The organism is Streptomyces sp. B15, assembly GCF_018070605.1.
GTDB classification, from domain to species: domain Bacteria; phylum Actinomycetota; class Actinomycetes; order Streptomycetales; family Streptomycetaceae; genus Streptomyces; species Streptomyces smyrnaeus.
On the sequence record NZ_JAGPXJ010000017.1, the window covers coordinates 56,794 to 104,065 of the forward strand.

35 protein-coding genes and 10 pseudogenes are annotated in these 47,272 nt (G+C 68.9%); 16 read left to right on the plus strand and 29 right to left on the minus strand.

Annotation, left to right across the window (positions count from 1 at the left end):
• Window positions 1-41: 41 nt before the first annotated feature.
• Window positions 42-168: pseudogene (locus KBY19_RS10905) on the plus strand (IS5/IS1182 family transposase); the annotation flags it as partial.
• 39 nt (window positions 169-207) lie between these two features.
• Here KBY19_RS10905 and KBY19_RS10910 read toward each other — a convergent pair.
• The gene (locus tag KBY19_RS10910; RefSeq protein WP_099876875.1) at window positions 208-762 is read right to left on the minus strand and encodes an EF-hand domain-containing protein; all 555 of its coding nucleotides are present in this window, start codon (window positions 760-762) and stop codon (window positions 208-210) included.
• A gap of 311 nt (window positions 763-1,073) precedes the next feature.
• On the opposite strand from KBY19_RS10910, the gene KBY19_RS10915 reads away from it, so the two are divergent.
• Both KBY19_RS10915 and KBY19_RS10920 read left to right on the plus strand, forming a co-directional pair.
• The gene (locus KBY19_RS10915) at window positions 1,074-3,296 is read left to right on the plus strand and encodes a cytochrome P450 (protein ID WP_210965666.1); all 2,223 of its coding nucleotides are present in this window, start codon (window positions 1,074-1,076) and stop codon (window positions 3,294-3,296) included.
• Window positions 3,293-4,120, plus strand: a complete 828-nt coding sequence (locus KBY19_RS10920) for a trans-aconitate 2-methyltransferase (RefSeq protein WP_210965667.1) — start codon at window positions 3,293-3,295, stop codon at window positions 4,118-4,120. The genes KBY19_RS10915 and KBY19_RS10920 overlap by 4 nt, the downstream gene beginning before the upstream one ends.
• A gap of 31 nt (window positions 4,121-4,151) precedes the next feature.
• Here the strand turns inward: KBY19_RS10920 and KBY19_RS36375 are convergent.
• Window positions 4,152-4,398: pseudogene (locus tag KBY19_RS36375) on the minus strand (IS5/IS1182 family transposase); the annotation flags it as partial.
• A gap of 449 nt (window positions 4,399-4,847) precedes the next feature.
• Window positions 4,848-5,585: an NIPSNAP family protein gene (locus KBY19_RS10925; RefSeq protein WP_210965668.1), complete on the minus strand. Its 738-nt coding sequence runs from the start codon at window positions 5,583-5,585 to the stop codon at window positions 4,848-4,850.
• 129 nt (window positions 5,586-5,714) lie between these two features.
• On the opposite strand from KBY19_RS10925, the gene KBY19_RS10930 reads away from it, so the two are divergent.
• Window positions 5,715-6,734, plus strand: coding sequence for a YafY family protein (locus tag KBY19_RS10930; RefSeq protein ID WP_210965669.1), 1,020 nt, complete (start codon window positions 5,715-5,717; stop codon window positions 6,732-6,734).
• 20 nt (window positions 6,735-6,754) lie between these two features.
• Window positions 6,755-7,253, plus strand: a pseudogene (locus KBY19_RS36380) (hypothetical protein); the annotation flags it as partial.
• Between the two features lie 2 nt (window positions 7,254-7,255).
• Here KBY19_RS36380 and KBY19_RS10935 read toward each other — a convergent pair.
• Window positions 7,256-7,531: a hypothetical protein gene (locus KBY19_RS10935; protein ID WP_099876869.1), complete on the minus strand. Its 276-nt coding sequence runs from the start codon at window positions 7,529-7,531 to the stop codon at window positions 7,256-7,258.
• Window positions 7,532-7,948: 417 nt separating this feature from the next.
• Here KBY19_RS10935 and KBY19_RS10940 point away from each other — a divergent pair, with 417 nt between their 5' ends.
• Window positions 7,949-8,329, plus strand: a complete 381-nt coding sequence (locus tag KBY19_RS10940; protein WP_099876867.1) for an MOSC N-terminal beta barrel domain-containing protein — start codon at window positions 7,949-7,951, stop codon at window positions 8,327-8,329.
• Here the strand turns inward: KBY19_RS10940 and KBY19_RS10945 are convergent, their stop codons facing one another.
• From KBY19_RS10945 to KBY19_RS10970, 7 genes and pseudogenes are all read right to left on the minus strand, one after another.
• Window positions 8,330-9,079 (minus strand): transposase family protein, encoded by a 750-nt coding sequence (locus KBY19_RS10945; protein ID WP_210965670.1) that lies wholly within the window; start codon window positions 9,077-9,079, stop codon window positions 8,330-8,332. It abuts the gene before it with no gap.
• Between the two features lie 140 nt (window positions 9,080-9,219).
• A complete protein-coding gene (locus tag KBY19_RS10950) occupies window positions 9,220-10,242 on the minus strand; it encodes a hypothetical protein (protein WP_210965671.1) in 1,023 nt (340 codons plus the stop codon).
• 445 nt (window positions 10,243-10,687) lie between these two features.
• Window positions 10,688-10,821 (minus strand): annotated as a pseudogene (locus tag KBY19_RS36385) (transcriptional regulator); the annotation flags it as partial.
• Between the two features lie 50 nt (window positions 10,822-10,871).
• Window positions 10,872-12,452 (minus strand): S41 family peptidase, encoded by a 1,581-nt coding sequence (locus tag KBY19_RS10955; RefSeq protein ID WP_210965672.1) that lies wholly within the window; start codon window positions 12,450-12,452, stop codon window positions 10,872-10,874.
• On the minus strand, window positions 12,449-14,002 hold the full coding sequence (locus KBY19_RS10960) for an amidohydrolase family protein (RefSeq protein ID WP_099876857.1): 1,554 nt from the start codon (window positions 14,000-14,002) through the stop codon (window positions 12,449-12,451). Before KBY19_RS10960 ends, KBY19_RS10955 begins: the two co-directional genes overlap by 4 nt.
• Window positions 14,002-14,769 (minus strand): hypothetical protein, encoded by a 768-nt coding sequence (locus tag KBY19_RS10965; protein ID WP_210965673.1) that lies wholly within the window; start codon window positions 14,767-14,769, stop codon window positions 14,002-14,004. The genes KBY19_RS10960 and KBY19_RS10965 overlap by 1 nt, the downstream gene beginning before the upstream one ends.
• A gap of 823 nt (window positions 14,770-15,592) precedes the next feature.
• A complete protein-coding gene (locus KBY19_RS10970; RefSeq protein ID WP_307843489.1) occupies window positions 15,593-17,218 on the minus strand; it encodes an alpha/beta hydrolase in 1,626 nt (541 codons plus the stop codon).
• A 194-nt stretch (window positions 17,219-17,412) separates the two neighbouring features.
• On the opposite strand from KBY19_RS10970, the pseudogene KBY19_RS36390 reads away from it, so the two are divergent.
• The 6 genes and pseudogenes from KBY19_RS36390 to KBY19_RS10990 all read left to right on the plus strand — a co-directional run.
• Window positions 17,413-17,763, plus strand: a pseudogene (locus KBY19_RS36390) (ATP-binding protein); the annotation flags it as partial.
• A gap of 97 nt (window positions 17,764-17,860) precedes the next feature.
• A pseudogene (locus KBY19_RS36395) lies at window positions 17,861-17,998 on the plus strand (IS5/IS1182 family transposase); the annotation flags it as partial.
• 249 nt (window positions 17,999-18,247) lie between these two features.
• A complete protein-coding gene (locus tag KBY19_RS10975; RefSeq protein WP_307842557.1) occupies window positions 18,248-19,780 on the plus strand; it encodes an aromatic amino acid ammonia-lyase in 1,533 nt (510 codons plus the stop codon).
• Window positions 19,781-19,788: 8 nt separating this feature from the next.
• Complete coding sequence (locus KBY19_RS37495) at window positions 19,789-21,435, plus strand: class I SAM-dependent methyltransferase (RefSeq protein WP_307843490.1); 1,647 nt, start codon at window positions 19,789-19,791, stop codon at window positions 21,433-21,435.
• Window positions 21,432-22,466: a methyltransferase gene (locus KBY19_RS10985; protein ID WP_210956402.1), complete on the plus strand. Its 1,035-nt coding sequence runs from the start codon at window positions 21,432-21,434 to the stop codon at window positions 22,464-22,466. Before KBY19_RS37495 ends, KBY19_RS10985 begins: the two co-directional genes overlap by 4 nt.
• Before the next feature lie 28 nt (window positions 22,467-22,494).
• Complete coding sequence (locus KBY19_RS10990; RefSeq protein ID WP_210956401.1) at window positions 22,495-23,001, plus strand: phenolic acid decarboxylase; 507 nt, start codon at window positions 22,495-22,497, stop codon at window positions 22,999-23,001.
• Between the two features lie 202 nt (window positions 23,002-23,203).
• Here KBY19_RS10990 and KBY19_RS10995 read toward each other — a convergent pair whose 3' ends face one another.
• The gene (locus KBY19_RS10995) at window positions 23,204-25,561 is read right to left on the minus strand and encodes an NACHT domain-containing NTPase (protein ID WP_210956400.1); all 2,358 of its coding nucleotides are present in this window, start codon (window positions 25,559-25,561) and stop codon (window positions 23,204-23,206) included.
• A 245-nt stretch (window positions 25,562-25,806) separates the two neighbouring features.
• A pseudogene (locus KBY19_RS36400) lies at window positions 25,807-26,053 on the minus strand (MFS transporter); the annotation flags it as partial.
• A 521-nt stretch (window positions 26,054-26,574) separates the two neighbouring features.
• On the opposite strand from KBY19_RS36400, the gene KBY19_RS11000 reads away from it, so the two are divergent.
• Window positions 26,575-28,020, plus strand: coding sequence for an FG-GAP repeat protein (locus tag KBY19_RS11000; protein ID WP_185015908.1), 1,446 nt, complete (start codon window positions 26,575-26,577; stop codon window positions 28,018-28,020).
• Between the two features lie 570 nt (window positions 28,021-28,590).
• On the opposite strand, the pseudogene KBY19_RS36405 reads toward KBY19_RS11000, so the two are convergent.
• Together KBY19_RS36405 and KBY19_RS11010 are read right to left on the minus strand one after the other, a co-directional pair.
• Window positions 28,591-28,833: pseudogene (locus KBY19_RS36405) on the minus strand (transposase); the annotation flags it as partial.
• Window positions 28,834-28,882: 49 nt separating this feature from the next.
• Window positions 28,883-29,758, minus strand: coding sequence for an NAD(P)-dependent oxidoreductase (locus KBY19_RS11010; protein WP_210956398.1), 876 nt, complete (start codon window positions 29,756-29,758; stop codon window positions 28,883-28,885).
• Between the two features lie 115 nt (window positions 29,759-29,873).
• On the opposite strand from KBY19_RS11010, the gene KBY19_RS11015 reads away from it, so the two are divergent.
• The 3 genes from KBY19_RS11015 (at window position 29,874) to KBY19_RS11025 (ending at window position 32,166) form a co-directional block, all read left to right on the plus strand.
• Window positions 29,874-30,458, plus strand: coding sequence for a TetR/AcrR family transcriptional regulator (locus tag KBY19_RS11015; RefSeq protein ID WP_099876833.1), 585 nt, complete (start codon window positions 29,874-29,876; stop codon window positions 30,456-30,458).
• A 135-nt stretch (window positions 30,459-30,593) separates the two neighbouring features.
• Window positions 30,594-31,211 (plus strand): RNA polymerase sigma factor, encoded by a 618-nt coding sequence (locus tag KBY19_RS11020; RefSeq protein ID WP_099876831.1) that lies wholly within the window; start codon window positions 30,594-30,596, stop codon window positions 31,209-31,211.
• Complete coding sequence (locus KBY19_RS11025) at window positions 31,204-32,166, plus strand: CU044_5270 family protein (RefSeq protein ID WP_185015905.1); 963 nt, start codon at window positions 31,204-31,206, stop codon at window positions 32,164-32,166. The genes KBY19_RS11020 and KBY19_RS11025 overlap by 8 nt, the downstream gene beginning before the upstream one ends.
• Here KBY19_RS11025 and KBY19_RS36410 read toward each other — a convergent pair.
• The 14 genes and pseudogenes from KBY19_RS36410 to KBY19_RS36420 form a co-directional block, all read right to left on the minus strand.
• A pseudogene (locus KBY19_RS36410) lies at window positions 32,163-32,661 on the minus strand (transposase); the annotation flags it as partial. The gene KBY19_RS11025 and the pseudogene KBY19_RS36410 overlap by 4 nt on opposite strands.
• Window positions 32,662-33,403: 742 nt before the next feature.
• The gene (locus KBY19_RS11030; RefSeq protein ID WP_099876825.1) at window positions 33,404-34,393 is read right to left on the minus strand and encodes an ArsA family ATPase; all 990 of its coding nucleotides are present in this window, start codon (window positions 34,391-34,393) and stop codon (window positions 33,404-33,406) included.
• On the minus strand, window positions 34,384-34,641 hold the full coding sequence (locus KBY19_RS11035) for a cory-CC-star protein (protein ID WP_019359067.1): 258 nt from the start codon (window positions 34,639-34,641) through the stop codon (window positions 34,384-34,386). Before KBY19_RS11035 ends, KBY19_RS11030 begins: the two co-directional genes overlap by 10 nt.
• Window positions 34,638-36,338, minus strand: coding sequence for a carbon starvation protein A (locus KBY19_RS11040; protein ID WP_185015904.1), 1,701 nt, complete (start codon window positions 36,336-36,338; stop codon window positions 34,638-34,640). The genes KBY19_RS11035 and KBY19_RS11040 overlap by 4 nt, the downstream gene beginning before the upstream one ends.
• 560 nt (window positions 36,339-36,898) lie before the next feature.
• Window positions 36,899-37,138 carry a DUF3311 domain-containing protein gene (locus KBY19_RS11045; RefSeq protein ID WP_247690847.1) on the minus strand — a complete coding sequence of 80 codons (240 nt, stop codon included), beginning with the start codon at window positions 37,136-37,138 and terminating at the stop codon, window positions 36,899-36,901.
• An 81-nt stretch (window positions 37,139-37,219) separates the two neighbouring features.
• A complete protein-coding gene (locus tag KBY19_RS11050) occupies window positions 37,220-37,543 on the minus strand; it encodes a hypothetical protein (RefSeq protein WP_185015903.1) in 324 nt (107 codons plus the stop codon).
• Window positions 37,540-38,118: a sigma-70 family RNA polymerase sigma factor gene (locus tag KBY19_RS11055; protein ID WP_099876817.1), complete on the minus strand. Its 579-nt coding sequence runs from the start codon at window positions 38,116-38,118 to the stop codon at window positions 37,540-37,542. Before KBY19_RS11055 ends, KBY19_RS11050 begins: the two co-directional genes overlap by 4 nt.
• Window positions 38,115-39,662: a sodium:solute symporter gene (locus KBY19_RS11060; protein ID WP_099876814.1), complete on the minus strand. Its 1,548-nt coding sequence runs from the start codon at window positions 39,660-39,662 to the stop codon at window positions 38,115-38,117. The genes KBY19_RS11055 and KBY19_RS11060 overlap by 4 nt, the downstream gene beginning before the upstream one ends.
• A 669-nt stretch (window positions 39,663-40,331) precedes the next feature.
• Window positions 40,332-40,706, minus strand: coding sequence for a hypothetical protein (locus tag KBY19_RS11065; RefSeq protein WP_210965675.1), 375 nt, complete (start codon window positions 40,704-40,706; stop codon window positions 40,332-40,334).
• A gap of 337 nt (window positions 40,707-41,043) precedes the next feature.
• Window positions 41,044-41,553, minus strand: coding sequence for a hypothetical protein (locus tag KBY19_RS11070; protein ID WP_210965676.1), 510 nt, complete (start codon window positions 41,551-41,553; stop codon window positions 41,044-41,046).
• A 22-nt stretch (window positions 41,554-41,575) separates the two neighbouring features.
• A complete protein-coding gene (locus tag KBY19_RS11075) occupies window positions 41,576-42,649 on the minus strand; it encodes a MerR family transcriptional regulator (RefSeq protein ID WP_210965677.1) in 1,074 nt (357 codons plus the stop codon).
• A gap of 820 nt (window positions 42,650-43,469) precedes the next feature.
• Window positions 43,470-44,969, minus strand: a complete 1,500-nt coding sequence (locus KBY19_RS11080) for a cryptochrome/photolyase family protein (RefSeq protein WP_210965678.1) — start codon at window positions 44,967-44,969, stop codon at window positions 43,470-43,472.
• A 551-nt stretch (window positions 44,970-45,520) separates the two neighbouring features.
• Window positions 45,521-46,363: a hypothetical protein gene (locus KBY19_RS36415; protein ID WP_247690863.1), complete on the minus strand. Its 843-nt coding sequence runs from the start codon at window positions 46,361-46,363 to the stop codon at window positions 45,521-45,523.
• Window positions 46,364-46,467: 104 nt separating this feature from the next.
• Window positions 46,468-46,959, minus strand: a pseudogene (locus KBY19_RS36420) (MFS transporter); the annotation flags it as partial.
• Between the last annotated feature and the right edge of the window lie 313 nt (window positions 46,960-47,272).

Here is a 47,272-nt window from a genome sequence, read left to right on the forward strand (position 1 = left end):
GTTCAAGGTGAAGCGATCGGGCCTTGCGATGATGACGGGCTGTGGCAGTTGTGACCACGGCGTCGGAGCCGTCCTGGATAGCTCCCTTCACTGGGCTGAACCCGCGCCGCTCGGGCAGGTCGGTGGCCGCGTTGCGACGAGGGCGCGGGTGCGGTGCGGCGGGGTCGGCGGACAGGCCCGTCATCCCGCGGTCGCCGGCGGTGGCGGTTACAGCGGGCCGTAGAGCCAGTTGCCGCGGGCTTCGGTGTCCTCGCTCGTGAAGTACCCGGTCACAGCGGTGCGGATCTCTTCAGGGCCGAGGGTGCCGTTACCGTCCAGGTCGAGCTTGGTGAAAGCGGCCGCCATCTCCTCAGGGGTGCCGCCGCTCACGGCCTGGCCGAGCAGGGTGTACTCGTTCAGGGTGATCAGGCCGTCGTTGTCCGTGTCGCAAATGTCCAGGCAGGCCGCAACGACATCGTGGAGGGCGGAGACCAGTGCGGACTCGTCGGAGGCGATGGACGCACGGACGCCGCGCTCGTACTCGTCCGGGTTGATCCGCCCGTCGCCGTCGTCGTCCATGTGCCGCAGGTGGGGGTCCCAGATGACGGCGAGGGCTTCCCGCAGCCGCTGCGCCTTCTCCGGCTGGGTGGAGACGGAATCGGCCAGGCGGTCGGCGATGGCCGTCAGGTCCTGTTCGGTGAGGAATCCGTCCTGGTCGGTGTCGAGGAAGGCGAACATGCGGCGGAGCTTGGTACTCAGTATCGAACTGTGGACAGCGGTCATGGCTTGCACTCTCCGTTCCTTTGTGCCGCTGGGTCCGCTGTTGCGCCAGGCGGCGAGAGCGGTGACAACGGCCGTGGGAAGTCGTCGAGTTCGCGACTACAGGCCGCTGGCTACCCATCGGCAGGCGGAAACCTGCCATCCGGAAGCAGCTTCACTCGTATGGAGGAAGCTGCAGGTCTGTACGGGGCGGTGATGGGCATCGCCGGTGCACCGTCGAGGTAACCGGCGGCTCCGCGCCAGGGCCGCCCACCGGTGCGAGCACGCACCGGTGATCCCGGCCGAGCCCGCTCCAGCGCATGTGAGGAAGAGCGATGCAGCCTGCCCCGCCGGCCCACCCGGTAGCTCCCGCGTTCGTCGTCCCGTCGGTCGCTTTGCCGTTCGAGCCACCGCCGACCCCTCCGCATGCGGGCGCCCTGCGCGACGACGCCATCGCCTGGGCCGAGCGGCACGGCCTGATCGGGCCGAGGGGCCGGGCCAGACTTGAACAGTCGGCCCTGCTGGACCTGGCAGTGGCGCTGGCCGGTCCGGCCCCGCTGCCCGGCGCGGCGGTTTTGATGGACTGGTTCCTGTGGGCGCTGGTGCTCGACGACCGGGTCGACGACGGGCCCTGGGGCGAAGGTGGGGCGCTACGGCGTTTCTCCGCCGAGGTCGAGTCGATCGTGGGGTCCGGTGGTGGCACGGACGGCCGTGACCCGATGCTGCACGCTCTGGCCACCGACCTGTGGCCGCGCACCCGGGCCCTGGGCGACACGGCGTGGCAGGTTCGCCTGCGCCGAGATCTGCTCCACCACTTGCGCGCACAGCAGGCTGTGGTGCAGATGAGGGAAAGCGGCGCGGCCTGCACCGTGGCCGAGTACACCGAGCTTCGGCGCGAGGCGTTCGGCGCGTTGCTGTTCTTCGATCTCATCGAAGCCGCGGACGGTGCCGTCCCGGCGACCGACCCGTGCGGCGAGGGGTGCTGGCATGACCTGCGCGCTCTCGCGGCGGATGTCATCGCCTGGACCAACGACATCCACTCCGTCGCGAAGGACCTCGTGCACGGTGAGCCCTACAACCTGGTCACGCTTCTCGCCGGGGAACATCGCACCCCTTGGCAGGAATCGCTGGACACGGCCCGCGACATGATCGTCGCGGCCGCGGACGACTTCACCGCCCGCAAACTCCGCCACCTCGCCCATCTGCCGTCCGTCTCTCGTACCGCGGACCAGGTAGCGCGGATCGGACGACTCGAACAGGCGATGCGCGCCTCCGCCGACTGGCACGCGGGCGTCTCCCGCTACCACTTGCAGGCCGATGGAGGCCCGCACTCCCGCGTCAGCGTCATGGACACCTCGCTGACGCCGCCCACGCTGAAGTCACGGGCTTTCGAAATCGACCCCTATCCGCTGTATCGGCGGCTGCGCGACACCATGCCGATCGCCTATGACGAGCCCACCGATACCTGGTTGCTGAGCCGGCACGCGGATGTACGCGCGGCCTTGACCGATCCGAGATTCAGCAACGAGAACTACACCTGGCAGATCGCCCCGCTGCTCGGCCACAGCATCGTGTCCATGGACGGTCAGGAGCACGCCGCGCACCGCGCACCGCTCACCCGGGCCTTCCGCAGCCGGGCCCTGACGATCCTGCAGGATTCCATCGACGACGTCGCCAGGGGTCTGGTGGCACGGTTACGCGGCCGCGGGCAGGTGGACCTGGTCGCCGAGTTCACCACCCCTCTGCCGATCCAGGTGATGGCCCGCGCGCTGGGGCTGCCCGCCGACACACCCGAGCAAGTCGCCCGGTTGAAACGCTGGTGCACCGTGGGTTTCTCCTACATGGGCAACTACCGGCAGGACCCGGGCCTGTTGACGCACGGCCTCACCAATCGGGACGACTTCTACGACTACCTCCAGCCCCACCTGGACGCCCGACGCGCCCGCCCCGGCAACGACCTGATCTCCGCCCTGCTGACCGCCACGGTGGACGGCAGACCGCTGTCGGAGCAGTACGTCCGCGGGTGCTGCGCGATCCTGATGACCGCGGGCAGCGAGACCAGCCACGGCACCCTCGCCAACCTGATCACCAACGTCCTGGAGGTCCCCGGGCTGTTGAACGCGATACGCACCGACCCGACGGCGATCGACCTGGCGCTCGCCGAGACGATGCGCCGCGATCCGGCCCTGCAGCTGGTGCTCCGGCAGACGCGCGAAGAGGTCGACCTGCCCTCCGGGAGGGTACCCGCGGGCGTCACCGTCGCCTGTCTGATCGGCTCGGCCAACCGTGACCCCCGTCGCTTCCCGGACCCGGACAGCTTCGCACTGCACCGCGCCGACGGCCGTCTCGACCGGGAGTACGGCGGCGCGGCCACCCACTTCGCGTTCGGCGCGGGCCGGCACTTCTGCCTCGGGTCGCATCTGGCCCGCGCCGAGATCACCACCGGTCTGCGACTGCTGATCGCGCGATACCCCCGCCTGCGTTGGGCGCACGGCTTCCGACCCGAACCGGCCGGCTTCCTCAACCGCTGCCCCAGCCGACTGGAGGTCACCCTGTGACCGAAGCGGCACACGTACCCGAGGGCTACGCGAGCAGCTACGTCGCCCACCACGTCCCCGGCGAACAAGCCCGCCTGCACACCTTGGAGGCCGCGTTCGATCCGGCGACCTTCCGCGTGCTCAGCCGTCTCGGTCTGCCCGAGGACGCGCGCTGTCTCGACCTGGGCGCCGGAGCGGGGTCGGTCGCCGCCTGGCTGGCCGCCCACCGCCCCCTCGGGCAGGTCACAGCCACCGACACGGACACCCGGTTCCTGCGCTTCCCGCCCCGCACACCGATCCGAGTGCTCCGGCACGACGCCGTTCGCGAGGACTTCCCGCCGGAGGTGTTCGACCTCGTCCATGCCCGCGCCCTGCTGTGCCACCTGCCCCAACGCGAGGAGTTGCTCCGGCGGGCCGTCGATTGGGTCCGCCCCGGCGGCTGGCTGGTCGTCGAGGACCTCTCCGTCCGGCTCGCCGACACCTCCCCGCATCCTGTGTTCAAAAGGGTCACCCGGGCCGGCGAAGAGCTGCTCGCCACGACGGTCGGGTCCGACCTGCGCTGGGCCGACAAGCTTGCCGGCCGATTCATCGAGCTCGGCCTGGGTGACGTCGAGTCCTCCACCGCTCTGGGCACCGTCGGCGATCGAAGCGCGACCGATGCCTTCTGGACGGCGACGTTCGACCAAGCCGTCCCCGCCCTGCTGGACAAGGGCCTACTCACCCGCCAGGACATGGCAGCAATGCGTGAGCTCCACCGCTCTCCCGACTTCACCGACACCGGTATCAGCCTGATCTCGGTACAAGGCCGCAAGAAGGCGAGCGGGGCTCCCGTATCGCCTCCATGACGCGGGTGAACCGGGCGCAGTCGTCGGTGTTCCCGCCCGTGACGGCCAAAGCGAGCGGGCGGCCCGGCCGTCCACCGCCAGGTGTACTTGGCGGTCAGGCCGCCCCGGGGCCTTCCGAGGGCCGGGCGGCCTCGCCCCGGATTCGTGCCCCGGTGGCGTGCTGGTGGGCGCGGACGATGCTGGTCGATCGACACCAGCCAGTCGATGTCGCCCGTGGCGGCCGCTTCCGCCTGGGCGGCCTGGAGCATCCGGGCGAAGGTGCCGTCCTTGGCCCAGCGGCGGAAACGGGTGTGCAGCGTGGCCAAGGGCCCGTTCCGCTCGGGCACGTCCCGTCAGGCGGTACCGGTCCGCAACTTCCACTGCCCGGACCGAGGTTCACCGTGGCCTGCCTGCCGTCGACGGTGGCGCCGGCGGCCGGCTCGTAGCCGAGGAAGTCCGTTGCGTCCCCAGTAGGGGCCGCCGCCGGGCAGCGGCCTGCTCTCCAGGCCGAGGCCGTACGCGCGGCCGTCGGAGCTGCCGGTCGGGCGGGTGCCACCCTCGCGACGGTCCGGACGCGGTGCTCAGTGGGGCCTGGTGGGAGAGGTCCGGCCTGGGAAGGCCCGGTGGTTACGGTCAGCCCTTCGCGTGCCAGACAGTGCCCCGCCGTTCGTACTCCAGGATCATCTCGGCGCGCAGCGCGTCCTGCGGTCCGTAGAGACGCTCAGCGGCAGCAGTCAGATGAGACAGGTCAGGAGATGAGCGAGCGGCCTGTGGGCGCCAACCGCAGTGTCCGGGGGGCTGTTGTCTGTTCTCGCTCGATGCTCCGCAGGATCTCCTGTGCGAGGGGATGGGCCAGTACGTCAGCGAGGTGCCGTCGGTAAGCGCTCTCGTCCGGGTACGAGGTCAGGACAACGGCGACGTTCTCCCCGGTGCGAATCGGCAGCCTGGGGAATGTGTTGTGCGCCGTCTCGGAAGTGAGGGCGGCGAGCGGCGCGGGTCCCGTCTTCTGCAGCAGGGGGAGGAGACCGTCCCGGATCAGGGCTGTGCCCTCCTGTCGTCCGGGCGGGAAGGACCACACGGTGGCGGACACGAATCGGTTCGGTGCCGAAGTGCCGGCCTGGGGCCGCTCGGAGGGGGAGACGTTGAAGGCGCTTTGGTCCGACAGGGGGCGCAGGAGGAGGACATCGTCGGAGTCGATCATGGTGGTGTTGGCCTGGGGGCCGTGCTCGGCCCAGACAGGGCCGTCGTAGAAGGCCGTCAGTGCGTGGTGCCGTGCCGCCATGTCCCGGAACCCGCGCAGCCAGACGAAGCGATCCGGATCGCCGAGGTCCCGGAACTGGCCGAGCACGACCATCCCGGCCTCTTCCTGGGTTTCCACGAACTCCCGGTCGAACAGCTCGATGAGCTCGTCGCGCCGACCGGAGCGCAGCGTGTACTGGCGAAGCTCGATCACGGCAGGGGAGTCGGCAGGGTTGGTGAGGGTCACGGCAGGCTCCTGTTGAGTCTTGAACTGCGGGCACGTGATGCCGGCTCGTTCGGTCGGAGCCGGGCGGTGAGCTGACGGTAGGGGAGCTGTGTGCCAGGTGCTGTCAGGGTTTCGGGGGAGAATGCGCCCATGTCTGCCGGTCGACTGCTGTCGGTGCTGCTGTTGCTGCAATCCCGTGGCCGCACGTCCGCGCGAGGGCTCGCCGAGGAACTGGGCGTGTCTGTCCGGACCGCATACCGTGACGTGGCGCGTTTGCAGGCCGCTGGGGTCCCGGTCTACGCGGAGCCGGGGCGCGGAGGCGGCTATCAGTTGGTCGACGGCTATCGCACCCGCCTGACCGGGATGAGCGAGGGCGAGGCGCGGGCGCTGTTCTTCGCCGGGCTGCCCGGCCCCGCCGCCGACCTGGGGCTCGCGGCTGAGGTGACGGCAGCGCGGCTGAAGCTGCTGGCCGCGCTGCCGACGGGACTGCGTGAGGAGGCCGAGCGGAGCGCGGCGGTGTTCCACCTGGATGCTCCCGGCTGGTACCGGGAACCCGAGCAGACGCCGTATCTGACCTTGTTCGTCGATGCGGTGATCACCCAGCGTGCGGTGGACGTGCGCTACCGTCGCTGGCGCGCGCCGCAAGAGGTACGTCGCCGCCTTCGACCCTACGGCCTGGTGCTCAAGTCCGGTGTCTGGTACCTCGTGGCCGCTGGGAAGAACCGGATCGCGACCTACCGGGTGACCCAAGTCCTCGACGCGGTGCTGAGCGACGAGCGGTTCGACCGGCCGCAGGACTTCGACCTGGGCGCGTACTGGACCTCTTACCTCGACGGTTTCCAGACACGCCGCTACACCGGCAGAGCCACTGTCCGCCTGTCCCCACAGGGACGCCGGCGCCTGCCCGACAACGTCCCTCCGGAGGTGGTGCGGGCAGTCGACTCCACCGCGACCGCCGTCGGGGACGAGGGATGGGTCGAGGCGGTCATCCCGACCGAGAGCATCGAGCACGCGTGCGGTGAGTTGCTGCGGCTCGGTATCCACGTCGAGGTCGTCGCGCCGACCGAACTGCGCCAAGCCATGGCCGACACAGTGGGCGTACTCGCCGAAGCCTACGGATCCGCCGGCGTGGCAGAGTCGACTGGCTCACTCACCAGCAACATCAAATGAGGCGGGACACCCTGACGCCCGACCGCATCATCGACCACCTCGACCCTGCGCCCGCGCTCCAGCGGCGCAAACAGTGCCCCCCAAGGACACCGTGCTGATCGTGGCCGGAACCCCGGTTCCCACCCGCGGCCACACCAGGGCCGAGCAGCCGAAGAGCTACAGGTACGCAGCCGGCCACCAGGTCGTCTTCGACACCGACACCCGGCGCGTCACCATCGGCCGTCCCCTTCCCGGGAATCGCAACGACTGCAAGGCGTGGGAGCTGTCCGGCGCCAGGGGTGCCGTCGGGAAGAACACGGTGCTCGGGGCGGCGGCCACGGGGGCACCGGCCTGGTCACCCGCACCGCCACGAGAGCGGCCGGCCGAACTTCCGGCAGGGAAGATTGCGCGCGGCTGCGCTACAAAGGCGACGGCGTCCATCACGACATGCTCGGCATCGCCCGCATGCACAACTGTCCCTGCTGGGTGACGCAGGGACCAGCAGGCCATCCAGCACGACAGAGAGCATTTACGGGATAACCTCAGATGGGGTTGCAGTGGGCGCCGACGATATCGTTGTTGCTGCCCACGACGACTTTGACGATCTCGCATTCGTAGAGCCAGCGTCGACTGTCCGGCTTCGTGATCAGAGTGTTTTCCATGGGTTCATGATTGATGAACAAGGGCGTGCAGTTGAATCCGTCCAGCATGCGCAGACCGGAGTCGTAGTCCAGGTGTCGGCACTGGTAGTCGCGGAATGCGACGGCGCTGGGTGCAGGCGCGGTGACCCCGATCGACGTCGTGGCGGCGAGCCCCACGGTGACGGTGGCGATGACCGGACGGCGGACAAGCGATCACAGGTTCATGTGCGATTCCCTTCCTCTCGGGTCGCCTTGGCCCGCTTGCCGCCGCCTCCCGCAGCGCCAGGGCCAGGCGAGAACGACCTCTCAGCAGGGACATGCCCGGCACTCCCTCACGGAAGCAGAAGCATCGCCGCTGTTCACTCAGAAGCATTGCTTCCTCGCCAATACCCGCTGCTGCGGGCCTTCTTGGGCAAGAGTCGGCGCTCAGGAGGGCAGAGGAACGCGCCACATGGCGCCCCGTCCGTGCGCTTCGCCTGTGTTGAGCGCGGACAGGAAGTTGGATCTCGCCTTTGCCGGGTCGGCGGCGTGTCCGGGCTCGGGTCAGTCCCGCCCGGCCAGTGAGTAGACCCTCGCTCTTGTAGCCTCATCCGGATGGTAACCGAAGCGGGCTTGATCGAACGGATCTGGCGGTATCCGATCAAGTCGACAGGGGGCGAGATACTCGACCAAGCGGAGGTCGAGGAAAGAGGGTTTGTCGGCGACCGTCTCTTCGCAGTGCGCGACGCTCACGGCAAGTTCGGCTCGGGGAAGAACACCCGTCGCTTCCGCAGGATGCAGGGACTGCTGCAACTGCGTTCCCGGTACGTGGACGACGCTGGTGAGCCTGAACTGCTCGACCCGAGGGGCACGGTGGTACCGGACCGGAATGCCTATCTTCGTCGTTACCTCGGTCGCGAGGACGTCGAGGTAGCTCGCGAGGGGGCAATCTCTCACTTCGACCAGTTGCCTATCAGTGAGCCTTTTCCATCTTGATCAGGTGGCGAGTTCGAGGGCGAGGACGGCACGGACGACGGCTGTGATCCGGGTGGTGCTGCAGCGGTGCTTCCGCAGGAACCGCCAGGACTTGAGGATGGCCATGGCGCGTTCGCCGAGGCTGCGGATCTTGGCGTGATCGCGGTTGTGACGTCGGCGCCAGCCGCGCAGGTGCTCGCCCCGATCGGGACACAGGATCGCAGGGTCAGCGCCCTGATACGCCTTGCCGGCCCAGCACTTGATGTCGTCTGCGGCAAGGGCGGCGGGAATGCCGTGGACCCGCACCGCGGTCAGGTCGCGTGTGGCTCCCGGCAACGCGTCCGAGGCCCAGATCAGGCGTCCGGCGGGATCGGCGAGGACTTGAACGTTCATCCCGTGGTACTTCTTCTTCACGGAGTAGTACGGCCGGTCGGCGGCGATGCGGTCGATCGACAGCACGGTGCCGTCGAGGATCACGTACGCCTTCATCCGGACGGTCGTCATAGCCTGTTCCAGCGTGGGCGCAAGGGCGGCCGGGAGGTCGACGGCCTCGCGTATGTAGCGGTAGGCCGTGACTATCCCGATGCGGAACCCAGCGGCAAGACGGGCGTAGGTGTCGCCGCAGCGCTGGGCCAGGACGAGCATGGCCTGTCGGCCGCAGGTCAGGCGCCGCCAGCGCGAACCCATCCGACGGCGGTGACCTGCGAGAAAACCGGAGAGATGCCGCAGAGTGCGGCTGGACAGATCGATGCCGGACGGGTACACAAGCACGCGAGAGCTCCTGGCGGACTGGTGATCTTGGTCGTGAACCCGTCTACCAGGAGCTTTCTTCATGCCAGCTGCCGGGACTGCCAGCCCAACCACCCGTCAGGGTGGAAGAGGTGCAGTCTCCCAAGGCTCAACTCTGACCTCTAGTGACGCTCCCTATCGCGCAATGACGGACTATAAAAGGAAACTGGATGAAATACGCGCCACCCTAGCTGGGTCCCTTCTTCGTAGGTGCGCCAAAAGCTTGACCAGTGCTCTGAAATCACGACTGAAGTGTGGTCTGAGCCCAATGTGCGACGCAGATCGCTACGCAGCTCATCATGCAATTGTGCGGCCATTGCTGCGTCTCCAGCAGCGCCAATGCATTGCGCCTGGAAGCAGCGCGCTTCGAGCATGTCAACGTGGTCGTCGGGGAAAAGGTGGCTTTGATGAGCGATCAGCTCGTCATAGAGACGCACAGCCCGCACTGGGTCGCCAGCCTCTGCCACAAGTATGGCGTGCCATCTGCGAGCCTGAAGTACGTAGTGGTCATCCGCCCCGCGTGCTCGTGCCAATCTGGGTATCAAATCCTCGTACAGTTCTGCACTTTCCCTTGTCTGCCCCGCCTCGCCGACCCAATGCGCATGCTGGTATTGGATCATGAGCACTTCCGGGTCATCAGGCCCGGCCAAACTGGACCAGTGGCGTACCACTTCGCCGTACAGCCGCGCGGCCTCCGAAGGGTCTCCGCTTTCGCCCACCGCGTTGGCATGGTTGGCCCGACCGATGAGCACGTTGCGATGGTCGGGGCCCAGCAGTCCGGTGTAGTCCCGAACATGGCCAGCTAACTCGTCGACCTTCTCGGCGCGCGAGAGGGGCGGCCGGCTGTACACGTGGCCGATGTGCCCGACGTCACCGTCGATGAAACCGATGTTGTTGTTGTTCGACCCGGAACCGCCGCTCAGCGTCACGTTGATGCGCTGTGATGGGCCCGTCTCCGGGGGAGCAATCGATTTCACCAAGCGGTCCAGGCCTGCGCGAGCCTCCTCGCGGGATTCCGGGTTGAGGTCCATCAGATACCGCTCAAACTGACCCTGCCAAAACCCCTCAAGCCGACCGCGTACAGCCTCGGCACGCTGTGGCTCCGCTGCAGCGATTTCGTCAGCACTGTCTTGGAGCCGGCGCATGGCGTCTGCCTCCCGCTCAGGGTCCCCGCGGCCCACCCACCCTGCCACGCGCCTGTGTAGCGTATGCCAGACGTCCGTTCCAGCAGCCTGCACTACCGCTGTTCCACCTGCTGCCGCAGTCGCCACCAATAGCTCATTAAGCATGCCAACCCCGTCAGATGGCAGGGTAAGGCGAAAACGTTCCTTATGAGAGGGTGTTGCACGATCCTGACGGCGCTGGTTGCGTGTTGGACGGAACTGCGGCACGACGGAGCTCCTGATAGACGGTTCACGCCAAGCTCCACTGTCCGCCAGGAGCTTCGTGTGCTCGTCTACCCGTCATCGATCGACCCGTCCAGTCGCACCCTGCGATACCGGACCGGACGACTCGCTGTCCGGCGAGGGGAGATTGGGACCCGAGGCGGCGCCTGACCGCCGGCCGTCAGGCTGTCCTCGCCCTGGCCCGGTGCTTGGTGGTGAGCCGCGCACAGATCTCGAACAGGATCTGCCCGCCCCCCGCTGTCAACTCGTCCAGGACCGTCCTGCGGGGGCCAGGGCCTTGAAGGCATCGTCCGTCGTGACCAATGATATGCAAGCCATGACTTGCCTGTGGTCGCCGTGGAGCGAAGCCGGCACTGCCCCCGGGGGAGTCAGGACAGCAGGGCGGCGGCAGCCGTCAGGAGGTCCTGGTTACGGCCGGTGACGTCGCGTTCGGTCAGCTCGTGCACCTCGTCCGCCTGCACACCGAGGTCCTCGAGCGGAACATCGACGTTGCCGCGCGTCCGAGTGGCGCGCCGGAGTGCGACGCGGAACCCGGCGCCGCGCGGCAGCTCGCCAAGCAGTTCGGGCAGCCATACGCGCAGCAGTTCGTGCGTCCACACGTTGGCACCGCCGCCCCCGGACCGCCACGCGGTCCCCAGAACGGGGCCGAGGTCGTTGTCCTGGAAGCCGGCGGCGAAGATGTCGGCGGCCGAGTAGGACAGCGCGTCGGTGATCAGAATCTTCGGTCCGGTGTAGCGCGGCAGCCCTGCGGTGACCGCTTCCGGGTCGGTGAGCGGGAAGCCCTGGGAGTGCACCTCGCCGGTTTCCACGGCGTCGCGGATCGAGCTGGTCCAGACGCGGAAGCTCGGGTTGGATCGGGCCAGTGCGAGCGCGCTGCGCGTGGTCGGCAGCGAGAAGCTCACCGGGACGACAGGATGCCCGCTCAGGATCTGCAGCGCGGACTCCGCCGCCGGGACATGGCCGCCCGGGTTGCCACGGATGTCCACGATCAGCCCCTCCGACGGAGCGCGCGCCACCATCCGAGCCAGCTGCTCGGCGAACAGCCGGGCCCCCGAGACGTTGAACGAGAAGATGCGCAAGTAGCCGTAGGAACGTCCGCGCAGCCGCAGCGTCCGATAGGCGACCACACCGCGGAAGGCACGCGGAGAGGGGCGCCGCGCCTGGGGCGGGGCGAACAGGGCGCGTTTGATCTGCCGCGTGGCCTCGTTCCCGGCGTCGATGCCGAGGCTGGTGGCCAGGGTGGGCACCGGGTCCTGCGCGCGGCCCGCGCGCCACTCGGCGGCGCGCACCCGCCACGGTAGACGCGTCTCGCGGCGCCGGCCGGCACGGGTGCGGTAGGTCAGCAGTACCCAGCGCTCGTCGGGCGGTGGACCGGTGCGCAACGAGCGCAGGGTCAGCGCCTCCAGCCCGCGCGCCAGGCGCGCGTCCGGGTTGGAGCCCGCCTGTGCTGCCGCGTTGCGCTCGATCGTGCGCTCGATCGGCACCCCGTTCCAGGTCTCCAGCTCGGCCCCGACGTCGAAGCCCGCGTGCGCCAGCGAGCGGTCGATCTTGGAGACGATGTGGTGCGGCCTGCCGTCCGGGGCGACGTAGCGTTCGACGAGAAAGCCCAGCGTCGCCACATGACCGCGGTACGGGTCCGGCAGCTGGTAGCCGGTGTGCAGGTCCCGCAGTTCCCGGAAGACACTTGCCAGCTCGGCGTGGAACTGCGGCTCGCTGAGCGGCCTCAGGCGGCGTTCCAGCAGCCTCAGGCGCTGGACCGGGTCGGTGGCGTGCATCGCCCGCTTCAGCGGGAGGTGCACGTACAACTCCTCGAGCAGCACCCGGGCCGCGGCCACCAGGCGGTAGCGGTCCGCGAGCGGCAGCGGGTCGTCGGCGGCCCGTTCCAGGAAAGCGTCGAGCCCGATCGAGTCGGGCAGGGTGTGGGTCGGCTGTGCCACCGTCGTGCTCATGTGTAGTACTCCGCGAGGTGCTGGAGCTGGGGCACACCGCTGCGGGCCACGGCGGCGAAGTAGGCGGCGTCGTGCGTGAGCGGGTCCAGACGCGGTACGACCAGGTCCTGCGGGACCTCGGCCGCGGCGGCGAACGTGCCCGCGTCGCCTTCCGGCATGTCGCCGAAGAGCACGAGCGGCGCCTCGGGATCGTCCAGCGGGCCGCCCCAGTCCGCGAGCGCGTCCTGCGCGGCATGCCAGGCGGCCACCGGATCGGCGCGTACCTTCTCCAGCGCGCGCTTGACGCCGGGCCAGTCGAGGGTGGCGTCGGCGCGGTCCGGCTGCCGTACCGCCACCCGGCGCTTGAGCCCGGCCACCGTGAGGGTGTCTGTGTGTGTCGCACCCGCGGCGGTCATCAGCCCCGGTGTCCCGTAGAACGGCCGGCCGCGCACCAGTACCAGCCGCACGTGCCGCTCGGTCGCGTTGATCAGATTGCGATACACGTCCCGGTCCGGGTCGTGGCGATCGAGTACGAGCAGGTCCGCGGCGCTGCCCCGCTGCAACCGGCCCACCTGCGGCCCCCAGGCGGTCGCCAGCGCGTCACCGGGGTTGGCGGTGACCATGTCGCACAGCTCCCGGTCGCTGAAGTGCCCATCCAACTCGTGCCGGTTGACGGCGTCGGCGACCTTCAGCTCGCCGAGCACATGCTTGGTTCCCGACGGCGACCAGTCGGAACCCAGCGCGATCCGCAGCCCCTTCCTGTCGGCCTCCACCACGCTCGTCGTCTCGTGGTAGAGCCAGTAGTTGGAGAACGGCGACCATACGACCGTGCCCCGCGCCGCGGCGTCGATCGCCGCCACCGCCTCCTGCCACGTCCCGAAGTCGGAGCGGGTCAGCGCGGTGCCGTGCACGCCGATCAGGCCGGGCTTCAGACACGGCCCGAGTTCAACGAACTCGTCGTGCACGGTCGAGCCACGCCTGCCCTCCGCGACGTGGTAGATCAGCACCCGGGTGCCGTCGAGCCTGTCCGCCCGGCTGTCGCGCAGCTCTTCGGCATCGAGCTGGAGCGCCGCGGTCATCACCATGTCGGTGCCCGTCGGCAGCTTCTCGTTGTCGATGATCCGCAGCAGCCAGCCGTCGACGTGGCGGGTGGAGCGTGGAGCGCCCTGGATGGCCGTTGTGCCACCGATCAGCGCTTTGACCTCGATGTATTTGACCAGTGCCTCGGGCGCCGCGTGGCCAAGCACCTTGGCGGGCCAGGTGACAGAGGTGGAGTAGTCGGGCGGACGCCGTTCGCCGACCCAGCGGTCGTGGTGCGCGTAGGGCACACCGACCGCCTCCCACAGGGGGAGCGTGTTGTACGCGAGGTGGTTGTGAAGGTCGACCAGACCGGGGAGGATCATCGCCTCCGTGTCGATCCGCGGCGCGTCGGAGAAACCCGCGGGCGGAGCCTGACCGGCCGACCGTACCGCGGCCAGTCGGCCGTCGTCGCCGACGTACACGGCGCCGGGGTCCAGGACCCGATGGTCGTCGTCGAAGGTGACGACCGTGCCGCGGAGCACGAGTGCCATCAGTCCGGCGCCTTCCAGACCAGCGTGTGCCCGTCGTCCGGCGACGGGCGGCTGACGGAGTTCTGCGCTCCACTCGGCCTGGCACGCACCCACGCGTCGTCGCCCAGGAACGCGGGTGCACCGAAGGGCAGGTCGCGCCGGGGGATCGGGCTGTAGTCGGCCTCGGAGAAGTCCGCCCCATAGTTGGGGCCGGTGTTGTCGCCGTCGTCGTCCGGCGTCACGATCTCGCGCAGCTGTGTGACGGCGCCGCGCCAGGCGCCGAGTAGCGCCTCGGGGTCGTGGCTGGAGGGGTGGGGCACCTCGACCAGCGTGACCTGTGGCCGTGACGTCCACAGCCGCACCGCCTCCCGGGCCATGAACCCCATCGCGACGATGGCCTGGAGCGTCGGATCGGTCGCCCGGTCGAAGACCGCGTTCCGCCACTGGGTCTGTGCCGGTTCGGCCAGGCCGTCCTTCATCGCGAACGCCTGGCTCGGGTGCACCGCGTACGCCCACGCGTTCAGACAGACATAGGAGCGGGTCAGCCCCAGCTTGGTCAGGAAGCCCTGCACCCGCTGGCCGGCGTTGCCGACGAGGCTGCGTCCGGCGATCCGCTCGGTCGGTCCGGGGTCCGAGGCGACGATCAGCACACGGGCTGAGCCGTCGAGCCGGCCGCGGTAGAAGATCGGCCCCCAGTCGTACCAGAACGCGGACTCGACGGGCGGGTCGGGTACTTGCGCGAGCAGCTCCGCGAACTGAGCCGTCGGCCCGCGGTCGAACTCCGGCATGACGCAGTGCCTCCTCGCCGTCGGGTACTCGTCGCCCCAGCTGCAAACAGCGCATCTCGGCACTCCAGGGCGAGCTGCGGGCCTGTCGGCCGTGATGGGCTCCGACTCCATGGATCACTCCGCGCCACTCCGCGCAAACCACGACAGCCGCCAACTGGCCGAGAGGAGGAGCAGGACGACAGCTCGGAGAGCAGCCGTGTCCTCCGATCGGCTGACACCTGCCGTCTCCCGGCGTGCACCGGCGCAGGGACAGACCCGCCAGATGCCAGGAGAACGCCGAAGGTGCGCAGAGGGAACGCCGGGGCACACGCACGGAACCCGAGCGCAGAGAACAGGGGCGATGAGAGGGGAGCGGAGGACCGGAAGACAAAGCCCTCGCGGGGGCTCGCGCTCGTGCGGCAGACGGGGGATCACGGCACCCTGCCGACTCGGTGATCAAGGCGGGTCAAGCCGTAGGGCCCGACGCGATGGTCATCGACCGGTTACGGCCGTACGCGGATGAGATCTGCGCCGTTTGTGCGGTGTACGGCACGGCAGCGGGGCCGGCGTCCAGTGGGCCGGAGCACGGCGACCCGCCGCGTCGACTGTCGCGGCGGGCGCTTGCCGCTCTCCGGCACACGTCGCCGCTCAGCGTCGACCGACCCTTCCCCGTCACGGTTCGACCGGCAGTCGGCCGACTGTCGGCGGGCCGCCGGAGGGCTGCGTGCCGGCCGAGCATCGTCAACATACTGTTGGTCGGTGAACTGCCGGGCCGGTAGGTACGAGCTCGAGACGCTGACATACGCCGGACCGGATGGCCGACGGCCGACCGCGCATGAATCGGTCACCGAGCGGCGCGGCGGTCATGCACATGAATCCGCAACGTGCCGTCAGCGCCCAGAACGGGGAGAGCGCGGGCCGTGGGTGGCAGATCGATACGGCAAAAGCGGTCCTCGCCGTCGCGCTCCATCGTCGCCGGGTGGCGCTGTGCCGGAGGCAGGCCGTCGGTGATCGGGTCGAAGCTGTCGCTGGGACCCTCGACCATGGAATTCCACGCCGCCCATGCCTGGACATCGCCGCTCTGGGCGTCGGGCCCGATGTCGACGATGAGGGAGTCGCTCCAGGCCGGCACCTGCTCCAGGTGGTCGGCGAAGCGGAAGTGGTCGTCGCGTCCGTCGAGTTTGAACACCCGGAGCGTGAGGCTGTAGCGCATACGCGGAGCGGCGCTCTTGTCCGAGGGAATCCCCGGCTCGGGGCGAGCAGGCTCCAACAGAAAGGTGGCGGCCAGCGGAACGGTACCGTCGGGGCTTCCTTCCAGGCGTCGGACCTCCTGGCTGAGCTGAATCGGACACCAGTGGGAGGTTCGCTGGTCACTGATGATGACGGGAAGTCCGCGGATGGCGAGGCGCATATCCGCCTGCCACTGTTCGTCCTCCACGGCGGCAGGCAGGCCGGTGAGACCGAGGGCGACCTGCCAGGGCCCGAAGAGGAAGCGCCGCAGGTTCTGGTAGCCCTCTTCGGAATTCACCTCGCCGTAGGGACCTGAGTGGGAACGGTGGACGTAGGCGCGGTGGGCGCGCCGCACATAGGCGTGGTCGATGGACACCAGGCCGTCGCTCTTGGGGCCGACGGTGAGCCGGGCGAGCCCGTAGTCCTTGGGATTGGTGCCCACGAGACAGAAGATGTCCTTGGTGGGGAAAACCTCCTCCGGCACGGTCTGCGGATCGAAGGCGGACGAGCGCGGGGGAGTGTCGCCGAACTTCGCCCCGGGCTCGAGGTAGCCGTACATCTTCTCCGGGGCGAAGATGTCCGAACCGGCCGGTCCGAAGGCCTGCTGCGCCCAGTCGAGGGCATCGAGCTGGAAGTCGATACCGCCGTGCGGAGTGCCGTAGGTGAAGAACTTCGCCACCAGGTCCTTGGCCAGCAGCCGGGACCGGCCGTCGTCCTGTGGCTGGAAGCAGATCTTCTGCATCATGCAGCGCACGACCAGACCACCCATCGAGTGGGCCACGAGGTGGACTTTGGGAGCTCCGGTTTTCTGCTGGATCAGCGTGATCAGGTCGTACAGGCCGGCGGCTGCCGCCTCGATGTTGAAACCGTTGGCGGTCACCCGGTGGTGCACCTTGCTCCAAAGGTGCTCGAACACGTTCTCGTGCGGGGGCGGAACAAAGGTGGTGGCTGCCTGGTCGTAGAACCGGTACACCCACAGTGAGGCAGGCGGAAGCGCCGCGTCGGCGGAGTCGAGGAGGTGCCGGTGCTGGTCTCCCTGTACGAGCAACCGGTAGCCCTCGTCGCCCATCAAACGCAGCAGGGGACCTTCGAACTGGTAGAAGCGGGGGTCGCCGTCTCCTCCGATACGTACGTGGGTGGCGCCGCGATTGAACCCGTAGAAGGGGTCGTCCACCACGTTGTCGATACCGGCCGTCGGCCCGGCGTATCCCCGCACGTAGATGATCGGCAACTTGTCCACCGGAGTCTCCCGAAGCGCGCGACGCGGCGAGGTGCTACCGGAACAGCTCCGGTCCAGACGCACTCTGTCTGCGATGCAAGCGTGCCGTGCGAATGCCCGGCCGCTGCGCACCGCCGCAGCTCGGGGCGGACACACCAGCCGGACAGCGGACACGGTGAACGTCACAGGCGGTGTGACCCGGGGTGCCTCCATGCGTGAGCGCACTGGTCACCAACGCCATCCGCCATGCGACCGGGCCGGTCTGCCTTCGCCTGATCCGCGACCGCTGCCTGATGTGCGAAGTCTCCGATGCCGGCAGCACATCGCCGCGCCTGCGCCGGGCCCGTATCCACGATGAGGGAGACCGGGGCCTGTTGCCTGTAGCCCAGCTCGCCCAGCGGTGGGGTACCCGCCATCCGGACGACCGGCATTGGACTCGCCGCAGTTCGAGCTACCTGCGGCCGCCTCCCCGGCCGCAGATGTGTTCATCACGCACGGTTGGGAGACCGCCGCAGGGACACACCGCCGGAGTCGTGCCGGTCCGCCACATGGGACGGCCCCACTGAGGGGTGACGGCAGGCCTCACAGCGCTGGGCGATCAGGCCGGCCGCCCGCCGACTCGGCGGCGCTCACTGAGACAGGCCGGGCACAGCTCGCAGGCGCAGGCCCCGCGCGCTCCTCGGAGAGGCCATGGCTACCCGTAAGACCTGGCGTCTGCTGCGCAAGCCGCGATGCTGCACCATCCGCGTCCCCAGACCGGTCCAAGCCATCCTCACCCTGCACATGACCTGCTCGAACTGAGGTCGAAAAGACTCACTGACCCGGGACCGTCTGTGTGAAGTCGGAGGTCGGCCTGGCTCACGTAGCCACCAGAAGAGTCCACGAGAGCGCAAGGCGAGCTTTCAACGTATTCACGCATCCGGGGGAGGTCCCGGGTTCCGGCACGGAGTTCTCGTTGCCCACCATGCAGAACACGAAGAGCAATGCCGCGCCACGGCATTGGAGCCCGCGAGATGCGGGGCATTTGCTGCTGCCTGTACGGAGGTGTGAGTGACTTCGCCGGCCGATGAGTCCGAAACGACGCTGCAGGTATCCACCGGTACGAAGCTCCGGTTGCGCGACCTGGATCGCATGCGTGAGCCGGTGAGAATCCGGATCGATAGCACCGTGCGCCACCGCATTCAGGTGTGTCGCGACTTCATGCTCGGCAGCCTGGACAGGGGCCGGTCCGTGTACGGGGCGACGACCGGGTTCGGCCCGCTGGTCGGTTTTCGCGGGCGCGAGACCACGGCGGAGCAGTGCGAGAACGCGCTCAACCACCTCATCGCAGGGCAGGGTGCGGATCTGGAGTCTTCGGTGGTGCGGGCGGCGATGCTGGTACGACTGCATTCGCTGTGCCAGGGCCGATCCGGGGCATCCCTCGCCGTGGTGGAAGGGCTGGCACATGCTCTGGGGACGGACTTCGCGCCAGCGGTGCCCCGGCTGGGGTCACTCGGGGCAAGTGGCGATCTGATTCCGCTCGCCTATGTCGCCCGTGCACTGCAGGGCCATGGTCATGCTTACACCGGCGGAGAACGTCTTACCGCCGGTGAGGCTCTCGCGAAGCTGGGTCTGAAGCCGGTGGAGCTCGACGGGCGTGACGCTCTGGCTCTGGTGAATGGAACATCCCTGACCGCGGGTGCGGGTGCCCTGGCCGTGTCCTCCCTGCAGAGGTCGCTGCGCGGTGCGGTGCTGCTCGTGGCGTTGCTTGTGGACATCCTGGGCTGCTCCACTGCGTTCGTGGACGCGAGGCTGCTCGCCGCCTTCGGGCACCCGCACGCAGCTCTGGCAGGTGAACGCCTCAACCAGCTGCTCAAGGGCCTCGTTCCTTCAGGCACGCGCGGGTTGCAGGAGCCGTACAGCATCCGCTGCGCTCCTCAACTGATCGGCGCCGCGGCCTCTCTCGTGGAGCATTGCGCCGGGGTGATGTGCGATGACATCAACGCCATCAGTGACAATCCGCTGTTCTTCCCAGAGCAGGACGTGGTCGCGCACGGCGGAAACTTCTTCGGGCAGCCGGCCGCGTTCAGCGGGGACGCGCTCGCCGTGACCGCCGTGCAGCTCGGGAATCTGGCCGAGAGGCAACTCGACTTACTCATCGATCCACACCGCAACGGAGGACTGCCGCCCATGCTGGCGCCCGAGCCGGGCCGTCAACATGCCGTGCAGGGAGTGCAACTCGCGGCCACGGCACTCATTGCGTCGATGCGTCGCGCCGCCATACCTGCCTCGACCCAGAGCCTGCCGACGAACCTCCACAACCAGGATGTGATTCCGTTCGGTACCCAGGCTGCGCTCAACGCCCTCGACCTCGCCACAAAGCTGCGGCTCCTGCACGGGTCCCTTGCTGTCGCCCTGCGCCAAGCCGCATGTGTGGGAACTCGTCAGCCAACAGCGCCGCTGTGCACAGAGGTTCTCGGCAAGATCAGTGCGGAGATCCCACCCATCGACAGGGACCGCCCCCTGGACGCTGATGTTCGTCGCGCCGCCGCTCTCCTCGACGACATGACCGACACCTATCTGACCGAAGGGCAGGGCCTGTAATGAAGCACTTGACCGACCATCCTTGCCCCGCAGTTACCGGTACGCACAGCACCGCTGCCGACGGTGCTCTGCTGACACTGCCCCTACCGGACGAGGAGTTCACCGCCTGTCGCCGTTGTCTGGGCGATACCTGCACGCGTGCTGCCCAGCACATCAAAGACGACCTGAGCATCCTCACCCAAGTCGTGCACGGGCCGGCTCCCCCCGCCGAATGGCCACCTGCGGACCCCGGTGCCCGCATTCGCCACCGGTGGCTCATCGGCCATCAACTGGCCTTCGCCGTCTGGCGGCTGATCCGGCACACCCTGCAGGAACTCATCCGCACCTCAGCTCCACAGGCCGCTGAACGCGCAGCACGGCTGTACGACATCTACACCGTGCTGTTCCTCTACACCGGCAGCTGCTCGGCGGCACGCTACGCGGCGACGGTGCGGGCCGACATGGCGGCCCACGACCCCGCGCTCAGCGGTGAGTGGCACCGCGACCACATGGCCCTACCCGACCTGCTGCGCCAGGCGCGGGCCAACTGCCCGGCGTCCGTGCTGGCTCCGCTCACGGCGGCAGTCAAACGCAGTCACCACATCCACATGGCTGTTGCGGGCAAGCTCGTCCCCAGCGGCCAATCACTCCTCCAACAGGCCGGGAAGCAAGCAGGCGTCCAGCCGACGGAAGCCGAGTGTGATGTCATCGACGACTTCTTCCAGGTGCGGCGCGCGCCCATCTGTGAGAAGGCGTTCATCACTCAGGCCATCCGGCGCCTCGTCCAGGTCGTATGCGACATCCGTAGCTATGGCCTGACCGACCTGGAATCACCGCCCCAGGTCGCAGCACGGCACCGGGCAGACCTCGATGCTCTGCTCGGCTCCACCATCGGCCGCTTCACGGAGCTGGCCGACTTCCTCATGACTTCCTCACCCAGTCTCGTCGACCTCGGCACGCACACGGGAGGTGCGATGACGTCCCTGACCGACGACACGAAGACCGTGCCCATCACCCCAGCTCTGCACCGGTACCTGGTCAGCCACACAATGGCGCCCAGCCGCGTCCAGCAAGACCTCATGGACCACACCCACGCCCTGGGGACGGTCGCCGAGATGCGGATCCCCCATGAGCAGGCGGCGCTTCTGACCTTGCTCACCAAGTTGACCGCTGCCCGCGACATCATCGACATCGGTACCTTTACGGGCTATTCGGCCCTGGCCCTCGCCCTGGGCTCCCCTCCCGACGGTCGCGTCATCACCTGCGACACCTCCACGGAGTGGACAGGCATCGCCCAGGACGCATGGAAGCAGGCAGGCGTCGCCGACCGCATCGAGCTGCGCCTGGGCCCGGCACTGGAGACCCTGCGCTCCTTACCCCATGAGCCGACCATCGATCTGGCCTTCATCGACGCCGACAAGCCCTCCTACTGCGACTACTGGGAGGAGCTGCTCCCTCGTGTCCGTCCGGGAGGCGTCCTCCTCGCCGACAACGTGCTCTACTCCGGCGACGCGGCAAACCCCGACGCCACCGGCAACGCCCGGGCCATCCGGGCTTTCAACGCTCACGTTCACAACGATCCCCGCGTCGAGAACGTGATGCTTCCCATCGCGGACGGCCTGACCCTGACCCGCAAGCGCAATGACGAACACCTCACCATGAAGGCTTGCTCATGACGGACTTGCCCAACGAAGCACAGGGGCCGCAGCGCATCATGGAGCTGTCCTCCGGCCTGTGGGCTTCCAAGACCCTGTCCACTGCACTGCACCTGGACCTCTTCGGTGCCCTGGCCGCCCACCCCGGTGCGACGCACACCGAACTGGCCGACCGGCTGGGGATCTCCGCCCGCCCCACGCGATCACTCGTGGCCGCGTGCGCGGCGCTCGGCCTGCTGGCCCGCGTCGGCGAGAAGTGCTTCAACACCCCTCTCTCGCAGCGTCACCTCGTTCGCACGAGCCCCGACTACTTCGGTGGCTGGGTCGAGATGCTCGACCGCCATGACTACCCGGGCTGGATGCAACTGCACGACGCCCTACGCCACAACCGACCCACCGCCTGGAATCCCGACGAACAGAACTCCCTCTTCGACAACGCCGACCCCGTCGTGCTCGAGACGTTCTGGGAAGCCATGACGACGGTCTCCACCGTCACTGCCCGCGAACTCGGCTCCCGCCTCGACCTCACACGGACGCGCGCCCTGCTGGACGTGGGGGGAGGTGGTGCCGCCTGGGACATCGAACTCTGCCGTATGCATCCGCCGCTGCGTGCGGCAGTCTACGACCTGCCGCACGTGTGCGAGCTCACTCAGAGGAAGATCGACCAGGCGAAGCTCGGGGACCGCATCACCACCGTCGCCGGCGACTTCTTCGCTGACGCATCATTCCCCGAAGGCTACGACACCCACCTGTTCTCCTCCGTCCTGCACGACTGGTCCGATGCCCAGTGCCGCGAACTGCTGGCCAGGTCCTTCACCGCCCTGCCCTCGAACGGCCGGCTCGTCATCGCCGAGCTGTTGATCGATGACACCGAGGACGGACCCCTTGACGCTGCCCTGATGGGTCTCGCGATGCAGGTGGAAACCTGGGGCCGTAGCTTCACCGCCGCCGAGCTCACCAGTTGGCTCACCCGGACAGGCTTCACTGACGTCCACGTCACCCGCATCCATGCACCCACCGCCAACGCAGGCGTCATCGCCCGCAAACCCTGACCGCCCAGCGCCCGCCCAGGAGCCACGCATGACGCACCAAGTGATGTCCCCTGTCAGCACGACAGACGAAAGGGACACCGAAGGCATCATCGGCCATCGGATCGAGTACACCTATGCCAACGGCTGGCGCTACGAGCTGTACGTCAAGAACGCCACGACCATCGACTACCGCATCCACAGCGGCATGGTCGGCGGCCGCTGGGTCAAAGACCAGAAAGTGGACCTCGTCACCCTCACCGAGGGCGTGTACAAGATTTCCTGGAACGAACCCACCGGCACATCAGTGTGCGTCACCCTGGTGCCGGCCGCGCGACTCTCCCACGGCGTGATCTTCTTTCCGCGCTGGGTCGCGCAACACCCCGAACGTACCGTCCTCTTCCAGAACGACCACCTTGACCGCATGCGCTCGTACCGTGATGAAGGACCAACATATCCAATTCATGTCGTCTCCGAATTCTCGGAGATCACCCTGCTTGAAGATGTGGGGCCTGACGATGAAAGCGTCATCGACCGTGCCCCGCCCGGTCTCCCATGACCAGCACGAAGCTCCCGCGAGCGCCTGCCGCCTCGCACGAAGCCTGCCTGCCGCACCGCACCCCGAGCGGTGCCGTGGAAACATCACAAGCTCCGCCCGCCCAGCCGCGCCGTCCTACTGAGGGCTCATCTCAATCCCTTCACCGACCGGTAGCGCATCCTCAGGTGCGGCAGTCCCCGACGGCTGCCCACCGGGCGGGCCCTCAGTGAGGGGGCTGGTGGCGGTGAGCCAGGTGATCCTGGAGTTCGCGGTGGCGGAACTGGTAGGCGGTGCCGGCGATGCGCAGCAGGCCGATGCGATAGCACTGGTCGAGGAAGCGGCCCAGGCGCCATGGCAGCCGGCCGCGCATGCACAGCAGGAAGGCGACGTAGCGCACCGTGGCGGAGCCGCCGAAGGCGAAGAGTCTGGGGAAGGTGGCCACGCGGACGTACCAGGTGAAGATGCGGGGCAGATGTCCGGCCTCGACGAGTCGGAGGCCGAAGGTGTGGAACCAGGAGCTGAGGAGCGGTAGGTAGGCGGCCAGCAGGCCGAACGAGAGGCCGAAGAGCACACCGATCAGCGCGCCGAAGAAGATCACCTCACCGATCCTCACCAGGATCATCTGCGGCTCGGCGGCGAAATCGAGGCCAGGCATCATGGCGAGTACCCCGAGCAGGAACCACACCCCGAGCCATGAGCTCAGATCGCCGCGCACGGCATCGCGCGGGTCGGTGACGGTGGCGTCGTTGCGTGCAGTGAACGCGACGACGAGGCCGACTGCCGTACCGACGGTGAGAGTGACGGGCATGCCGTTGAGATCGAAGGTCGTGCTCTCGGTGGTGACCACGTACCGGGGCTGGTGTCCAGCGTCTTGTGCGACGCGGAACATCAGACCTGCCACGAGCCCCACTCCCAGGCCGAGCAGGGTGGTCCGTACGATACGGCGGCGTCCCGCGCGGGTACGGATGCGCCGCAGGAGAATGCCTCGTGGGACCGGCCAGTCCTCGACCATCGCTCCGGCGGTCACGGTGGCCACGCAGATGGCGGCGGACGCGACGAGCAGGCCGGTGACCAGCACGCCCGACAACCACAGCCACACCACCATGGCGGAGAAGGGGCCTGCGGCCAGCGCGGCACCGACCAGCCGGGCCCGCCGGATGCCGGCGAGTGGCCACAGCGCATGGAGCACGAGGTCGTTCGTGGGCAGCGGCTGACCGGCCACGGAACGCGAACCCCGCGCGGCGGCGTTGGCGTTGAGGTATGCCGCCAGGACGGACAGACGGCGCCAGGTGAGGCCCGGGTCCAAGGCGGGGGCGGGGATGAGGTGCTGGTCCTCGTCGTCGGGGTCTGGCTCGATGACGGGTGCACCAGGGGCGTGGACGGCGGCGGTGATGTAGCGGTCGAGGAGGTGCTCGTAGAGTTCACCGCGGTCGGCCAGGGAAACCAGGTCGGCGGGGTCGCGGACGAACGCGCCGTCGGCACGGCCAAGGTCGCGCTCCTCGTAGACGACGGCTGCGAGGGTGACCCGCCAGGGGGTGTCGAGGGCACGGGCGAGGGCGCTGGGGCCGTGCTCGCCGGGGGTTGCGAGTGCGTCGAGGACCGGTTGCCAGCGGATGACGCGCTGCCGGGAGTAGCCGAGGCGGGCCTTGAGGTAGGTGCGGATCTCGGAGGGGCCCATCCGGGCGATCTCGATCCGGGCCGCGGTCTGCGGCTGGGCCTCCGCGGCGGCGAGCGAGTCATAGTGGTCGCGGCGGCAGGTGAGCACCACCGGGGCTTTGGCTCCGGGGCGCTCGAAGCGTTCGACCTCCCGCAACAGGCGTGCTGCCCGGGAGATGTAGTCCGGGTCGGGGGCGTTGTCCATCTCGTCGAGGCCGTCGATGACGGGCAGGATGAGGTGCTCGTCCACCAGCTTCTGTGCTTCCCACTCCTTGAGGTTGTAGACGCGGGTGAGGTGTGTGCGAAGCCAGTCGCGCACGGTGCCGCCGGGCCAGCCGGCGGCGGAGAGCCGGACGGGTACCGGGCCGGCGCGGCGGTCCTCGGACAGCCCGAGGATGAGGGCGACTGCCAGCACCGTCTTGCCGACCCCTGCGTCGTTGCCGGAGTCGTCGCCGGTGATGACCAGGCGGCCGGAGGGCAGGGACCGGTAGAAGGTGGCGATGCCGCTGAGACTGCCTTGGTGCGGTAGTCCGTGGCCGGGGGTGGTGGAGGCGAGGGTGAAGCGCAGATCGGCCGGGGCGTTGAGGGCCTGCTCGTCACCGCCGAGGAGTTGACGGTACTGCCGTCCTTCGAAGTCCCGTACGAGGTGGGTGAGTTCGGCGGCGATGATCGGACCGGTCCGTTGTATGCGCAGGCCGTGCACGGACATACCCAGGGACCACACGCCCAGGCTCGTTCCCACAGCGCCGAGGAGGAAGGACAGGATGGCGGCGGTATCGGTCGTACCCGGGTCCGCGCCGCCCGCGGGGTCTTCCGTGTTCAGCCGGGCCATGGCCCACATGGTCCACAGGAGCCCGGCGACGCAGAGCAGGGAGCCGAGGCCGCCCCACACGTAGAAGTGCCCGCGCTTGCCACTCGTCCGCATGCCGTCCGCTCCACCCCCGTGGTCCTCCCCCGGGCGCACGTTGCAGCACGGTTCCAGTACCGGAAGAGGGTGATTATTCTCGTTCAACCGCACCCCCGCAGGGAACTCATGACGCACGCTTCGTAACCGAGCCGATACCTTGAGACTTTCTCGCCTTGTGTCTGAGCTGCTCCGAGAGTTGAGGACAGCCTGGTCGGGGGCGGTGATGCGGGTGGTCGTGAACGCGCACAGCATCCGCTGCCCGTGTCCACGCGCGCCGTCGTCACTGTCACCAGCGGCGCGGAGACCGCCGCCAGGAGGCCCGGCACCGTCATCATCAGCCGGGCCATACCGTCCGGGACGGTGAAGTCCGCGCCGATCGAGGTGAGCGGCCCGATGGGCAGGATCTCCGTCGTGACGAGCGAGAACAGCCCAGCCGTCACCGACCACGGCCAACCACGACGCGACCGGCGAAGGCTGCGGCGGCCGTTCCTGTGTGAGTACTGTTTCCATGCCCACGAGTCCAGCAAGGCCGCCGCGCAAGGGCTGACGGGGGAGGGGATCACGTCCTCGGCTCAGGGGGCCGTGTCAGTCGGGCCCTTGGCCTGGTCGCCGTCGCGCGGCTCCACCTCGATATGGGCTTTGGAACTCATCCAGTCACGTACCCGGACGGGTAGCCGGTGGCAGAAGACGCTCTTGCCGGCGCGCTGGACACCAGGGTGCGGCTGGCCTCACCGTGCATCTGGACCAGGCGCGGCTGGAGGGCACCTGCTCCTCCACACGGTTCCGCCCGGCGCGCAGTGGGTGCTGGGGCGACCGGTGCGGCTCACCGGTCGCCGCATGCTGGCCGAAGAGTTTCACTGGCGCGCAGGCCTCCGGGAGCGGTCCGAGGCTGGAACGTGACGGTTCTCGCCACCGGGCCCGCCGGCCCGGGCCCCGATGCTGCGCCTTGTGTCCACGGCCGTACGCGCCGGTTCCTCCGATCGGGGACCGCCGTGTACGGTCGTCGCTCGGCCGGCGTCAAGTGGGGGACGATGAGGAGCAGGACGACCAGGGCCGCAGCGGGTGCAGTGATCGCCGCGCTGCTGTTCGGCGCGTGCACCACCGACAGCGGAGAATCCACCGACGACGGTCCCTCGGCGTCCGCGTCGGCGTCGAGGCCCCCGAAACCCGCCGGGGCCCCCGGCGACGTGCGCGGCGGACCTGACCGGCCCCCCGCCGGGTCCGCCGCGGACCGGCCCCGGCCCGGTGACTTCAACGGCGACGGCCACGATGACCTGGCCGTGGCGACCGGCGCCCACATCGCTGTGGTGTACGGCTCCGCAGAGGGGCCCGACCCGCGTACCCGCGCCACGGTGCGTATGCCCGAGGAGGTGGAAGTCGGCCCGTCGCCTGCCACGCGGCTGCACCGGTCCGATCTCGACCAGGATGGATTCGTCGACCTGCTGGCCACGCTCACCGACGGACGTCAGTACGCGCTGTGGGGCGGGGCGCGTGGCGTCACTGCCCCTCGACTGCTCGCCACGGGATACGCCGCCGACCCCGCGCCGCCCTCCGCAGGCTGGGAGCCGGGCGCGGCAGGAGACTTCGACGGGGACGGCAGCGGTGACGTCCTCTGGCTCGGCACGGAGACGGGGCCGGTGGGGGTCATTCACTACGGCCCGTTCAGCCGGGCCGGTGAGCCCACCCGCACACAGACCCTCAACGCCGAACACGCCGACCACAGCGAGCCGTACAAGGCGACCGTCGGCGATTGGAACGGTGACGGCCGCAGCGACTTCACGGTGTGGTTCCGCTGGACGGACCCGGAGAACGAGGGCGACGGCGACACCCGAATCGACGACGTGCTGCACTTCCGTGGCTCTGGGAAAGGAGCGGACTTCCTGCGCGATTACCCCGACCACCGCGCCCTGGAAGGCTTCACCTGCGATGTGGAGGACGACGGCACGGATGAGATATGCCATGTCGGCTTCGACTCCTACCGGCAGGAACTGACGGTGAGCATCACCGGCAGCTCCGGCAAGGGCCCCGGCACTGGCGCCTCCATGCGTGTCACCTTCCGCGATGTGCCCGGGCTCGATGCGCCCAAGGGCTTCAACGGTGGCGAGGTGGTCGGCGAGGCGGTAGGAGACGTGACCGGCGACGGAAGACCCGACCTCGTGTTGGGCCTGTCCGGTGCCAACAAGGCCCACGGCGCGGTGGTACTGCTTCCCGATGTGGCGCACGCCGACCGCGACTCCCGGCTGCAGTCCGTCGATCTGGAAACCGCTGGCGTCCCGGGTGAGAACAAGCCACACGCGCGCCCACGCTTTCGTCCGCGCCCCCCGCTGCTCGATGTGGACGGTGACGGCCCTCTCGACGTCCTGGCCACCGCCAAGCGGGACCCCCGGCACTTTTGGCTGCTCCCTGGTTCGGACAAGGGCTTGAACACCGAGGCCACCCGGCGGCTCTCCCGATCGGAGCTGGGCATCCCGCGTTGAGCGCCGCGCGAGGACAGAGCGGGCCGTCGAGAATGCAACAGCGCGTCAGGGTCGGGCCGCCGTCTGCGACGGGCCCCTGGTGCCAGGGAAGCATGGTGCGGCGGTACCCGGTGCGGTCCAGCGTGCCCAAAGCCCCACGGTGCGGGCGGCGCCGGCGCGGGTGGCGAACGTTTCCTCGAAGGTCGCTTCACGGAGGGGGATTCGTCCATCCCATTCTTCCCGGGACGCGGGGCTGCCTGGCGGCGATCGGGCGGAAGTTGGCTCCCTCGGTGGCCGGTCAGGGGTCTGCTGGGGTGGTGTGTTCCATGGTGGCGGACGCGCAGGCCACCTACCTGTACCCGCGGGACCATGCGTATTCGCAGCTGGGTGATGAACTCGCCTTGCTGCATGCGCAGTCGCCCGGTGAGGCGCGGGAGATCACCTCTCGGCTGGGCCGGAAGGGGCGTGTGGCGGGGCGGACGGATCAAGGCTGCGCACTTTCCCAGGGGGAAGTCCCGGCGCGCCTTCGGCGCCAACCCCACCATGGACCCGGCCACCGTCCACCCTCACCAACTGCGACGTCGCCCTCGGGTCGGCCTGGGCCTGGACGTGCTGAAGGAGCCTCTCCCAGGTGCCATCGGCCGACCACGGTAAGTGCCGCTTGTGCACGGTCTTACCTGGGCCGAAGCGTTCGGGCAACTCTCTCCACTGCGCCCCGGTGCTGAACCGGTGGAAGATCCAGTTGATCACCTGGCGGTGGTCCCGCCACCGGCCGCACCGGTTGCTGGTCGACGGCAGCAGCGGCTCCAGCACGGCCCACTCAACGTCGGTCAAGTCACCTGCTGATCATGTCCAGACCTGCAGGTATCGCGTCGTGCCGCGGCTATGCCTTGGCCGTCTTCATCAGCTCCACCAGGCTGGAGAAGCTGTCCGCCGCGTGCCCGGCGTCCATGCCGCGCCGGAACAGAGCGGCCACGGCGGCCGGCAGAGTCGTGTCGACGCCCGCGTCGGCGTTGGTGTGCAGAACGTGTTCGACGCTGGCCATGCCCATGGCGAGGCGGTCCACGTCGCCGGGATGCTCGCCGGCGTCGATGCGCTCTGCGTAGAAGGAGAGAAAGCCCGGCAGCCCGGTCATGGTCTCGGTGGCGTGCGGGAGGACGTCCGTTGCTGTGAGTCCGTTGGCGTCGGCGAGTGCGATGACCTGCCAGTAACTGAGCGTGGACGTCCAGAACATGACCATGCCCATCTGGTACAGGAGCGCGGCCAGGCCGGGATCCTCGCCGCGGTAGTCCGTGCCGGTCAGGACTTCGAGGGTGGATCGGTGTGCATCGAAGACCTGGCGCGGCCCGCTGTAGAAGGTGGACGACCCGGGCTGTCCGATGCCGGAAGGCGAGACGTTGACGCCACCCGTGAGGTGGACCCCGCCGTGCTCGGACACCCACCGTGCCCCAGCGCGGGTCTTCTCCGGGGTGTCGGAGCTGAGATTGACGAGCACTCGGCCGGCCAGGGCGTGGGACGCCGGCTCCAGCACGGCGTACATCGCGTCGTAGTCGGTGAGGCTCAGGACGACCAGTTCATTGGCGGTCAGGGCGTCTTCGGCGCTCTTTGCGAGTACGGCGCCGCGCGCGACGAGGGCATCGGCACGGGATGGGGTGCGGTTCCAGACGGTGACCCGGTGACCCTTGCCGAGCAAGGCGTGCACCATTGCCTGCCCCATGGGGCCGAGTCCGATGACGGTCACGGACTGCTTGCTGCTCATTGGGAAGACCTCCGCGGTACGAGTGACGAGGCGACTAAAACGAGCGCTCTATTTAGAGTGCGGAGGCAATGTAACACGGCTCTAAAACGAACGCTCTAACCAGTAGGGTGTGCACATGGGACAGGCCAGCACCCGGGACCGGATCGTCATCGCCGCAGCGCGCCTCCTGCAGCGCCAGGGCTATGTCGGCACGGGCATCAAGCAGATCGCCAATGAGGCGGAGGCCACACTGGGCTCCGTCTACCACTTCTTCCCGGGCGGCAAGGAGGCCGTTGCGGTCGCCGCCATCAAGCACAGCAGCCAGGAGTTCGCGGCGGTCCTCCGCGACGCGCTGGACAGCGAGGAGGATCCGGGCGCGGGCGTTCAAGCCTGCGCCCGGCAGCTCGCCGAAGGACTGCGCGCGTCGGGTTGGACCGACGGGTGCCCGGTCACGGCGGCGGCACTGGAAACCCTGGGAACCGACTCCGAAATTCAGCAGGCATGTGTCAACGCACTGCGCAGCTGGGAGCAGACGGTCACCGACAAGCTCCTGCGCTCCGGCTTCCAGGTCCGCGACGCCCAGGAGTTGGCGACCACCATCGTCAGCGCCCTGGAAGGCGCCGAAGTGACGGCCCAGGTCAACCGCAGCGAGGAACCACTACGGGCGGCGAGCCGACAACTGGCCCGCTTGATGGATTCATACGGAGCATCCCGCTCGTAAAGGCCACTTGTGATCGGGGAGACAGGACCTGGAGACCAGCGGCCAGGGGCCCGAGGGAACTCGCCGGGGGCGACGGGCGAAGGAGAGATGAAAGCCCAAACCTTCGAAGCGTTCCCCAGAACGAGAGGAGCCCCGATGACCGTCGAGCCAGGCGTCCGCACGGGGGTGGACAGTGATGCCTCGGTGATTGCGCGGTCCCGGGATGAGCCCGAGGCATTCGCCGTGCTCTTCGACCGGCACGCGGATGCGGTACACCGTTATCTGGCCCGTAGGCTCGGCGGCGAGCCGGCCGACGACCTCATGGCGGAGACCTTCACCACTGCTTTCCAGCAGCGGCACCGGTACGACCCCGCGCGGGCCACGGGCGACGGCGCCCGGCCCTGGCTGTTCGGCATAGCGACCAACCTGGTCGGCCGGCACCGGCGGGCCGAGGCCCGCCGGTTCAAGGCCCTGGCCCGCATTCCGGCTCCCGCCGACCACGAGGAGCCGCTGGCCGAACGTGCTGCGGCCCGGGTGGGAGCGCTGGCCGTACGCCGCGAGTTGGCGGCGGCACTGGCCGCACTGCCCGCGCGGCATCGGGACGTGCTGCTGCTGGTGGCGTGGGGCGGTCTCGGCTACGAGGAGGTGGCCCAGGCCCTCGGTGTCCCCATCGGCACGGTCAGGTCACGGCTGCACCGGGCTCGCAGCAAGCTACGCGAAGCGTTGGGCGGATCCGATCCGACGGCACTGCGAGAGGCATCCGGCCATGACTGACGAACTCGAACTCCTGCGGGACTGGGACGCCGACGCGTCCCCGCTCACCGAACCGGCCCGGGCACAGGCCCGGCACCGACTGCTCAACACGATCACGCGCACGGAGCGGCACCCCGACACCGGACTCGGCCGCCGCCGCGCGCTGCGCCTTGCGACGGCCGGGGTGGTCGCCATGGCGATCACGGGGACGGCGGTGCTGATCACTAGCGAGGGCGAAGGCCCGGACCGCGCGGGCACGGCAGCCCCGCAGATGCGTAACGCCGCCGCTGCGAAGGTGCTGAAAGGGGCGGCGGCGTACGCGGGCGATCAGGAGACGCCCGTTGCGCCGCGCGGCGACCAGTTCATCTACTCGAAGCGGATCATCAAGGAGAGGGACCGGAAGACCGGCAAGATCAAGACCTTTGTGGACGTGAACTGGGACTCGGTGGACGGCTCCAAGCGCTCCTTGACCATGGAGCGCGGCAACGTGATCTGGGAAGAGCCCATGAAGGACGGCGGCTCCGTGTGGCCTCCCCGGGAGTGGAGCAAGCTCAAGAAGCTCCCGACCGATCCGGAGAAGCTCGTTCCGGCCATCGTCTCCGCCCGAGGCACGACCGACCAGTCGATCGACGACCTCTCCGGCTTCGACTGGTTCCGCGCCTACTTCCTGCTCGGTGAGCTCCTGAAGCATCCGGTGCTGCCCCCGGGGATGCGTCCCGCCGCGTACGAGGCACTGGCCCTGGTGGACGGGGTCAAGGCGATTCCGGGCGTGAAGGACTCTGCCGGGCGCCCGGGAGTGGGGATCGCTTACACCGGACAGGGGGCCCAGAAGGGCAGCTACCTCATCTTTGATGCGGAATCCTATGAATTCCTGGGCTTCCGCAGTGAGGGGTCCACGGCTTCCGGCAGGACGTACGTCCAGCTCTCGCACACGGTGGAGTGGGCGATCGTCGACCGCTTGAGGCAGCGCCCCTAGCTTGATCCTTGACCTGTGCGCCGTGGGTGAGGGGTGGTTGACGTCTTCTTCTTTCGTTTCGCAGTGTCCGTTTTGCGGACTGTGTGGACGTCGTAGCGTGGGGCGGGGCGAGTGTTCTTGCGGCTTGCTGGCCGTTCTGGCCTGGGCTGGTGGGTTTCGGTGCTCTGGCCGGACATGCTGCCTTGGGGCGGATGTACCGAAAGTCGCGGCGGACGCGGGCAGATGTGAGCCGGTGCGGTTCGCTGGGTCTCTCCCATGGCCGTCGCAGATCGGCGCCGGCGGTCGGGCGGGACGGAGTTGGGCGTAGACGGCGAGGATCAGCCACGTCCATTGATAGGAGGCATCGGGTGTACGGATCTTGGGGCATGTCCAGCCCAGGGTCTGCTTGAGGAACCAGAAGGTGTGTTCGATGTCCAAGCGCCGCAGGAAGACCTGCCAGAGCCGGTCGACATCTTCGACGGTGGCAGGACAGTTCCGCGAACGGCTCCACCAGAGCAGCGATATGCAACAGACCCGTCCCGCGGCCTTGCGTCGGCCTTTGCGATGGATGGAGTCGTCATGGCTGGTCGCGTGCCTCCTGGCAGACCCGTGCGGGACCCTCCCAGGTGATGGATGGGGCTCTCTCGCCCGATCGTCACAGTGCCGGCCGAAGAGCCTGTGAGCTGCTCATGAAGCGCGCACGACCAATGGCCGATACCCGGCCACTGCCGTCCGGCGACCTGGCCGCCATGCAACGGCGATCCACGGGACGGTTCGCCTCAGCCGTCATCCGGTCGTCGACGCGGTGCCGACGCTCGCCGTCGCCGCTTCGGCTTCCCGGACGCTTGACCAGCCGACGACGCCTGTGCCGACGGCACTCCAGCGCCACCAGGCGCTCAGCTCGTGAAGACGGCATGCCGCAGGGGTGACGAAACGTCAGCCTCCATGAGGTCACGCCTTCGAGGTCGGCAACCGTACGGCCCTGGCTCGCGTGGACGACGTCGCCGTCCACGTACGCGAGTCCGACGCCGTGTCGTACCCGCCGATTGGTTGGACGAGAGATCCTCGAACCACCTCACCAGGCGGCCGTCGGCGTTCCGGTCCGGCTGACACCTCCTCGTGGTTGCCCGGACCCTGCCGCCGCGCCTGCAGCGGTGGCAGGGGCGGGAGGATGGAGGCCGGTTCCTTCCTGTCGACGATGAACCATCGGAAAGAGCTGTCCATCCGCCCAGCAGGTGGTCCGGAATCATCCGGGAACTCAGGCAGAGGAGGGTCCGAGCAGGTCGGCCAGCGCGGCAAGGGCCTGAGTGCCCACCAGATCCCCCGGCAGCAGCGGTACGTCGAGCAGCGGTACGTCCACCTGCTGCCGCAGTCGGACGAGGTGCTGGTCCTCCTGCCCCCGGCGCAGGGCGAGCACCTCGCCGGCGTCCGCCGGGGAACGGCGGTTGGCGACGAGTGCGGCCACCTCGACGCCGAGGCCGGTGAGCTTCTCGTACACCTCCATGGTCTCGGCAATCGGGAGCAGCTCGGCGGTCAGCACGACCACGAACCCGGCCTGCGCCGGGTCCGTCACCACCTCGCGCAGCCGGGCGAAGCGGTCGCGTCGGCGCAGCAGGATCCGGCGTAGGTCGGCGTCGCGGTCCGACTGCTCGCCGCCGCCGAGGCCGCGCACCGCGGCGCCGAACCGCTCGGACCGGTCACGGTTGGCGAGCAGGGTCTCGGTCCAGGAAGTGAGCTGTTCGGGCAGCGCGAGCAGCCGCAGCGTGTGGCCGGACGGGGCGGTGTCGAAGACGACCAGGTCGTACGCCTCCTCCCCGAGCTCCACCGCCTCGGCGATCCGCTCCAGCACCGCCGACTCGTGGGTGCCGGGTGCCAGCCGGGCCAGCTCCAGGTGCCGGGCGGCCGGTGCGTGCATCCGCTCGGGCAGCAGCCGCCGCATCGTCCCGGCGACCGCGGACAGGTGCTGCTCGACCGTGCGCTCGGGGTCGATCTCCAGTCCGTCGACGTAACCCGCCGTCCCGGCCCCGGGGGCGAGGTCCCCGGGGCCGGCGAGGCGCGTGGGCTCGTCGCCCACGAGGCGGTCCCAGAGGTGGCCGAGGTTGTGGGCGGGGTCGGTGGAAACCAGCAGCACGCGGGCGCCCGCCCTGGCACGGCCGAGGGCGAGCGCCGCCGCGATGGACGTCTTGCCCACCCCGCCCTTGCCGCCGACGAAGACGACCCTGCGCGAGGTGATGAGATCTAGCAGCACCCGACATGCTCCAGTGGCGAGCGGTCCATGCCCATCCGGCGGTGCCAGGCGTGGAAGTCCTCGTAGAGGGCGGGCATCAGCTCGACGGTGTAGTACGCCGCCGGGTCGGGCACGCCCAGTGCCTCCGCGAGGACGACCATCCGGAAGAGGTCGTCCTCCTCGCGCCGGGCGCGGGCGAAGGTACGCCGGTAGGGGCCGGCGTAGAACTCCTCCAGCCCGGCCCGGAACGAGGCCCAGCGGGATGTCACCCCGTCACCTCGGCCTTCTCCGTCACATCGGCGTCAGGGGCCTCGGGCGGCTCCTGGGACGCCCGCCGCATCGCGACGACCGCCTCGAAGGCGACCCACACGGCGGCGACGATGATGACGACGTCGATGGTCAGCAGCAGCCAGTCCCGGGCGTCGTAGAGGTCACCGAGCTGCGCGAGCGCGGCCCAGAACGCCATCACGAACACGACCGCGAGCGGCACCAGCGCAGGAGCCGGGTTGCGCCGCTTGCGGATCAGCATGACCGCGACGATGGACAGGGTAAGGGAGGCCAGCAACTGGTTGCTGGTGCCGAACAGCGGCCAGATACGGAGGCCGCCGGCGCCATCGGCGCCCTGGCTGAAGGTCAGTCCCATACCGGCGGCGAGCGCGATGAGGGTGCCGACACCATTGCTGATCTTCAACTTTGCGGCCTCGCCGGCCTCCTGGACGACGAAGCGCAGCAGGCGCATGCCGGTGTCCATGGTGGTAGCGGCGAACAGGATCGCCATGGTGGCCAGGACCGTCGAGCTCAGCGAAGCCGACAGGCCCAGGCCGCTGTTGACGATCTCGCCGCCGCCCGTGACGAACGCTCCGACGCCGCCCTCGCCGAAGGCGGTGTAGACGGCCTTCCAGTCGGCCATGGTGCGATAGCCCGCGATGGCGGCGATGATCGCGCCGAGCGCGAGCATGCCCTCGCCGACCGCGCCGAAGTAGCCGACGAAGCGGGCGTCGGTCTCCTTGTCCAACTGCTTCGAGGAGGTGCCCGAGGAGACCATGCCGTGGAAGCCGGAGATCGCGCCGCACGCGATGGTCACGAACAGCAGTGGCAGGAGGTCCGGGGTGCCCGCGGGCACGGCGTCGTTGAAGGCCGGGGCGACGACCTTCGGGGCGCTCAGCACCACCGCGACGAACAGGATGCCGAGCCCGACGAAGAGCTGGACGCCGTTGATGTAGTCACGCGGCTGGAGCAGCACCCACACGGGCAACAGGGAGGCTATGCCGGCGTAGACGAAGAGGGAGACGATCCAGAAGGTCGCCGGGGACATGCCCAGGATCGGGTCGGGCAGCTCCACAGGGACGGCGTCACCGAGGAGGATCAGGCCGTAGAGTGCCGCGACGCCCACCACGGTGACCAGGCTGAGGTTCATTCTGTAGCGGTAGACCGCCTGGCCGACCAGCAGCGCCACCGCGACCGCGCCCCAGGCGGGGATCACCGCAGAGGGAGTGGAGATCAGCAGGTCCTTGATGACCACCGCGAAGGCCGCGATCACCATCAGGAGCAGCAGGAAGATCACGACGAGGAAGAGGTTCGCGCCCCGGGCGCCGATGTAGCGGCTGGAGAGCGTGCCCATCGAGCGGCCCTTGTTGCGCGCCGAGGCCCACAGGGCTCCCAGGTCGTGCATGCCCGCGAAGAAGACCGTGCCGAGGGTGACCCACAGGAACGCGGGCACCCAGCCCCAGATCACGGCGACTGCGGGGCCGACGATCGGCGCTGCCCCCGCGACCGAGGTGAAGTGGTGACCCCACAGCACGAATTTGTTGGTCGGGACGTAGTCCACGCCGTCCTGCAGCTCGTGCGCGGGCGTCTTGAAGGACGCGTCAAGCTTGTAGACCCGGTTGCCAAGGAATTTCGAGTAGAGGACATATCCGCCCGCGAATATCGCAAGGCCGATCAACAGCAGCGGAAGTGCGTTCATGCGAGACGCTCTCTGGGTTCTGGGGAATTGAGCCGTTGCCCTGCACGGGATGTGCACGATGTGCACCTGGCAGGCAGACAGCGTGGACGGTGGAGCGTGGCCCTCCTCGACCGAGGGAGACCGGCGACCGGAACGGGGAGTCGGGCGCCTGCGCCCGCTTTGCATGGCTCGGCGGTGTACCCGGCCACGGGATGCTGCGCGTGGGCGGCGACTGTGCCGGGGCGGTGGCGGAGCTCTCCCGTCACGCCCACACACACCTGTCCGCAGCCGTCGGTCAGCATCCGGCCCGGCGTGAGTCCGTACCCGCTGTCTGCCAATGGTGCCCCCTGACCTCCTGCATCAATGCCGCGAGCCGGTCGCCCGGCGGTCTGCTCAGGAGTTGCCGGAGGTTGCGGTTCGGTTGACAGGAGATTTCCTCGAGTTTCAGGTGGCGGGTCATGACGTCACGGACACGCCCCGGCGTCCCGGCCGGCGACCGTTGTGCCGAGTCCGGAGAACCTCCTCGACGGCCCCGGCTTTCAAGCAGCGCGACGCACACACCGGACGCCACTGCCCCCGTTTCACTCCGCGGCGTCCCCGCCCCGACGTGCCCGCTGGTCACGCCGCCAGAGTTGGTAGGCAATCATCGTCAGCACTGCGGAAATCGGCACCCACAGCATCTGGTACCAGTAGAAGAACGGGATGCCCATCAAGGCGGGGCCGGTCTTGGCGTAGGAGCCGACCCACAGCATCGCGACGAACGGGGCGACGAGACACAGGGCGATCACTACCCGGGCCGGCGTGATCACCGCTGGTTTCATTTGAGGTCTCCCCGGCATTACGGAGGCTCCCTTCCCTCGCCGACTACGCGAACAAAGCAGGACAGCAAACCGGTCGAGCGGTCACACGGCTGAGGCGCAGGGCACGAGGCAGTCGGGGAGGGTTCGGGGAAGTGACGCGAGAACCCCGCTGCCGGACCCCGCACCGGAAAAGATGACCCCCCGCTCCGAGGGCGTCTGGTTCAGCACCCACAGGCCGATCAGCGTGGCCAGTGTGAACACGACCGCGATGAGCACCGCGAGGACGAGCCTGCGCCGACGCTCGCGGCGCAGCCAGTCGCCGCGCGCAGTGCTGTAGGCGTCGGGGGCACCCCGCACCCCGTCCGCGAGCGCGGCCAGGGCCTCGCCCAGTTCCCTCTCCGTCCGGTCGGGACTGGTGTCGTTCACTTCCGGGCCTCCATCGCCTGGGTCAGCGCTGCGATACCGCGCGCCGTATGCGTCTTGACGGATCCGGAGGAAATGCCCATCGCAGCGGCGATCTCACTTTCCTTCAGCCCGAGCCAGTGCCGCAGCACCAGCGCCTCACGCTGCCGGGTCGGGAGCTGCCGCAGCGTGTCGATCAGCGCACGCTGATCGTCGCGCAGCAGCGCGGTGCTCTCGGCCGAGGCGACCATCTCGTCGGGCGATCTCACCGCGTGTTTGCGTGCCATTTGCAGATGGCGTATCCGCATCCGCGTCAGGTTGCAGACCGTGGAGCGCAGATAAGCCTCAGCTGCCGCAGTGTCCCGCAGCCGTCGCCATCTGCGGTAGATCTGGTAGTAGGCCTCGGCGACCACGTTCTCCGGATCGTCGGCTCCCAGCAGCACGGCGAGTCGCAGCATCGGGGTGTAGTGCAGCTCGAACAGCCGAGCCACACCGGCCTCCCTTTCCGCGTCTGCGGGGTCGTCGATCGCGGAGGCGAGTGCCTCGGCTGCAACCGCGGGCTGCGGCACGGGCACAGGGATGCCGGATCTGTGTCTCATGGGTTGTTCGCTCCCGTCTCGCGGCGCCGCCTGACGGTCAGACGCGGGGGCAGGTCGGTGAGGTCGGCGCCGCGCGGGATGCGGAGACGTTCGAGAGCGACGCTCCCGGCCACTGCGACAGTCAGATTGAGCAGCAGCGCGACGAGCCCGACGTATATCTCCAGCGGTCCGGCATCCGTGCCGATCGGCACGATGGGCGAGAACCCTTCCCGCACCACGAGGAACGTCCCGGCCACCATGCCCACGCCCCACCCGGCAAGGAGGGCCCGGGGGTGCAGCCATCGGGTGTACAGCCCCACGGCCACAGCCGGGAAGATCTGAAGTATCCAGACCCCGCCGAGCAACTGGAGGTTGACGGCGTCCTGATCGCGTAGCCCGAAAACGAACGCCACCGCGCCCACCTTCGCGGTGAGCGACACCAACTTGGCGACGCGAACCTGCCGCTTGGGCGTGGCCGTCGGATGGACGTACTCGACATAGACATTGCGGACGAAGCTGGTCGCGGCCGCGATCGACATCACCGCAGCCGGGACCAGCGCCCCCACGGTGATCGCTCCGAACACCAGCCCGGCCGGCGCACCCGGCATCAGCCGGTCCACCAGCATCGGCACGGCCGCCTCGGCCGCGCCCTCCGGCGCCCGCACCCCCACCGCGAGCGCAGCGATCCCCAGGAACCCGAACAGTGCGAGCAGCCCGGTCCACACGGGCAGCGCCACGGCGGTCTTGCGCAGGGTGCGCGAACCGTCGGAGGCGAAGCCCGCCGTGAGCACGTGCGGGTACATCAACAGTGCGAGCGCAGAGCCCAGGGCGAGGGTGGCGTAGGCGGGCTGATGAGCAGGGCTGAGGAGCAGCGCGGGAGAGCCCAGCTGCTGGGCGGCGCCCTCGAAGACCGCACCCGGACCACCGAGCCGCACCAGGACCAGCCAGGTCACGGCGGTCAGTGAGACGAAAACGGCGACCGCTTTCAGCGCGGAGATGACGGTCGGCGCCCGCAGCCCGTGCCGGTAGGTCGCCACCGCGAGCCCGGCGAACAGCGCCACCATCACCAGATCGCCGGTCGCGCCCCGCGGGTACATGCCGCCGGCTGTCAGCACCGCGCGTATGCCCAGTAGCTGCAGCGCCAGATACGGCATCGTCGCGAGGATCCCGGTCAGCGCGACCACCAGGGCCAGTGGCGCGGATCCGTACCGCCCGCGCACGAAGTCGGCCACGGTGATGTAGCCGTGCCGGCGGGCCACCGTCCACAGCCGGGCCAGCAGGACGAAGACGAGCGGGCAGACGAGTACTGTGTAGGGCACCGCGAAGAACGCGGGCGCGCCGTTACCGTACGCCAGTCCTGGTACGGCGGTGAAGGTGTACGCCGTGAAGATCGTGCCGCCGAGCAGCACCCAGGTCCACAAGGGTCCGAGACTCCGGTCGGCCAGCGCCCAGCCCTCCAGGGACGGAAGCCGGTCGTTGGGGCGCAGGCGGCGCGCGGTGACCGCGAGCAGCGACGCCCCGGCGAGCACCGCGAGAAACGCCGCAGTCATGGCTGTACCGGCCATGGGTCACCGTCCTTGGTGTGCCTGTTCCCTTGCGCAGACGTGCACGGGCCGCCGGACCGGAGGACAGGGATCGACATCCGCCGGAAATGTACTGTCAACCCTGCCGACGGGTGGAGATCTCCTGCACACAGGCCTACAGCGGCCAGGAGAGGATCGTAGGCCATAGCGCATACCGTGCGTCACCGGCTACGGTGCGTCACGGTCACGCCATGTCGTTGATCGTGGCCCGTCGGGGGCCTGCGGCGGGCCCGCCCTGGACGCCGTGGTAAGTCGGCGCGGAGCCGAGGTCGGCCAGCACGCGCTTCTCGGTACCAGTTCGCCCAGGTGCCGGTCGCATACCTGTGCCTGCTGGCGGTGTACACGCGATGGGCCGGCGTCGGTGCTGAGCCGCGCGTACCTCGCACGCCGCCTCAAGGGGAAGGCGGACTGACGACGCCCGTTTCTACCCGCCGGGCTGGCGGTACTGCTCGGACTCGTGCGTTCTGGTGTTCACCGCTACGGCTGCCTCGGAAATCCAGGAAACCGGAAACCCGAAAACCGAAAGGCGCCGCCGACGCCAGCGCCGCTCTGCGTCTTGCGACGAGACGGAAGGGGCGACGAGCTGATGCGCAATCCACTATTGGTCATCACCGATGCTCGTGCTCGCGGCCGGCAAGGAGACCGTCTCTCTCAGCGTTCACGGAAACCGCCGAGGAAGCGGCGAAAAAGGCCGCCCTCGGGGGCCAGCGGGGGTGACGGCGGCGGAGCAGTGGGCTGGTGGCGGGCGATCGGCTTGTCGTAGTCCGTCCGCACGATTGCGTCGACGGTCTGATCGAGGTCGAAGTCCTCGGAGCCCTCGATGGACGGCACAAAGCCGACCAAAGTCCCGTTCTGCATGACCTGTGCTTCGAGGCCCAGGGTGCCGTCCGTGTCCCAGGCGGCCTCACGACCACCCTGCAGAACCACGCGCACACCGATCTGGTAGACACCTTCACGGGCCAGGTGAGCGTCTACGCCACGCTGCCGCAGTGCGTCCACAACTCGAAGCGCTCTGTTCTCATCCACGTAAACATGGTAGCTCTCGCCATTGTTGTGACGCGCCGAATGCAAGGTGATGCGGGAAGTGCGTACCAGGCGTCGTGAATATCCCGGGCGAGTTCACCTGCCGAGACAATGAACGCCTCCATGGTCGGGAACCGCCGAGCGTTGACTGCGTAAAGCAGCGAATCTCTTCCACGGAGTCGCCATGTCTCGAAAATGCTGCAGAAGTGTGAATCCGAGGCGATCATGGCGTCGGCCGCCCTGCGATTCGCCGATGCGAGTCGCCGAGTCGGACGCACGCGCGACGCGGTTGCGGCGACGTGAGCGAGGTGGCGCACGGCGACGGGCGGGTTCCGGTGCCTCATGCGGTGGGGCCGGGCGCGGAGGGCCGCTTGGTGGTGTCCCGCCGGGAGATGGCCTCCGCCACCTCATCAAGGGCGGAGCGCAGGAAGGCACCATATGCGTCCTGGCGGAGGTTGTGGGCGTGCTCTTCAGCCGCGTTGATGTGCTCGGTGGCCGCATCGAAGGAACCGAGTCGGCGGTAGTTGTCGGCCAGGTTGAGGTGGAGGGAGGGGGAGAACCCGGCGAGGTGGAGGCTGGCGTGGTGCTCCTGGACGCGCTGCTCGGTCATGGCGTCGGCAGCGTCCAGGGCCCGTACGTCCCAGGCGAGGGCCTGGGCAGGGTCTTCGTAGAGATCTGCCAGGTAGTGGGCGAGTGAGCAGCGGTGCAGCGGGTCGCCGGTGACGCCGATCGCCGACCACAGGTTCAGGAGCTTCCGGCGGGCGGAATGGGTGTTGCCCCCTCGGCCTTCGGTAACGGCCTGGCTGATGGCTTGCATGGTCGGGTCGGGGCAGGCGGGTGCGGCAGGCATGACGTTTTCCTCGGTGTCGTTCTCAGGCTGAGTGGTCGAACTTGACTGGCATGGCCAGGGTGGTGAGATCGCCGCGGTCGGCGGAGCGGATCGTGACGGGCTTGTCGTGTCCTCTCAGGTCGAGCAGCACGTCGGGACCGATGGCTGTGCTCACGGCGGGATAGAGCGTGGTCATCTCGAACCGGATCTGGAGAGCCCCACCCGTCACGGTGGCGGGGAGCTGAACGCCGGGGTCCTCGTCGTTCGAGGGTCGGAGGTTCACCCCCTGATCGGAGACGTGCAGCGCGACGCGTTCGCCGGGGTGTTCTTCCAGAGCGCGCAGCAGAAGATCCTTCGGAACCATCGCGCGGGTGCTGATCTCGCCCAGGGACGCGAGCATCAGCCGGTGATCGGGGAAGTCCTCGGACAGCAACCGGCAGTGCCAGTCCTCCCGCTCGGGCATGCGCAGCCAGATCCCGTGCGGTGCCGTTTCGATGCGGACCATCGCACTGCGCCTGACCGTGGCGACAGCGGCCCGCAGGTCGTCGCCGTCGACCGTGCCGACCCACGTCTGCTGCGCCGCCCGCGCCGGCACCAGGGTCCGGGTGGAGAGCCGGTACCGGTCGGTCGCCGTCAGGGCGACCGCCTCATGATCCGCCTCGATGTGCAAGCCGGCGATCAGTGCCATCCCAGGCTCGTGCGCCGTCGCGGACAGGACCTGCTCCACCGCATCCGCGAGCACGGGACCCTTCAGCATGGCGATCAGCAGACCGGGCACGTCACCGCCGAGCGCGGACTTGATCACGGCGGCCTTCTGCCGTGCCGTCGCCGCGTCGTCGACGATCTTGGCGACATGCTCGTCGAGCAGTCGCACTGCGTCGTCGGCCCCGGCGTCGAGGACGGCCTCGACCGCGGGGAGGGGCATGGCGATCTCGCGGAGCTGACGCAGCGCGGTCGCCCGTGCCACCTGGTCAGCGCCGTAGTAGCGGTAGCCCGAGGCCGGGTCCACTTCGGCGGGGGGCAGCAGCCCGGAGTCGGCGTAGAACCGCAACGCGCTGGGCGTCAGACCACTGCGTTGGGCAAAGACCCCGATTGGCATCAGTTCAGAATTCGGCACGTCGCCATCATTGAGCTTCAACCAACTCGAAGGTCAACATCGACGTGTTGTTCCACCGCGATGCCCTGCTGACGGCGACCGGCAGGCTGCGCCTGGCCCGGTGTGTCGTCGAGAACGGATGGCCTGGCGGCCGCAGCGAGCTGCACGTCAGCCCGATCCGGTCATCGACGTGACGAGCAAGTCGCTGGGCGCTCACGGCTCTCCCATGGGGACCGTAGTCACCGGCGCGGCTCGCGGCTTTCCCACGTGGATCGGACTCATCTGCACGCCGGCGCCATCGCCCCGGCGAACGCCGCGCTGATCACCGCGCAATCCCGTATCGAGCCGACTCTGATGAAGCCGGCAGTTTCAGGTGTTCCGGCTGCTCATGTGGACGATGATTCGCTCGTCGGGCACGCTTCGGTCTCGTCGACCGACCTCGCCGACCGCCCGGTGGGTCCGGCTGCTGCCGGAGGGCGCCGATCCGGCGTGGACGGCGTACTGGACCGGCGGTGGAGACGGCGACCGGCACATCACCGGTCATACCGGTCATTCAGCGGGACGACGACCCGTCCGGCGGACAGCGGCAGATCGATGGGAGCGAGAGCCTGTGTGCCGTCCCACAGAACCGCTTGCAGGCACTCCTGGATCGTTCGCGGCTTCCCAGTGCAACGATCTCGATGCGTGCCGACTCCCGTAGCCCGCACGGCCGTTGGGCCGGGCAACGCGGAGGGTGCACTGCCGCAAGATCCCGCGGGGAGCGGCATCACCTGCTGGTGTTGTTAGCCGTGCATCGCATCTGGCAGAGCACGCGTTCACCCCATCGGCTCCGATGTGTGTCTCATGGCGGTGTGTCGGCGCGGTTGTGCTTGTGTGCGCGGACCTGTTCGAAGTCAGGGAGCCCGTCGAGTTGCCGTACCGCCCTCGCGGTGCGGTAGTTGCGTTCGAGCCGGGCTCTGTGCCGGTCGAGGAACGTCCAGTAGCCCACGGTGTACGGACAGGCGTGCTCGCCGCCCCGGTCGCCCGGACGGTAGGAGCAGGGCCCGCACAGGTCACTCATCCGGTTCAGGTAGGCGCCCCCGGAGGTGTACGGCTTGGTGGTCATCCGGCCCCCGTCGGCGTACTGGGACATGCCGACCACGTTGGGGGCCATGACCCAGTCGTATCCGTCCGCGAAGCAGCGGTGGAACCAGTCCGTGACGGCCTGCGGGTCCCAGCCCTGTTGGAGGGCGTAACTGCCGAGACCCATGAGCCGGGGGATGTGGTGTGTCCATCCGGTGTCCCGCACCTGGGCCAGTACGGTGCGCAGGCAGCGGGCGCGGACCGCGTCCGCCTCCAGCTCCTGCCACCAGCCGGGCAGTGGGTCGGTATGGCGCAGGACGTTGGAGTGCCGGTACTCCTCCCCGAAGTACCAGTACAGCTGCCACACGTACTCGCGCCAGCCGGCGATCTGCCGGATGAAGCCTTCCACGCTGTTCAGCGGTGCCTGTCCGTTCCGCCATGCCGCCTCCGCCCCGTCCACGCATTCCGCCGGGTCGAGCAGGCCCAGGTTGAGCGACGAGGACAGCAGACTGTGGCTCATGACCGGGTCGTCGGCGAGCATCGCGTCCTCGTACGGCCCGAAAGTGGCCAGCCGGTGGTCGAGGAAACGCTTCAGGGCGGTGCGGGCCTCCCGTCGGGTGGCGGGGAACATTCTGGGCCCGTCGCGGCCGACGAAGGTAACGTCGCCATCCTTCTCCCACTGGTCCAGATCGCGCCGGACCTCGTCGTCGATCGCGCTCTCCTGCGGCCGGTACGGGGCGGGAACAGACAGGGTGGGAGTTCGGCGCGGAGGGGGCTCCCGGTTGTCCTGGTCGTAGTTCCACCTGCCGCCGGCCGGAGTGTCTCCGTCCATCAGCAGATCATGCCCCCGCCGCACCCACCGGTAGAAGTCCTCCTGGCGCAGCCGTTGGCCGCCTTGGCCGTCTGCCCACGCCGTGAAGTCGTCGACGGGAACCAGGAAGCCGCGCGCCGGGCCCATGGCGACTCGGGGCAGCGAACGCACGAGTCGCACGGCTGCGTACGAGGTCGGCCGGTGGACGGTGACCGTGTCGTTGGCCGCCGCCTGTGCCAGCCCCTCCCGATAGGTGTCGGCACGTACGTAGGTCACCCGGTCCCCGAGTTCGGCTGCCCGGTGGCGCATTGCGGAGAGCACGAGGTGTGCCTTGGCGCGGTGGAAGCGGCGGCGCCGGAACACTGAGCGCGCCTCGATCATCAGGAGGGGCGTGTCGCGTGTGAGGCCACTGTCCATCGAGGGGCGCAGGAAGTGGGGGCCGAGCTGATCCCCGAAAAGCCAGTGCATGATGTGTTCCCTCGTCGCGGTGCCACCGTGTGCGTACTCGGAATGCCCGGGGGCCGTGGGCCGGATGGAGGAGCGGTTGCTGGCACGTGATCGGCTGCCGTTCACTCTCGGGCAGGCGCGGTTGTCCTCGGCCCCGGTCCGTCGCGCGCTTGGAAGCCTGGTCCCCGGTGCCCCTGGACGCCACCAGGTCTCACGCTCCGCATCCCTCGCCCCACGACGCTTTCCGGCGATCGCCGGCCGAGTCCGTTCAGCTTCGTCATACCGTTCCTGTCGGTCGCCTCCGCTGTGGCGGCCTCTCACCCGCTGGCCGTCCGTCCGTGTCTCTGTCGTTCCTTCAGCAGCTTGCTCCGAGAGCCACCCGGGTCGTTTCCCGGCTCCGTCACGCCAGAGCCACCATGCATGTCGCAGCGGTGCGGCAGTTGGCAGGAGGAGGCCGCTGGGGCGGAGTGGTGGCCTCGTCCGGACGCCGCCAGGCGATTACCGCATACGCGGCGGGGGCGGTGAGTCCGCTACCCGTTCGAACCACCCGTTCAGCCGGTGAAACCGCCCGTTCAGCGGGTGGGTACCGACCCCGGAGCTGCGGACTGCTCAGACGGGCGCCTGTGGCGCTGATCGGCTCTCGGTGCGATGTCTTGGACTGTCGCGGGGGCGATGACGGTGCCGTTGTTGTCCGTCGAGGTGGTCGGCTGCGGGATGGGTGCTGCCCTACGCCGTGGAGCGGCGAGTGTCGCAAGAGCCGCCAGGGCTGCCAGTGCGAGGAGGGCGCTGACGACGGCATAGGTGTGGGACGTTGTCGCGAGCCCGTACAGCTGGGTGGCGGCGCCCGCGGCGACGGCGGGCAGGCTCATCGCGAGGTAGCTGAGGACGTAGTAGGCGGCCAGGGTCGTGGCGCGGTCGGCCTCCTCGAGCGAGGCGAGGATCATGCGCAGCGCCCCCTGTGAGACGGCGCCGAAGGCCACGCCGGCCAGGGCCGCGCCGCCGTAGACGGCGGGCAGTCCGGCGCCGTGCAGGCCGCCCAGGGTCAGCGCGGTGGCGGGCAGCACGGTCACGCAGCCGCCGATCGCTGCGGTGGACGGCGCCGTACGCCGCAGCGTCCACACGGTGAGCGCGGCGCTGGCGCTGAGAGCGAAGAAGACCATGCCGCGAGCCGCCTGCGGCGCCTCGGGCGCCACCAGGCGCACCAGGGCCGGTCCGAGAGAGGAGTAGAAGCCGCCCAGCGCCCAGATGGCGACGACCCCGGTGCTGACGGCCAGCAGGGCGGGGCGGGCCGTGGCCGGGACACGGAGCCGTGGGCGCAGCGACCGCAGCGCACCGGCACGGCGGGCGGCCGTCTCCTCGGTGAACGTGACCGCGAGCGCCTGGGCGACGAACAGGGCGGCCAGCAGTACGTACACGGTGACGGTGGGGGCGGGGGCGAAGGCGACGAGGAGCGTGGCGGCAGGACGCCGGTTGCCATTCCGGCGACCGGGGCGATGCTGTTGGTCAGGGCCGACCGGCCTGGGCGACGAGGATCGTCCAGGTCGAGTAGCACCGCTCCCGCGGCACTGGTGGCCGCGCCTGTGGCAACCCCTTGCAGGACCCGGGCGGCTATCAGGGGCGCCGCACTGTCCGCCGATGCCAGGACGACCATGGCGGCGGCCTCGACGAGCAGGGCTCCCGTCAGCACTGGGCGCCGCCCCAGGTGGTCGGAGAGCGCTGCGGTGGTGAGCAGGGCGAGCAGCAGAGAAAGGGCGTAGGCACTGAAGACCACCGTGACGACGAGCGCGGAGATGCCCCACCGGTCCTGGTAGAGGGGGTACAGCGGCGTCGGGGCGCTGGACGCGGCCAGGAGCGCCGCCAGGATCGACGTGTCGAGCGCGAAAGCAGCCCTGCGGCTTCTCGCACGGCTCGCCGCTCCCGCATCGTCTTCCGCGCAGGTCGTGGCAGTCATGGGGGAGCGGCATGCGGGTGGTTCGGGTATCGCGGGCGGATCGGACAGGACGCTGGGCATGGGTTCCCTTCCGAAGGTAAAGGCAATCCATTAGCTTTAAGTACCGTAAGGTTCGCTCGCAGCTAAAGCAAATTATTAGCTTTTATGGTTGGGGTCGCCGGTCGCCCGGTTGCCCCGGTCCGACCGGAAGAGAACGCGTATCCAGACGCCGCAGGCGCCCGTTCTGGCGCCCTCCGTCGGAAGATGCGTCTTGGGCTCTCGGCCCGGTCCCGGCCCGGTTCTCGTGGCTCGCGCCTTGGCGGAGACCCTGTTCCGTGGTATCCGCGCTTGTCGCGCCTCGGACCGTACCGGCCTCGGCCCCCGCTCCGTGGCA

Coding starts and splice junctions, on each gene's coding strand:
- KBY19_RS10910 (WP_099876875.1), bottom strand. CDS start 762: ATGACCGCTGTCCACAGTTCGATACTGAGTACCAAGCTCCGCCGCATG.
- KBY19_RS10915 (WP_210965666.1), top strand. CDS start 1,074: ATGCAGCCTGCCCCGCCGGCCCACCCGGTAGCTCCCGCGTTCGTCGTC.
- KBY19_RS10930 (WP_210965669.1), top strand. CDS start 5,715: ATGTCTGCCGGTCGACTGCTGTCGGTGCTGCTGTTGCTGCAATCCCGT.
- KBY19_RS10940 (WP_099876867.1), top strand. CDS start 7,949: ATGGTAACCGAAGCGGGCTTGATCGAACGGATCTGGCGGTATCCGATC.
- KBY19_RS10950 (WP_210965671.1), bottom strand. CDS start 10,242: ATGCGCCGGCTCCAAGACAGTGCTGACGAAATCGCTGCAGCGGAGCCA.
- KBY19_RS10955 (WP_210965672.1), bottom strand. CDS start 12,452: ATGAGCACGACGGTGGCACAGCCGACCCACACCCTGCCCGACTCGATC.
- KBY19_RS10960 (WP_099876857.1), bottom strand. CDS start 14,002: ATGGCACTCGTGCTCCGCGGCACGGTCGTCACCTTCGACGACGACCAT.
- KBY19_RS10965 (WP_210965673.1), bottom strand. CDS start 14,769: ATGCCGGAGTTCGACCGCGGGCCGACGGCTCAGTTCGCGGAGCTGCTC.
- KBY19_RS10985 (WP_210956402.1), top strand. CDS start 21,432: ATGACGGACTTGCCCAACGAAGCACAGGGGCCGCAGCGCATCATGGAG.
- KBY19_RS10990 (WP_210956401.1), top strand. CDS start 22,495: ATGACGCACCAAGTGATGTCCCCTGTCAGCACGACAGACGAAAGGGAC.
- KBY19_RS10995 (WP_210956400.1), bottom strand. CDS start 25,561: ATGCGGACGAGTGGCAAGCGCGGGCACTTCTACGTGTGGGGCGGCCTC.
- KBY19_RS11000 (WP_185015908.1), top strand. CDS start 26,575: ATGAGGAGCAGGACGACCAGGGCCGCAGCGGGTGCAGTGATCGCCGCG.
- KBY19_RS11010 (WP_210956398.1), bottom strand. CDS start 29,758: ATGAGCAGCAAGCAGTCCGTGACCGTCATCGGACTCGGCCCCATGGGG.
- KBY19_RS11015 (WP_099876833.1), top strand. CDS start 29,874: ATGGGACAGGCCAGCACCCGGGACCGGATCGTCATCGCCGCAGCGCGC.
- KBY19_RS11020 (WP_099876831.1), top strand. CDS start 30,594: ATGACCGTCGAGCCAGGCGTCCGCACGGGGGTGGACAGTGATGCCTCG.
- KBY19_RS11025 (WP_185015905.1), top strand. CDS start 31,204: ATGACTGACGAACTCGAACTCCTGCGGGACTGGGACGCCGACGCGTCC.
- KBY19_RS11040 (WP_185015904.1), bottom strand. CDS start 36,338: ATGAACGCACTTCCGCTGCTGTTGATCGGCCTTGCGATATTCGCGGGC.
- KBY19_RS11045 (WP_247690847.1), bottom strand. CDS start 37,138: ATGAAACCAGCGGTGATCACGCCGGCCCGGGTAGTGATCGCCCTGTGT.
- KBY19_RS11055 (WP_099876817.1), bottom strand. CDS start 38,118: ATGAGACACAGATCCGGCATCCCTGTGCCCGTGCCGCAGCCCGCGGTT.
- KBY19_RS11060 (WP_099876814.1), bottom strand. CDS start 39,662: ATGGCCGGTACAGCCATGACTGCGGCGTTTCTCGCGGTGCTCGCCGGG.
- KBY19_RS11070 (WP_210965676.1), bottom strand. CDS start 41,553: ATGCCTGCCGCACCCGCCTGCCCCGACCCGACCATGCAAGCCATCAGC.
- KBY19_RS11080 (WP_210965678.1), bottom strand. CDS start 44,969: ATGCACTGGCTTTTCGGGGATCAGCTCGGCCCCCACTTCCTGCGCCCC.